Origin of the sequence: Nonomuraea phyllanthi, assembly GCF_006334985.2 — a bacterium.
GTDB lineage: Bacteria > Actinomycetota > Actinomycetes > Streptosporangiales > Streptosporangiaceae > Nonomuraea > Nonomuraea phyllanthi.
This window is the reverse complement of the sequence record NZ_VDLX02000029.1, coordinates 1-57671: the sequence shown is the minus strand read 5'-3', so window position 1 is coordinate 57671 and position 57671 is coordinate 1. Positions and strand designations below refer to the sequence as shown.

General features: G+C 71.2%; 51 protein-coding genes (1 of these 51 running past the window's edge). 20 read left to right on the top strand and 31 right to left on the bottom strand.

Features of this window, described 5'->3' with window-relative positions:
• Positions 1-188: the end of an alpha/beta hydrolase gene (locus tag FH608_RS46950; protein WP_139637700.1), read on the top strand. It extends 1324 nt beyond the left edge of the window; 188 of the gene's 1512 nt are visible here — the last part of the coding sequence; its start codon lies beyond the left edge, outside the window; its stop codon occupies positions 186-188.
• Between the two features lie 65 nt (positions 189-253).
• Here the strand turns inward: FH608_RS46950 and FH608_RS46945 are convergent, their stop codons facing one another.
• The 5 genes from FH608_RS46945 to FH608_RS46925 all read right to left on the bottom strand — a co-directional run bounded on the left by FH608_RS46945 (position 254) and on the right by FH608_RS46925 (position 4621).
• Positions 254-793, bottom strand: coding sequence for a hypothetical protein (locus tag FH608_RS46945; protein WP_139637699.1), 540 nt, complete (start codon positions 791-793; stop codon positions 254-256).
• A 49-nt stretch (positions 794-842) separates the two neighbouring features.
• On the bottom strand, positions 843-2942 hold the full coding sequence (locus FH608_RS46940; RefSeq protein WP_139637698.1) for a hypothetical protein: 2100 nt from the start codon (positions 2940-2942) through the stop codon (positions 843-845).
• Positions 2939-3181 (bottom strand): hypothetical protein, encoded by a 243-nt coding sequence (locus FH608_RS46935; protein WP_139637697.1) that lies wholly within the window; start codon positions 3179-3181, stop codon positions 2939-2941. Before FH608_RS46935 ends, FH608_RS46940 begins: the two co-directional genes overlap by 4 nt.
• Before the next feature lie 265 nt (positions 3182-3446).
• Positions 3447-3815 carry a VOC family protein gene (locus tag FH608_RS46930; RefSeq protein WP_139637696.1) on the bottom strand — a complete coding sequence of 123 codons (369 nt, stop codon included), beginning with the start codon at positions 3813-3815 and terminating at the stop codon, positions 3447-3449.
• Between the two features lie 77 nt (positions 3816-3892).
• Positions 3893-4621, bottom strand: coding sequence for a helix-turn-helix transcriptional regulator (locus FH608_RS46925; protein ID WP_139637695.1), 729 nt, complete (start codon positions 4619-4621; stop codon positions 3893-3895).
• Between the two features lie 680 nt (positions 4622-5301).
• Between FH608_RS46925 and FH608_RS46920 the strand changes: the two genes are divergently transcribed.
• Positions 5302-6963 carry a TROVE domain-containing protein gene (locus tag FH608_RS46920; protein WP_193319033.1) on the top strand — a complete coding sequence of 554 codons (1662 nt, stop codon included), beginning with the start codon at positions 5302-5304 and terminating at the stop codon, positions 6961-6963.
• Positions 6964-6990: 27 nt separating this feature from the next.
• On the opposite strand, the gene FH608_RS46915 is transcribed toward FH608_RS46920, so the two are convergent.
• Positions 6991-7968: an aldo/keto reductase gene (locus tag FH608_RS46915; RefSeq protein ID WP_139637693.1), complete on the bottom strand. Its 978-nt coding sequence runs from the start codon at positions 7966-7968 to the stop codon at positions 6991-6993.
• Between the two features lie 62 nt (positions 7969-8030).
• Here FH608_RS46915 and FH608_RS46910 point away from each other — a divergent pair, with 62 nt between their 5' ends.
• From FH608_RS46910 to FH608_RS46880, 7 genes are all read left to right on the top strand, one after another.
• The gene (locus FH608_RS46910; protein ID WP_139637692.1) at positions 8031-8507 is read left to right on the top strand and encodes a GNAT family N-acetyltransferase; all 477 of its coding nucleotides are present in this window, start codon (positions 8031-8033) and stop codon (positions 8505-8507) included.
• A gap of 167 nt (positions 8508-8674) precedes the next feature.
• Positions 8675-9985: an MFS transporter gene (locus FH608_RS46905; protein ID WP_139637691.1), complete on the top strand. Its 1311-nt coding sequence runs from the start codon at positions 8675-8677 to the stop codon at positions 9983-9985.
• Position 9986: 1 nt separating this feature from the next.
• On the top strand, positions 9987-11999 hold the full coding sequence (locus tag FH608_RS46900) for a molybdopterin oxidoreductase family protein (protein WP_226900513.1): 2013 nt from the start codon (positions 9987-9989) through the stop codon (positions 11997-11999).
• A complete protein-coding gene (locus FH608_RS46895) occupies positions 11996-13390 on the top strand; it encodes an FAD-dependent oxidoreductase (protein WP_139637689.1) in 1395 nt (464 codons plus the stop codon). The genes FH608_RS46900 and FH608_RS46895 overlap by 4 nt, the downstream gene beginning before the upstream one ends.
• Positions 13387-15813, top strand: coding sequence for a nitrite reductase large subunit NirB (nirB, locus tag FH608_RS46890; RefSeq protein WP_139637688.1), 2427 nt, complete (start codon positions 13387-13389; stop codon positions 15811-15813). The genes FH608_RS46895 and nirB overlap by 4 nt, the downstream gene beginning before the upstream one ends.
• The gene (gene nirD, locus FH608_RS46885; protein ID WP_139637687.1) at positions 15810-16133 is read left to right on the top strand and encodes a nitrite reductase small subunit NirD; all 324 of its coding nucleotides are present in this window, start codon (positions 15810-15812) and stop codon (positions 16131-16133) included. Before nirB ends, nirD begins: the two co-directional genes overlap by 4 nt.
• A gap of 330 nt (positions 16134-16463) precedes the next feature.
• Complete coding sequence (locus tag FH608_RS46880) at positions 16464-18032, top strand: integrase (RefSeq protein WP_139637686.1); 1569 nt, start codon at positions 16464-16466, stop codon at positions 18030-18032.
• 63 nt (positions 18033-18095) lie between these two features.
• Here FH608_RS46880 and FH608_RS52235 read toward each other — a convergent pair whose 3' ends face one another.
• Positions 18096-18242, bottom strand: a complete 147-nt coding sequence (locus FH608_RS52235) for a hypothetical protein (protein ID WP_153264351.1) — start codon at positions 18240-18242, stop codon at positions 18096-18098.
• A gap of 181 nt (positions 18243-18423) precedes the next feature.
• On the opposite strand from FH608_RS52235, the gene FH608_RS46875 reads away from it, so the two are divergent.
• Positions 18424-19011: a YybH family protein gene (locus tag FH608_RS46875; RefSeq protein WP_139637685.1), complete on the top strand. Its 588-nt coding sequence runs from the start codon at positions 18424-18426 to the stop codon at positions 19009-19011.
• A gap of 28 nt (positions 19012-19039) precedes the next feature.
• On the opposite strand, the gene FH608_RS46870 is transcribed toward FH608_RS46875, so the two are convergent.
• Positions 19040-19699, bottom strand: coding sequence for a FadR/GntR family transcriptional regulator (locus tag FH608_RS46870; RefSeq protein ID WP_139637684.1), 660 nt, complete (start codon positions 19697-19699; stop codon positions 19040-19042).
• Between the two features lie 38 nt (positions 19700-19737).
• Complete coding sequence (locus tag FH608_RS46865) at positions 19738-20886, bottom strand: ADP-ribosylglycohydrolase family protein (protein ID WP_139637683.1); 1149 nt, start codon at positions 20884-20886, stop codon at positions 19738-19740.
• Positions 20887-20959: 73 nt separating this feature from the next.
• Here FH608_RS46865 and FH608_RS46860 point away from each other — a divergent pair, with 73 nt between their 5' ends.
• Positions 20960-22891, top strand: coding sequence for a Xaa-Pro dipeptidyl-peptidase (locus tag FH608_RS46860; RefSeq protein ID WP_139637682.1), 1932 nt, complete (start codon positions 20960-20962; stop codon positions 22889-22891).
• A gap of 31 nt (positions 22892-22922) precedes the next feature.
• Here the strand turns inward: FH608_RS46860 and FH608_RS46855 are convergent, their stop codons facing one another.
• The 6 genes from FH608_RS46855 to FH608_RS46830 form a co-directional block, all read right to left on the bottom strand.
• Positions 22923-24710 (bottom strand): RNA polymerase sigma factor, encoded by a 1788-nt coding sequence (locus FH608_RS46855; RefSeq protein ID WP_139637681.1) that lies wholly within the window; start codon positions 24708-24710, stop codon positions 22923-22925.
• A 26-nt stretch (positions 24711-24736) separates the two neighbouring features.
• Complete coding sequence (locus FH608_RS46850) at positions 24737-25903, bottom strand: FAD-dependent oxidoreductase (RefSeq protein WP_139637680.1); 1167 nt, start codon at positions 25901-25903, stop codon at positions 24737-24739.
• Positions 25900-26640: a maleate cis-trans isomerase family protein gene (locus tag FH608_RS46845; RefSeq protein ID WP_139637679.1), complete on the bottom strand. Its 741-nt coding sequence runs from the start codon at positions 26638-26640 to the stop codon at positions 25900-25902. The genes FH608_RS46850 and FH608_RS46845 overlap by 4 nt, the downstream gene beginning before the upstream one ends.
• Before the next feature lie 85 nt (positions 26641-26725).
• Positions 26726-26920: a hypothetical protein gene (locus tag FH608_RS46840; protein ID WP_139637678.1), complete on the bottom strand. Its 195-nt coding sequence runs from the start codon at positions 26918-26920 to the stop codon at positions 26726-26728.
• Positions 26907-27824, bottom strand: a complete 918-nt coding sequence (locus FH608_RS46835) for a hypothetical protein (RefSeq protein WP_139637677.1) — start codon at positions 27822-27824, stop codon at positions 26907-26909. The genes FH608_RS46840 and FH608_RS46835 overlap by 14 nt, the downstream gene beginning before the upstream one ends.
• A complete protein-coding gene (locus tag FH608_RS46830; protein WP_139637676.1) occupies positions 27821-28552 on the bottom strand; it encodes a hypothetical protein in 732 nt (243 codons plus the stop codon). Before FH608_RS46830 ends, FH608_RS46835 begins: the two co-directional genes overlap by 4 nt.
• A gap of 202 nt (positions 28553-28754) precedes the next feature.
• On the opposite strand from FH608_RS46830, the gene FH608_RS46825 reads away from it, so the two are divergent.
• Together FH608_RS46825 and FH608_RS46820 are read left to right on the top strand one after the other, a co-directional pair.
• On the top strand, positions 28755-30026 hold the full coding sequence (locus FH608_RS46825) for a helix-turn-helix domain-containing protein (RefSeq protein WP_193319032.1): 1272 nt from the start codon (positions 28755-28757) through the stop codon (positions 30024-30026).
• Positions 30027-30250: 224 nt separating this feature from the next.
• On the top strand, positions 30251-31045 hold the full coding sequence (locus tag FH608_RS46820; protein ID WP_139637674.1) for an SAM-dependent methyltransferase: 795 nt from the start codon (positions 30251-30253) through the stop codon (positions 31043-31045).
• Positions 31046-31057: 12 nt separating this feature from the next.
• Here FH608_RS46820 and FH608_RS46815 read toward each other — a convergent pair whose 3' ends face one another.
• The 4 genes from FH608_RS46815 to FH608_RS46800 are packed head-to-tail and all read right to left on the bottom strand — an operon-like array spanning position 31058 to position 35455.
• Entirely contained in the window at positions 31058-32653 is a 1596-nt protein-coding gene (locus FH608_RS46815) for an MFS transporter (RefSeq protein ID WP_139637673.1), read from the bottom strand.
• A 19-nt stretch (positions 32654-32672) separates the two neighbouring features.
• Positions 32673-33092, bottom strand: a complete 420-nt coding sequence (locus FH608_RS46810; RefSeq protein WP_139637672.1) for a hypothetical protein — start codon at positions 33090-33092, stop codon at positions 32673-32675.
• Positions 33089-34606: a hypothetical protein gene (locus FH608_RS46805; RefSeq protein ID WP_139637671.1), complete on the bottom strand. Its 1518-nt coding sequence runs from the start codon at positions 34604-34606 to the stop codon at positions 33089-33091. The genes FH608_RS46810 and FH608_RS46805 overlap by 4 nt, the downstream gene beginning before the upstream one ends.
• Positions 34607-34636: 30 nt before the next feature.
• Entirely contained in the window at positions 34637-35455 is an 819-nt protein-coding gene (locus FH608_RS46800) for a DUF4253 domain-containing protein (protein ID WP_139637670.1), read from the bottom strand.
• A 119-nt stretch (positions 35456-35574) separates the two neighbouring features.
• Between FH608_RS46800 and FH608_RS46795 the strand changes: the two genes are divergently transcribed.
• A complete protein-coding gene (locus FH608_RS46795; RefSeq protein ID WP_226900511.1) occupies positions 35575-36153 on the top strand; it encodes an HAD family hydrolase in 579 nt (192 codons plus the stop codon).
• A gap of 66 nt (positions 36154-36219) precedes the next feature.
• Here FH608_RS46795 and FH608_RS46790 read toward each other — a convergent pair whose 3' ends face one another.
• Complete coding sequence (locus FH608_RS46790; protein WP_139637668.1) at positions 36220-36870, bottom strand: TenA family protein; 651 nt, start codon at positions 36868-36870, stop codon at positions 36220-36222.
• A 100-nt stretch (positions 36871-36970) separates the two neighbouring features.
• Positions 36971-38044 (bottom strand): TIGR03118 family protein, encoded by a 1074-nt coding sequence (locus FH608_RS46785; protein WP_226900510.1) that lies wholly within the window; start codon positions 38042-38044, stop codon positions 36971-36973.
• 209 nt (positions 38045-38253) lie between these two features.
• On the opposite strand from FH608_RS46785, the gene hrpA reads away from it, so the two are divergent.
• Positions 38254-42126: an ATP-dependent RNA helicase HrpA gene (hrpA, locus tag FH608_RS46780; RefSeq protein ID WP_139637666.1), complete on the top strand. Its 3873-nt coding sequence runs from the start codon at positions 38254-38256 to the stop codon at positions 42124-42126.
• Here the strand turns inward: hrpA and FH608_RS46775 are convergent.
• Complete coding sequence (locus tag FH608_RS46775) at positions 42116-42709, bottom strand: Uma2 family endonuclease (RefSeq protein ID WP_139637665.1); 594 nt, start codon at positions 42707-42709, stop codon at positions 42116-42118. The genes hrpA and FH608_RS46775 overlap by 11 nt on opposite strands.
• Before the next feature lie 118 nt (positions 42710-42827).
• Positions 42828-44831, bottom strand: a complete 2004-nt coding sequence (locus FH608_RS46770) for a catalase (RefSeq protein WP_139637664.1) — start codon at positions 44829-44831, stop codon at positions 42828-42830.
• A 75-nt stretch (positions 44832-44906) separates the two neighbouring features.
• Here FH608_RS46770 and FH608_RS46765 point away from each other — a divergent pair, with 75 nt between their 5' ends.
• The gene (locus tag FH608_RS46765) at positions 44907-45560 is read left to right on the top strand and encodes an HAD family hydrolase (RefSeq protein WP_139637663.1); all 654 of its coding nucleotides are present in this window, start codon (positions 44907-44909) and stop codon (positions 45558-45560) included.
• Positions 45561-45574: 14 nt separating this feature from the next.
• Here FH608_RS46765 and FH608_RS46760 read toward each other — a convergent pair whose 3' ends face one another.
• Complete coding sequence (locus FH608_RS46760; protein WP_226900509.1) at positions 45575-45901, bottom strand: DUF5709 domain-containing protein; 327 nt, start codon at positions 45899-45901, stop codon at positions 45575-45577.
• Positions 45902-45937: 36 nt separating this feature from the next.
• Positions 45938-47713, bottom strand: a complete 1776-nt coding sequence (locus tag FH608_RS46755) for an ABC transporter ATP-binding protein (protein ID WP_226900508.1) — start codon at positions 47711-47713, stop codon at positions 45938-45940.
• Positions 47714-47783: 70 nt separating this feature from the next.
• Here FH608_RS46755 and FH608_RS46750 point away from each other — a divergent pair, with 70 nt between their 5' ends.
• A complete protein-coding gene (locus FH608_RS46750; protein WP_139637661.1) occupies positions 47784-48203 on the top strand; it encodes a MarR family winged helix-turn-helix transcriptional regulator in 420 nt (139 codons plus the stop codon).
• Positions 48204-48261: 58 nt separating this feature from the next.
• Here the strand turns inward: FH608_RS46750 and FH608_RS46745 are convergent, their stop codons facing one another.
• Positions 48262-49395 (bottom strand): amidohydrolase family protein, encoded by a 1134-nt coding sequence (locus FH608_RS46745; protein ID WP_139637660.1) that lies wholly within the window; start codon positions 49393-49395, stop codon positions 48262-48264.
• A gap of 148 nt (positions 49396-49543) precedes the next feature.
• Here FH608_RS46745 and FH608_RS46740 point away from each other — a divergent pair, with 148 nt between their 5' ends.
• Complete coding sequence (locus FH608_RS46740) at positions 49544-51643, top strand: M6 family metalloprotease domain-containing protein (RefSeq protein WP_226900507.1); 2100 nt, start codon at positions 49544-49546, stop codon at positions 51641-51643.
• 72 nt (positions 51644-51715) lie between these two features.
• Here the strand turns inward: FH608_RS46740 and FH608_RS46735 are convergent, their stop codons facing one another.
• Entirely contained in the window at positions 51716-52594 is an 879-nt protein-coding gene (locus FH608_RS46735) for a hypothetical protein (RefSeq protein ID WP_139637659.1), read from the bottom strand.
• A 64-nt stretch (positions 52595-52658) separates the two neighbouring features.
• Between FH608_RS46735 and FH608_RS46730 the strand changes: the two genes are divergently transcribed.
• Positions 52659-53450: a tyrosine-protein phosphatase gene (locus FH608_RS46730; protein WP_139637658.1), complete on the top strand. Its 792-nt coding sequence runs from the start codon at positions 52659-52661 to the stop codon at positions 53448-53450.
• A 21-nt stretch (positions 53451-53471) separates the two neighbouring features.
• Here the strand turns inward: FH608_RS46730 and FH608_RS46725 are convergent, their stop codons facing one another.
• The 3 genes from FH608_RS46725 to FH608_RS52230 all read right to left on the bottom strand — a co-directional run bounded on the left by FH608_RS46725 (position 53472) and on the right by FH608_RS52230 (position 55980).
• Entirely contained in the window at positions 53472-54509 is a 1038-nt protein-coding gene (locus FH608_RS46725) for a Gfo/Idh/MocA family protein (protein ID WP_139637657.1), read from the bottom strand.
• A gap of 173 nt (positions 54510-54682) precedes the next feature.
• The gene (locus FH608_RS46720) at positions 54683-55585 is read right to left on the bottom strand and encodes a proteasome assembly chaperone family protein (RefSeq protein ID WP_139637656.1); all 903 of its coding nucleotides are present in this window, start codon (positions 55583-55585) and stop codon (positions 54683-54685) included.
• Between the two features lie 251 nt (positions 55586-55836).
• Positions 55837-55980: a hypothetical protein gene (locus FH608_RS52230; protein ID WP_193319031.1), complete on the bottom strand. Its 144-nt coding sequence runs from the start codon at positions 55978-55980 to the stop codon at positions 55837-55839.
• Positions 55981-56447: 467 nt separating this feature from the next.
• Between FH608_RS52230 and FH608_RS46715 the strand changes: the two genes are divergently transcribed.
• Entirely contained in the window at positions 56448-57329 is an 882-nt protein-coding gene (locus FH608_RS46715) for a terpene synthase family protein (RefSeq protein WP_139637655.1), read from the top strand.
• A gap of 10 nt (positions 57330-57339) precedes the next feature.
• Here the strand turns inward: FH608_RS46715 and FH608_RS54055 are convergent, their stop codons facing one another.
• Positions 57340-57468, bottom strand: a complete 129-nt coding sequence (locus FH608_RS54055) for a hypothetical protein (protein WP_264372955.1) — start codon at positions 57466-57468, stop codon at positions 57340-57342.
• Positions 57469-57671 lie beyond the last annotated feature (203 nt).

Sequence of the window (57671 nt, the reverse complement as noted above, 5' to 3'; positions counted from 1 at the left end):
ACCCGGCGACGCCGTACGAGTGGGCGCCCAAGCTGACGGCCCAGCTCAAGACCGCCACCCTGATCACGTACGAGGGGGAGGGGCACGGGGCTTACCTGTCGGGGAGCAAGTGCGTGCAGGAACTCGTGGACGACTACCTCATCAACGGCAAGGTCCCGGCGAAGGGCGCCACCTGCCCGGCGGCGTAGCACACACGCACCTCACTCACGCCGAAGGCCCCGCACCGACGCCCGGTGCGGGACCTTCGGCGCTGTTACGCGGGGCTGGGCGTGCAGCGGTGCAGGTCGCCGTACCGCTTCTGCGCGACCCGCATCAGGTCGGTGAGGTCCTTGATGGCATCCCGCCCCTTGGCGACCCGTTTGAGGTCGATGCCGATCCATGGCTTCTCGCCGCCACACGAAAATCGAGAGATCACAAAGTACGGACGCCCGCCGAGCATGTCGTTGCCCGCGTACGTCGCGAACCCCTCGCCGAGTTGCGCAGGTAGGGGAGTGGGCTTGGTCTGGTCCCAGTTCTCGTGGGCGAGTTCGAGGCGTTCGGCGCTGTCGTCGATCCTGGACCACCACACACCCACGGGATCGCCGTTGCTGCCGCCCTCCACCAGGCAGCCGCCGTCGTTCTTCCACGGGCCGTCCTTGCGATCGGTGTATGCGCGGGTGTCGCCGGTGACCCGCTGGAAGGACTCCTGCGAGACGAACTCGCACCAGTAGGGCGCCTGGTCGACGACCGGACGGAGGTCCGGAGCAGGTGATGGATCAGGCGCGCTCGTGGCGCACGCGGAAACGCTGAGCATCACTGCGAAAACAGACCACGCAAGCCGGCGTTGTGCGATCACCATGTCCTCAATCCGTGATCCCGAAGCTCCGGCGAGCCTCTGCCGCGCCGGAATCCACCAGGTCCTGGCCCTTTATCTTGAGACCGCTGAATCCGGAGTGGAAGGTGGTCCAGTTAAGGAAGTCCTCGTATTCGCTGGGGGTCATCTCCAGCACAGGCTTCATCTCGCCCTTCTTGTCGATGAACGACCGCCCGGCGAGTCCTTCGCCGTCATGTTGACCATGGGCCACGGCTGCCGTGGCCACCATCTGCTCCATCAACCGGCTGATCAGCTGGCGGTTCTCCGTGGCCGTGGCGTGGGACTCGTCCAGGGTCTTGCCGCTCTTGAACAGCTGCGCGATCCAGGCGGCTCCCTTGTCGAAGGCGTACGATCCCGGCTGGCCGCCGACCCCGCCCGCAACCTCCTTGGCGAACGCCTCCAGCTTCATCCCCTTGAAGGCCTGTTCGGCGAGCTTTCCCGCGAACTCCTTCCCCGGCACCGGAACGATGCCGATCGCGGATTTCACCATGGACTCGAGTTCCTTGGACGCCGCCTCGTTAGCTCGTCCCATCGCGTACAGCGCCTGCTCGCGGGCGCCCACGATGTGACCGAACGTCTTGCTCTCCCGGGAGATGGGATCGTCGAGCGTCTGTCCCTTGTCCTTGAGTGGAAAGATCTTGTCGATCTCCACGCGCGTGTGCTCGGCCTGCGCCCTGACGATCTCGCTGAATGCGGCGTCGTCGCTGGTGGCGAAGAGCAGGGCGTAGTCCAGATCGCGCTGGTTGACCGACTGGGCGCGCAGGTCTGCTCCGACGCCCGAGCGCAGCACGTTGCGGCCGTCGACGATCCGGCCGACCTCGTGGATGTGCGCGGCCAGGATGGAGCCCAGGGCGGGCCGTAGCGCCGCGCGCTGGTCGAACGCGTTCTGATCGGTCAGCTGGAGCTTCTCGTTGGCATTGCGCGCGTAGAGCGCGGGCAGGTCGGCGCCGAGGATCTTGAAGGTCTCGGCGGTGAGCCGCAGCGAGACCGGGTCGGAGCCGGTCATGGCGGCCTTCATGACGGCGGCGAAGGCCCGGCCGTCGCGGCCGTCGGTGGAGGAGTTGGGGTTGTCCGTCCACCAGCCCACGCGATCGTGCAGCAGGTAGTGGAGGTTGGTGCCCTTCCGTCCCTCGGGCGTGTGGTCGAGGATGGCCTGTGCCGCCGCAGGGCTGGAGGCGGCGGCGCGCAGCAGGTCGGGGACGAAGGTGCGCATATCGGCCATCGCCTTCGTGGCCTCTCCGCTCCGGCGCGCGTCCCAGACCTCGCGGTCGAGCGCGATCATGTCGCGCCCCACCGTGCGCATGAACTCGGCCGAGTACGGCGGCTTGCCCGGGTGGGCGCCGAGCACGTCGGCCAGGGCGTGGTAACCCGTGGGGCGTCCTTGGGCGACGCTGAGGTCGGAGCGAGGCGTGCGGCCCGCCGCTTTGAGCTGCTGGAGGAAGCTCGCGCCGAGGTAGGCGGGGCTCGCGGGGTCCGTGACGGCGGCCAGCATCGTGCTCGTGATCCGCAGCACGTGCTGCCCCTGGTTGGCCGCCTGCCTGGCCTCCTCGTAGTCGCCCGTGCGCTGGAACGACGCGACCCGGAGCGAGACGGCGTTCGCCAGCTCGACGATGCCCTTGGCGCCCAGCCGGGACATGAACGCCCTGGCGAACGCCGGGTCGTGGACCTTGGCGGCATATGCCTGCACGATCTGCAGCTGCTTGGGGTCGGCGCCGGCGGGGTTGTTGCGGTACGCGGCGATCGCCGCGTCGGCCGCCGTCGCGCCGTCCAGCATCGCCTGGCCGGTCTCCAGCTTGTCGGGAATCGGAAGGTAGGTGCCCTTCGCGGTGGTCGTGCCGAACACGACCTTCAGGCGGTCGAGCTCGGAGACGAGCCTCTGCCGGCGCTTGAGGTCTGCCGCCTGCGTCTCGGCCTGCCTGGCCAGGTCCCGGATGCCGGTGGCGGGCGTGACGTCCAGGCCGGCCGCGGACAGCTCGCCGTGCAGCCGGACCGCGAGATCGGCGAGCTGGCCGGCGGCGGTCGCGTGCTTGGTGGCCATCGTGTCGAACTCCGGCCGCTTGACGCCCGTGAAGTCGGGATCGGGGCTCATGGCCGCCCCGGCGCGGTGGACAGCTTCTGCCGGGCGTCGGTGACCGCCTCGGCGAGCAGGTCGCGCAGGCGCCGCTCGGCGGCGTGGACCTCGTCGCCGAACCGGCGTCCCGCCGGCCCCACCCACGTCTCGCTCCGCATCAGCAGGCAGACCTGATGCAAGGTCCACCAGTGCTCGTCGGACAGCCGCTGGATGCGCGCCACCGCCGCCTGCGCCGCCGCGCGATCAGGGTCTGGCATGTCGCTCCTCCGATGCCTCACGAAACCGGAGTCGGCCCCTCGGCTGCTTATACACAAAGTCAACCCCACGCGCGACGGGGAGTCCGCTGACATGCCGAAGCCATATGGGCGTCATCGGTGGAGGGTGAATGCTCATTGGCCCTGGGCGCGCCGCCGCTCGGCGATCGGCGGCGTGCCCAGGGCCCGGTGAACCGCTCTGCGCGAGCGGGCCGTCCTCATGCCGGGGTCGCGGGGAAGTCGCTCCCTTCGGCACTCGAACGGACGATCAGCCCTGGCCGCGGTCGCGGAAGACCCCGAAGAGGCTGCCAGACGGGTCACGCACGTAGGCGAAGTCCGTGCCGGGGCCCTCGCCGGTCACCTTCTTGACCACCTTGCCGCCCAGCGACTCGCTCGTGGCGCAGGCCGCCTCGACGTCGGCCACCTGCACGTGGAAGACCGCATGAGAGGGGAACTCGCCCTTGGTGTCGAACAGACCGCCGGCCGGCCGCTCGCCGCCCGGGTAGCCGATCAGCCGGTAGTCGTGCGCCTCCTCGTCGTCGGGCGCGAACGTCCAGCCGAACAGCCCGCCGTAGAACGCCTGCGCGCCCTTCGGGTCGTCGGTCGCCACCTCGAACCACGTCACCGTGTTGTCCATTGTCATCTCCTGTATTTCTCGAACAGGACAACGATCTAACGGCATGACGACAACCCTATGTCGGTGTTTTCGATTGACTAATCGAGCATCGTGCCGTGCACGATCATCTCGGGCACGTCGGTGGCGAAGCCTTCGAGCGGCCGGTCCGGGCAGCGCTCGGCGGTCACGGTGGCGGCGGCGATCCGGTCGAGCCGGAACACGCGTACGTCGTCGCGCAACCGGCACCACGCCACGAGATACCAGAACCCGCCCCGGCCGCCCAGGAACACGCCCGGCTCGACGTCGCGCGAGGTCAGCGCGCCCTTGGCGTCGGCGTAGTCGAGCCTGAGCACGCGCCGCCGCAACAGCGCCTCCTCGATGGCCCGGGAGATGCCCTCGCCGCCGAGCGGCTGGATGCCGGACTCGGACTCGGGCGGCAGGTGGACGAGCTGCACCCGCCGCGCGAGCTCCCGGGCCAGGTCGCCCTCGGGGCCCGGCATCGCGGCCACCACCTTGCGTAACGCGCTGCGGGCCTGCCGGCCGAACGGCTGGTCACCGGCCTGGCTGAGCGCCACCGCGATGGCCACCGCCTCCGCCGGGGTGAAGTTGAGCGGGGGCAGGGTCATCTTCTTGTCGATCGCGTAACCGCCCTTGCGGCCCGGCTCGGCGTAGATCGGCACCCCTGACTCCTGCAGCGCGGTGATGTCGCGCTCGATCGTGCGCACGCTCACCTCGAACCGCTTGGCCAGGTCGCGGGCGGAGCGGCGGCGGGGCGCGATGGCGCGCAGGTCCTCGACGAGTGCGTAGAGCCGGTCGGTACGATTCACAGCCGCGACGCTACGCCGGGGCACCGACAATCGAGCCCGCACACGGCTTCCGGACACCCCTGCCTGTCGATGCCGTCACAACGGTCTCACCGCACGGCGACCATCTGTCGTGAGGCCCCCGCGGTTCCCGGGCCGCCGATTAATTCGGATGTGCCGCGGCGTATTGATCGCTACCGTGGACGACAGTTCGCGAGACACGGAAAAGCGCGGGTCGAATGGCGTCGGTTATCTTTCTGTAAAAAAGACACCCCGGCTCCGCTCACCATATCCGTGCCCCTTTCCGAGTCGCGCGCGCTGGTCAGGTCCGGTGCCGGTGCGGGTCGAATCCTGTCGGTTATCGCCTTCTAAGCGGGTTGTCGCGGGTTCGAGTCCCGCCGCGGGTCCCAGGCCCGCGTAGCTCAGTCGGCAGAGCACCTAAACGGCCGGTGGGTACGCCATATCCGCACCGGTTCCGGACCTGATCGCCCGTCATCCCCGCCGGCGTCACGGGTCGAATTCAGATCGGTTATCGATTCGGGATCGAGTGGCCCGGGTTCGAATCCCGGCGGGCCGTTCTTCCACGGCGGCCCGTGGTGTAGAGGCAGCACGCTGACATGCCGGTCGGAGCTTCCCATATCCGTGTCGCCGGCCGGGCTGACGGGCGAAAGGTCCGAGTGGGTCGAATGCAAAGGAGTGCGAACATGGCCCGTGACCCCCTCGCGGCGGTCTCGACGATCGTCACCCCGCAGTCGCGTCCCATTCCCGGACGCACCGACCAGGTGAGGAACGCCGCCGGCGGTTACGTCTTCGGCAAGGACCTGTGGCGCAAGCTGGAGGACTTCCTGATCCTCGGCACCACGGGCGGCACCTACTACGTCGGCGCCGACAGGCTGACCGCCGAGAACGCGGACGTGCTGTTCCAGGCGATCGCCGAGGACGGGCCGCGCGTGGTCGAGCTGCTGACCGCCGTCTCCACGGCCCGCCCGCCGCGGGCGCCGAAGCAGCGGCCCGCCCTGTTCGCGCTGGCCGCCTGCTACGCCAAGGGCGACCCGGACACCCGCCTCGCCGCCAAGCGCGCGCTGGCCCGGGTGGCCCGCACCACCGACCATCTCGCGCAGTTCTTCGGCTACTACAAGAACCTCAACGGCAAGGCCACGGCCCGGGGCACCGCGCCGACGGCCGGCCGGTCGCTGCGCACCGCGCTCGGCTCGTGGTTCCTGGCGGGCAGCGCGGACGACGTGGCGTTCAAGGCGTGCAAGGCCGCCCAGCGCAGGACGCCGCAGGGCGAGCGGTTCGCGCTGCGCGACGTGCTGCGGATCGCGCACCCGGTCGCCGACGACGAGCGGCGCGCGGCGCTGTTCGGGTGGATCGCGGGCAACGTGACGGACGATCGCGCCCGTGAGGCGCTGCCCGCCGTCGACCGCTTCCTGACCGCCAGGGCCGTCACCGGCGTGGCCGAGGCCGTGCGCGTGGTGACGGAGCAGCGCGTCCCGTGGGAGTTCCTGCCCGACGCGATGCTGCGCGAGCCGGCGGTGTGGGACGCGCTGGTCGGCACGGTCGGCATGACCGCGCTGCTCCGCAACCTCGCCCGGATGACCCGCATCGGCACGTTGCGGCCGGGCCGCGAGGCGACCCGCCGCGCGGTGGACCGGCTCACCGACGCCGCCGCGCTGCGGTGGGCCCGCATCCACCCCATGGACGCCTGGCTCGCGCTGCGCGTCTACGCGTCCGGGCAGGCCCGGCCCGGCCCGCGCGCCGACCGCCAGACCTGGCAGCCGGTCCCGGCCGTCCTGGACGCGCTGGAGGAGACGTACGAGCTCGCCTTCGGCGCCGTCGAGCCCTCCGGGCGGCGGCTGCTGGTCGCCGTGGACTCCTCCGGGTCCATGTCGTACGGCGCCGTCCACGTGGGCGGCTCGCCGGTCGGCACGCCGTACGAGGTGGGCTGCGCGATGGCGGTCATGCTGGCCCGCATCGAGCAGGGCGGCGCGCACGTCATCGACGTCGACACGAGCGTGCACGCCTCGAAGGTGACGCCGCGCACCAACCTGCGCGAAATCGCCTCCTGGCGGCCCTCGGGCGGCGGCACCGACCTGTCGCTGCCGTTCACGTGGGCCGCCGAGGAGCGGATGGCGGTGGACGGGATCGTGGTGCTGACCGACAACGAGACCTGGGCCGGCCGCCGGCACCCGGCGCAGGCGCTGGCCGCCTACCGCCGCTCGGTGAGCCCGGAGGCCCGCGTGGTCGTCGCCGCGATGACCGCCGCCGGCTACTCGATCGGCGACCCGGAGGACGGCGGGGTGCTCAACGTGGCGGGGCTGGACGCCACGCTGCCGCTCGTCGTCAACGGGTTCGTCCGCCGCTGAAGCAGCGGCTTCATCCCTGGGCCCGGACTACCAGCGGTGGTGGACCTGGGGGCGGATCAGCTCGTCGTAGACGTCCTGGACCGCCTTCAGGACCGCCGCGTCCAGCGGTGGCAGCGCCGCCGCCGAGGCGTTGGCCGCCGCCTGGGCCGGGTTGCGGGCGCCAGGGATGACGACCGAGACGCCCTCCTGGTCCAGGATCCAGCGCAGCGCGAACTGGGCCATCGTCGCCCCCGGCGGCACCAGCGGGGCCAGGCGGCGGACCGCTTCGAGCCCCGTGGCGAAGTCGACGCCGGAGAAGGTCTCGCCGACGTCGAACGACTCGCCGTGCCGGTTGTAGGTCCTGTGGTCGTCCGGCGCGAACGTGGTGTGCTCGTCGTACCGGCCGGACAGCAGGCCGCTGGCCAGCGGGACCCGGGCGATGATGCCCACCCCCGCGGCGCGGGCGGCGGGCAGGACCCGCTCCAGCGGCTTGAGCCTGAAGGCGTTGAGGATGATCTGCACGCTCGCCACCCCCGGCCGGGCGATCGCGGTCAGCGCCTCCTCGCACGTCTCCACGCTCACGCCGTACGCGGCGATCTTCCGCTCGGCCACCAGCGTGTCCAGGGCGTCGAACACGGCGTCGGTCGAGTACACCGGCGTCGGCGGGCAGTGCAGCTGGACCAGATCGATGGTGTCGACGCCCAGGTTCCGGCGGGAGCGCTCGTTCCAGGCCCGGAAGTTGGACATCACGTAGTTCGAGGGGACCTGGTCCATGCGCCGGCCCATCTTGGTGGCCACGGTCAGCTCGGGGCGGCCCTTGGCGAAGCGGCCGACGATCTGCTCGCTGCGGCCGTCGCCGTACACGTCGGCCGTGTCGATGAAGGTGACGCCCGCCTCCACGGCGGCGCTCAGGGTGGCGACGGCGTCGTCCTCCGTCACCTGGCCCCAGTCGGCGCCGAGCTGCCACGCGCCGAGGCCGACCGTGCCCACCTGGCGTCCTGTGCGTCCCAATGTGCGTTGTTCCATGAGGACCAGTGTGCCGGGGATCGTTTTGCGCATCCGACCGGGTTCACCCCAGACTGAACGGCATGATTCGTCCCGCCACCCCTTCCGACGTGCCGGAAATCCTCAGCATGATCCACGAGCTCGCCGCGTACGAGAAGGCCGCGCACGAGGTCCGGGTGACCGAGGAGCAGCTGCGCGCCACGCTCTTCGGCGACCGGCCCGCCGCCTTCGCCCACATGGCCGAGCACGACGGCGAGGTGGCCGGCTTCATGCTCTGGTTCCTCACCTTCTCGACGTGGCGCGGCACGCACGGCATCTACCTGGAGGACCTGTACGTACGCCCCCGGCACCGCGGCGGCGGCCACGGCTTCGCGCTCATCACGGAGCTGGCCAGGATCTGCGCCGAGCGCGGCTACCAGCGGCTCGAATGGTCGGTGCTCGACTGGAACGAGCCCAGCATCGCCTTCTACGAGAAGCTCGGCGCGGTGCGCCAGGACGAGTGGCTGAAGTACCGGCTGACCGACGAGCCGCTGCGGCGCCTGGGCAGCCGGAGGGACTGACCGGCGGGGCCCGATCATTACGGGCATGTTTCGTCCGTGACGCTTGTGCGCGGCTTGTTACCGCGGTGAATCACTCGTAACCCATCCACGGCCACGGATCGCCAGAGTGCGTAACGCGCGCTTCCTACCTTGGGAGTTCTCCGGACCCCGAGCGTAGGAGATTGTGGATGGCGCGCTGGATCGCCGAGTGGCACCCCGATGACCCGGCCTTCTGGGAGGGTTCAGGCAGGCGCGTGGCACGGCGCAACCTGGTCTTCTCGATCTTCGCCGAGCATCTCGGGTTCACCGTGTGGACGTTGTGGAGCGTCGTGGCCACCAGGCTGGGGGCCTACGAGTTCGCCACGGACCAGCTGTTCTGGCTGGTCGCGCTGCCCAACCTGATCGGCTCCGCGCTGCGCGTCCCCTACACGTTCGGCCCCGCCAGGTTCGGCGGGCGGAACTTCACCGTGGCGAGCGCGATGCTGCTGCTCGTGCCCGCGGTGCTGCTCGGCGTCGCCGTCGGCGACCCGGCGACGCCGTACTGGCTGTTCCTGGTGATCGCGGCGCTGGCGGGCCTCGGCGGCGGGAACTTCGCCTCCAGCATGGCCAACATCACCTACTTCTACCCCCGCACCAAGCAGGGGGTGGCGCTGGGGCTGAACGCGGCGGGCGGCAACATCGGCGTCAGCTCCGTCCAGCTGGTCATGCCGCTGGTGATCGGCGCGCTCGGGCTGGCCGCCGCCGGGTGGTTCTGGATCCCGTTCATCGTCGTGGCCGCCGCCTGCGCCTGGTTCTTCATGGACAATCTCACCAGCGCCAAGGCCGACCCGCGCCGGCAGCTCGCGGTGGCGGGCAAGGCCCAGACGTGGATCATGTCGTTCCTGTACGTCGGGACGTTCGGCTCGTTCATCGGCTACTCGACGGCCTTCCCGCTGCTGAGCAAGAGCCTGTTCCCCGACGCGCCGTTCGCCGCGGTGGCGTTCGCCGGGCCGCTGCTCGGCTCGCTGGCCAGGCCGGTGGGCGGCTGGCTGGCCGACCGGCTCGGCGGCGCCCGCGTCACGTTGTGGACCTTCGCCGCGATGGGCGGCGGTGTCCTGCTCGTCTGGGCGGCCGGCGGGAACGGCGGCTTCTGGCCGTTCTTCCTGGCCTTCCAGCTGCTCTTCCTCGCCTCCGGCGTCGGCAACGGCTCCACGTACCGGATGATCCCGGCCATCTTCCAGGCCAAGGCCGTCGCCGAGCGCGGCGAGAGCGAGGAGTCCCTGCTGTACGGCAAGCGCCAGGCCGCCGCCGCGATCGGCATCATCTCGGCGGTCGGCGCGCTCGGCGGGTTCCTCATCAACCGGGCGTTCGGCATGTCGTTCGCCTCGACCGGCACCCCGGGCCCCGCCTTCCTGGCCTTCGGCGCCTTCTACCTGTCCTGTTCCGCCCTGACCTGGTGGTGTTACACCCGCACGGTCGGCGTCCGAGTCGTGGCGAGCCTCGCGTATGCCAGGGTCTGACGTGACGGCGACGCACTGCCCGTACTGCGCGCTGCAGTGCGGCATGGAGATCGGCCCTGGCCTGGCCATCAGCCCCAGGACCGACATCCCCGCCAACGCCTCGGGCGCGCTGTGCCAGAAGGGCTGGACGGCGGGTGAGCTGCTCACCAACGGCGAGCGGCTGACCGCCCCCCTGCTGCACGGCGAGCCCGTGGAGTGGGACGTCGCCCTCGACCACGTCGCGGAGCGGCTGTCCTCGATCCGCGCCGAGCACGGCCCCGACGCCGTGGCCGTGTTCGGCGGCGGTGGGCTCACGAACGAGAAGGCGTACCAGCTCGGCAAGTTCGCCCGGGTGGCGCTGGGCACCAGCCAGATCGACTACAACGGCCGGTTCTGCATGTCCTCGGCCGCGGCCGCCTCGACCCGGGCGTTCGGCATGGACCGGGGCCTGCCGTTCCCCGTCACCGACCTGGCCGGCGCCGACGTCGTGCTGCTGGCCGGCGCGAACGTGGCCGAGACCATGCCGCCGTTCCTGCGCCACCTGAGCGGACCGCGCCTGATCGTCATCGACCCCCGGCGCACCCCGACGGCCCGACAGGCCTGGCTGCACCTGCAGCCCACGCCCGGCACCGACCTCGCCCTGGCGCTCGGCCTGCTGCACCTGGCCGTCGCCGACGGGCTCGTGGACGAGGCGTACGTGGCCGCCCGCACCTCAGGGTTCGAGGAGGTGCGCACGTCGCTGGCGTCCTGGTGGCCGGAGCGGGTGGAGCGGATCACCGGGGTGCCGGTCCACCAGATGCGGCAGGCGGTCAGGGCGCTGGCCGCCGCGGGCGGCGCGTACGTCCTGACCGGGCGCGGCGCCGAGCAGCACGCCAAGGGGACCGACACCGTCACCGCGTTCATCAACCTGGCGCTGGCCCTCGGCCTGCCGGGACGGCGCGGCTCCGGGTACGGCTGCCTGACCGGGCAGGGCAACGGCCAGGGCGGCAGGGAGCACGGCCAGAAGGCCGACCAGCTGCCCGGCTACCGCAGGATCGACGACCCGGCGGCCCGCGAGCACGTGGCGGGCGTGTGGGGGGTGCCGGCGGACAGCATTCCGGGGCCCGGGCGGTCGGCGTACGAGCTGCTCGACGCGCTCGGCACCCCGGACGGGCCGCGGGCGCTGCTGCTGTTCGGCTCCAACCCGGTGATCTCCGCGCCCGGCTCGGAGCGGATCGCCGCCCGCCTCGGCGCCCTCGACCTGCTCGTGACGTGCGACTTCGTCCTGTCCGAGACCGCCGCGCTGGCCGACGTGGTCTTCCCCGTCACGCAGTGGGCCGAGGAGAGCGGCACCATGACCAACCTCGAAGGCCGCGTCCTGCTGCGCAACCGGGCCGTCGCGCCGCCCGAGGGCGTCAGGAGCGACCTCGACGTCATCGCCGCGCTGGCCGGGCGGCTCGGGCACGCGTTCCCGGCGGACCCCGCCGAGGTGTTCGACGAGCTGCGGCGGGCCAGCGCGGGCGGGATCGCCGACTACTCCGGCATCACGTACGAGCGCGTCGCCGCCGAGAAGGGCGTCTTCTGGCCCTGCCCGGAGCCGGGACACCCCGGCACGCCGCGCCCGTTCCTCGACTCCTTCGCCACCCCGGACGGCCGCGCCAGGTTCGTGCCCGTCCAGCACCGGCCCCCGGCCGAGGAGACCGACGAGGACTACCCCGTCCACCTGAGCACCGGCCGGGTGCTCGCCCACTACCAGAGCGGCGCGCAGACGCGCCGGATCGCGCCGCTCGTCCAGGCCGTGCCCGAGCCGTACGTCGAGCTGCACCCGGACCTCGCCGAGCAGCTCGGCATCGCCCCGGGCGACGTCGTACGGATCAGCAGCAGGAGGGGAGAGAGCAAGGCCGTGGCCAGGATCAGCGACGCCATCAGGCGTGACACCGTTTTCATGCCCTTCCACTGGGAGGGCGCCAACCGGCTCACCAACCCCGCCCTCGACCCGGCGTCGCGGATGCCGGAGTTCAAGGTCTGCGCCGTCAGGGTGGAGAGGGACTCATGAGGATCGTCGTCATCGGCAACGGGATGGCCGGTTCGCGGCTCGTCAGCGAGCTCCGCGCCAGGGACCCGCACATCAGGATCACGATCTTCGGCGCGGAGTCGCGCCAGCCGTACAACCGGGTGCTGCTGTCCAACGTGCTGGCCGGCAGCTCGCGGCCCGACCAGGTGCGGCTGCTCGACACCTCCTGGTACGACTCCCACCACGTCGAGGCCGCGTTCGGCGACCCGGTCGTGCACATCGACAGGGACACCGGGCACGTGGTGACCGGCAGCGGGCGGCGCGAGCCGTACGACCTGCTGGTGCTGGCCACCGGCAGCGAGGCGATCGTGCCGCCGATCCCCGGCGTGGAGCGGGCCATCCCGTTCCGCACGCTCGACGACTGCGAGCGGATCATGGAGGCCGCCGAGCACGCCCGCAACGCCGTGGTCGTCGGCGGCGGCCTGCTCGGCATCGAGGCGGCCCGCGGCCTGGCCGGGCGCGGCCTGCCCGTGACGCTGCTGCACCTGGCCGGGCACCTCATGGAGCGCCAGCTCGACGTCGAGGCCGGCGAGGTGCTGGGCGAGACGCTGGCCGGGCTCGGCGTGGAGATCCGCACCGGCGTCAGCGCCGAGTCCGTGGCCGGCGACGGCGTCCGGCTGGCCGGCGGCGAGCTGGTCGAGGCGGACCTCGTCGTGCTGGCCTGCGGGGTGCGCCCGCTCACCGGGCTGGCCGCCGACGCGGGCCTGGAGGTGCGGCGCGGGGTCGTCGTGGACGACGAGCTGCGCACCGACGACCCGTCGATCTTCGCCATCGGCGAGTGCGCCGAGCACGACGGCACCGTGTACGGTCTGGTCGCCCCGGCCTGGGAGCAGGCGTCGGTGGCGGCGGACGTCATCACCGGCGGCAAGGCCCTCTACCGGGGCTCGCGGCTGGTCACCCGGCTCAAGGCCAGGAGCGTCGAACTGGCCGCGATGGGCGAGACCCAGCTGACCGAGGAGCACGCCGAGGTGGTGCGCTTCAGCCACCGGGCGCGGGGCACGTATCGCAAGCTCGTCATCCGCGACGGGCGGCTGGTCGGCGCGATCCTGCTGGGCGAGAGCGACGCCGTCGGCACGCTCACCCAGCTCTTCGACCGGGGCGGGCCGGTGCCGGGCGACCGGGCGGGGCTGCTGTTCCCCGGGCTGTCGCCCGCCGCCGTGGCCGACAGCCCGACCCTGATGCCGGACGCGGCCAGGGTCTGCCAGTGCAACAACGTGACCAAGGGCCAGATCAGGGCGTGCTGGGAGGCCGGCGCCCGCGACGTGGCCGCGGTGGCGGCCGCGACCAGGGCCACGACCGGGTGCGGGACCTGCCGCGACGCGGTGGAGGGCATCGTGGGCTGGCTGTGCGAGCAGGAAGGGATCTCCGTATGAGCAGGATCGTCGTCGTCGGGTACGGGCCGACCGCCCACCGGCTCGTCGAAACCCTCGTGGAGCGGGGCTTCGACGGGAGCGTCACCGTGATCGGGGAGGAGCCGCGCCCCGCGTACGACCGGGTGGCCCTGACCTCCTACCTGTCGGGCACCACCGCCGAGGAGCTCACGTACGAGGTGCCCTCCGGCGTGGTCACGCGGTTGAGCACCCGCGTCACCGGGATCGACAGGGACGCCCGGCTCGTCACGCTGGACGGCGGCGCCGCCGAGCCGTACGACGTGCTGGTGCTGGCCACCGGGTCCGCGCCGTTCGTGCCGCGGGTGCCGGGCGCCGAGCACGCCTTCGTCTACCGCACCATCGAGGACCTCGACGCCATCAGGGTGGCCGCCAAGGACGCGGCCGAGGGCGTCGTCGTCGGCGGCGGGCTGCTCGGCCTGGAGGCCGCCGACGCGCTGCGGGCGCTCGGGCTGAAGGCGCACATCGTCGAGATGAGCCCCTGGCTGATGCCCCGCCAGGTGGACGAGGGCGGCGGCGCGGTGCTGAAGCAGCACATCGAAGGGCTCGGCCTGGACGTCCACGCGGGCGCGGGGGTGCAGGAGATCGTGCACGCCGGCGGCCGGGTGAAGGGGCTGCGCACGCCGGACGGCACGGTGCTGGACGCGCAGGTCGTCGTCTTCTCGGCGGGCATCAGGCCGCGCGACGAGCTGGCCAGGTCGTCCGGGCTCGAGGTGGGGGAGCGGGGCGGCATCGTGGTGGACTCCTCGATGCGCACCTCCGACCCCTCGATCTACGCGATCGGCGAGTGCGCGCTGGCCGGCGGCATGGTGTACGGGCTCGTCGGGCCGTGCAACACGATGGCCGAGGTGGCGGCCGACCGCATCATGGGCGGCTCCGCGACCTTCGAGGGCGCCGACATGTCCACGAAGCTCAAGCTGCTGGGCGTCGAGGTGGCGCAGTTCGGGGCGATGACGGGGGCGCTCGACGTCACCTACATGGACCCGGTGGGCGGCGTCTACAAGAGGCTGTTCATCAGCGACGACGCCAAGACGCTGCTCGGCGGCATCTGCGTGGGCGACGCCTCCCCGTACACCTCCCTGCGGCCCTTCGTGGGCAAGGAGCTGCCCGCCGCGCCGTCCGACCTGCTGTTCAGCGGGGCGGGCGCCGCCCTCGACCTGCCCGACGAGGCGCAGGTGTGCTCCTGCAACAACGTGTGCGCGGGCGACGTCCGCGCGGCCATCGCCGACAAGGGCGTCACCGACGTGTCCGGCATCAAGGCCTGCACCCGCGCAGGCACGACCTGCGGCAGCTGCGTGCCGATGCTCAAGCAGCTGCTGGAGAAGTCGGGCGTCGAGATCAGCAAGGCGCTGTGCGAGCACTTCACCTACTCGCGGGCTGAGCTGTTCGACATCGTACGGGTCCGCGGCATCAGCACGTTCTCCCAGCTCATCGCCGAGCACGGGCAGGGCAGGGGCTGCGACATCTGCAAGCCCGCCGTGGCCTCGATCCTCGCCTCGCTGCACAACGGGCACGTGCTCGACGGTGAGATGGCCGCGCTGCAGGACACCAACGACCACTTCCTCGCCAACCTGCAGAAGAACGGCACGTACTCGGTCGTCCCGCGCATCCCGGGCGGCGAGATCACGCCCGACAAGCTCATCGTCATCGGCGAGGTGGCCCGCGACTTCGGCCTCTACACGAAGATCACCGGCGGGCAGCGCATCGACCTGTTCGGCGCCCGCGTCGAACAGCTCCCGGAGATCTGGCGGCGGCTGGTGGACGCCGGGTTCGAGTCCGGCCACGCCTACGGCAAGGCCCTGCGCACCGTGAAGTCGTGCGTGGGCTCGACCTGGTGCCGCTACGGCGTCCAGGACTCGGTCGGCCTCGCCATCGCGCTGGAGCTGCGCTACCGCGGCCTGCGCTCGCCGCACAAGCTCAAGTCCGCCGTCTCCGGCTGCGCCCGCGAGTGCGCCGAGGCGAGGTCCAAGGACTTCGGGATCATCGCCACCGAGCAGGGCTGGAACCTCTACGTCGGCGGCAACGGCGGCTTCAAGCCCCGCCACGCCGACCTGCTGGCCACGGACCTCGGCACGGACGAGCTGATCAGGACCATCGACAGATTCCTCATGTTCTACATCCGCACGGCCGACCGGCTGCAACGCACCGCCGCCTGGCTCGAATCGCTCGACGGCGGGCTCGACTATCTCCGCGAGGTGATCATGGAAGACTCGCTCGGCATCTGCGGCGACCTGGACGCGCAGATGGAGCACCACATCGCCACGTACGCCGACGAATGGGCGGCCACGCTGGACGACCCCGAGAAGCTCAGCAGGTTCGTCAGCTTCGTCAACGCCCCCGGCATCCCCGACCCGTCGATCGTGTTCGCCAGCGAGCGCGGCCAGATCAAGCCGGTGATGGCCCGATGAGCTGGACACGGATCTGCGAGTACGACGCCATGCTGCCGGAACGCGGCGTCTGCGCCCTCGTCGGAGGCGTGCAGGTCGCCGTCTTCCGCACCCACGAAGGCACGCTGCACGCCCTGGACAACCTCGACCCGTTCAGCGGCGCGTACGTGCTCTCGCGCGGCATCGTCGGCACCAGGAAGGGCGAGCCGACCGTGGCCTCGCCGCTGCACAAGCAGGTCTTCTCGCTGGTGTCGGGGCGCTGCCTGGACGAGGACGCGGTGACCGTGCCCGTCTACCCCGTACGGGTGGCGGCGGGCGGCGTGGAGGTGGGCGTGTCGTAGCCGTCCGGCATGAGGATGCCCAGGTCGCCGGCTCGCACGACGACCTGGGCATTGTCGCGCGTGCACGCTGGTATGGGCGCCGGGCGAAAACAGAGGGCGCGATCTGAACGATCGCGCCCTCTGGGGGGCCGAAGCCCCGGACTAGCTTGCGCCGTCTTGTGCGGCTGACGTCAGTATAGCGCAAACACCGAGCGTTGGCACTCCCTATACTCAGGGTAGTCACGCCGCCACATGACGGTCCCCCCCGAGTTTCGCCGAGGTCGCAAGATGGCCAGCACGTCCCCCGGAGCTGATCCCTCCTCCGCCTACTCCCGGCATGTCGCGACTCGCATGCTGGATTTCAGCAGCACCAGGACGCCCTGGCCGCGCAGGCTCTGGGACGTCAGCTCCTTCCTCGCGCTGGAAGAACTGTACGAGGCTGGCAAATGGGTCGATCGGCGAGTGCTCTCCCAGGCCGCGGTCGACTGGCAGCGCCATGAGGTCGAGCGGTTGTTCGGCGCCGATCCCGCGCTGGGCTCGAAGGCCTTCCGCCGCGTGCTCCAGGACTGCCTCCGTACGACGCTGACGGTGGCGGGCGACGGCCGCAGAAAGCTGCGTCACCTGATCGACCTGGGGCGCCCCGGATATCTGCGCCGCTGGGCGGCGTGCGTCACCGAAACCGTCCCGGCGCCACCGGAGAAGGTCGCCAGGGCGGTCACCTCTCACCTTCTCGACAGCGGGCACAGCATGGACGGCATCAGCCGCTGGCTTCGCGACGGCAGACTCGGCCTGTCCGCCACAGACCTGATCGCCGAGGCGGCCGGGCTGTTGGCGCTGCCGCCGACGTGCTGGAACGTGGTTGTCCCCTTCACCACCCTGCACGGCTGGGAAGAACTCGCCGCCGGTCTGCCTCATTGGCTCGGAGCTCGCGAAGCCGAGCAGCTGATGCTCTCCGCCGGAGCCAAGCCCGCCGCCGGCGTCATAGGTGCCCTGGCGTATGAGGTCGAAGCGAGAGATCCGGAACGAGCCCTGGAGATCGTCTCGGATGTGGTCGAGCGTCTTCAGGCTCGCGCCCGCTTCGCCGCCGCCGGATCGGTGACTCCCTTCGACACGGCCGTCGTGCTCAACCACGGCGCCGCGATGCCCCTGCGGATGCCTGCCAGGGGCGCCCGGGTCCTCTCCCTCGCGGCGGAACGCCAGCTGTACGTGGTCGGGGCAGAGCCGCAGGACCTGAGCGAGCGGCGGCGCAGCGCCGTCGACGAAGCGCTCGAGATCGCCTCAGCGCTCAACCACGGCCCGCTCGCGCCCGCCATCGCCGGAGGGTGGAGCGCGCTGGAATCGCTGCTGACCGAGGCCCGCGACCCCGACGAGCGCGAGCGGGTCGTGGCCGCATCGCGCGCGGCCGCGCTGGTCGCGTGCTCATGGCCACGAGCCGAGCTGACGGCCTTGTCCTATCGCATCCGGCGCACCGGAAGCGGAGACCTCACCGAACGCCTGGACAGATGCGCCTCCAACCGGGAACGCGCCGCCGTGATCGCCGGCGAGCTGGAGCAGGGCCGTCCGCTGCCCCTGGAACGTTCCTGGCGCAGAAGGAACGACATCGCCGCCGTGGTGCGCATGCGCGCGCTGCTCGCCGACCGTGCCGGCGTGCTGGACCGCGTACGCCGCTACGTCGAGATCTCCCTGCGCAGGCTCTATCGCAGTCGCAACATCGTCCTGCATGGAGGCTCGACCGGCGGGGTGGCGCTCCAGGCGACCCTCCGGGTGACCGCACCGCTGGTGGGAGCGGCGCTCGACCGGCTCACGCACGCCGATCTGGTGGCCGGAGTCCCTCCCCTCCTTCTGGCCTCTCGCGCCGAGACCGCGCTGCGCATGGTCGGCGACGAGATGGGACCCGGCATATGTGACCTGATCGAATAGCCGCTACGCCGTGCAGGGAGCTGCCCGGCAGCGCCGTGGTGGGCGGCGTGGCCGGATCGGTGGCTAGGATCCGGGCTCCACCGGTGGGTACACGTGCGGGCTGCGATGGGCGGCCGGGAGGACGCAGCGCCGCCCGGCCTCGACGCTGTCGCAGCGTTCGGCGTCCTCGCGCTGGGGGAGAGGGTCGGGGTTCGCCTGGATTCGCCGCACTGCACGCACGCTATAGCCGATGCCTCGCGCACTGGTCGCGGGTCGGCAACGATCGAACCTCTGACAGGTCTCACAACTCCGGTGAACCATTACCGTCGGTTGTGCCGGTGCCCGGTAAAGGCGCTGTGCGGAGTGACCCAACCGCGCATTCGCACCATACGGGCGCGGGCATCAAGCGGCCATGGACAGGATTTCCCAGCGCACGGCGCTCCTGCTGGCGGCGGTGGTCCCGGCACTCCTGGTCGCGGGCTGCGGCGCCGGCGGCAACGGCACGCAGGCGATGAAGGGCGCGGCGAGCCCGGCGACGCCCACGGACGACACGGACTCTCCTGACGAAACGGAGACCGAGACGGGGAGTGAAGAGCCCACCTCGACGGAGAGCGAGGGGGAGGGCGAGGGCGCCACGCCGACCGCGACGAACACGGGTCCCGGGCTGCCGCGTACGGCCGTCGAGAGCTACTTCGCCGCGCTCAAGTCCGGGAACCTGGACGAGGTCGTCAGCGCGTTCGCCGACCACGCGGTGGTGGAGATGGACGGCGAGCCCACGTCGGAGGGCACCGAGGCGATCCGCGGCCTGTTCAAGACGGAGCTCAAGGACGAGCAGAAGGCCACGCACACCGTGGACGACGTGCGCACGCTCGGCGACAAGGACGCCGTGGTCCGCTCGACGAGCAGGCGGGGGGACGTGGCCCACCGGGGGTTGTTCCTGCTCATGCAGGACGGCGGCGAGTGGAAGATCACGGAGTTCATGGACAACCAGCCGTCCTGACCGCGGCCGCCTCCCCGCGATGCGCGGGTCAGAGGTCGCGTTCCTGCTGGTCGAGGATGGCGACGGAGATCGCGACCGCCCCGGCGGGGTCGCCCTCCTCGATGGCCCGCAGCAGGTCGCCGTGCGAGCTGTCCGGCGCCAGCGCCGCCTGCTCCTTGTCCCTGACGCTCTCGCGCAGCGCGTCGCCGATGCTGCGGTAGAGGTCGGCCAGCAGGGCGTTGTGGGCCGCGTCGGCCACCTGCACGTGGAACTCGGCGTCCGCGTCGGCGAAGGTGTCGAGGTCGCCCGCCTGGGCGGCCGCGTCGCGGCGGGCCAGCGTGGCGCGCATCGCGACCAGGTCATCCTCGGTGCGCCGGCCGGCCGCCAGCCGGGCCGCCACGAGGTCGAGCCCGCGGCGCACGTCGATGATCTCCAGGGCGGCCGCCGTGTCGAGCCGGCGGCGCAGGGCGACCCGGGACTCGTCGGTGGCGGTCACGTAGGTGCCGTCGCCCTGCCGGGTGTGCAGCAGCCCGGCGTGGGCCAGCACCCGGACCGCCTCGCGCACGGACAGCCGGCTCATGCCCAGGCTCTCGGCCAGCCGGCTCTCGGACGGGATCTTGGTGCCGACCGGCCACGCCCCACGGGCGATCTCGCGGCGGAGCTCGTCGATGGCGGCGTCGACGAGCGAGGTCCGAGCGACGTTTCGCATGCACCGATCCTAAGGCGGCCCGGTGGCCGGTGGCCCGATCAGGCCTGTTCCGCCGCCAGCTCGGCGGCCAGCCGTTCGATCGTGGCCCGGCCCTCCAGGGGCTCCAGCCAGGCGGCGGGCAGGGCGGCGGTGCCGTGGAGGGCGCCCAGGAGGTTGCCGCACACCGAGCCCGTCGAGTCGCTGTCGCCCGAGTGGTTGACCGACAGCAGCAGCGCCCGCTCGACGGAGGGCTCTGCCAGGGCGCAGTGCACCCCGATCGCCAGCGCCTCCTCGGCCACCCACGCGCCGCCCAGCGACTCCACCCGCTCGGGGGAGGGCGGGGCGTCCGTCGCCAGCGCGGCCCGCAGCGCCCGCGTGGTCTCCTCGTGCCCGGGGTAGCCGGCCAGCAGGTCCAGGGTCCGGTGGACGGCCGGCTCCAGCGCCCGGCCCGCCATCACGTGCGCGATGATCGCCGCGAACGCGCCCGCCGCCAGGTAGCCGGTGGGGTGCCCGTGGGTGATCTGCGCGCACGCCGCCGCCAGCTCGAACGCCTCCCGCGGGTCGCTCCGTGCCAGCCCGAACGGCGCCGAGCGCATGACGGTGCCGCAGCCCTTCGAGCCGGGGTTCACCGGTCCCGGGGCGCCGAGAGGTGACGGGCCGGGGAAACTCCGGTGCAGGCCCGACAGGCAGGCGTTGCCGGGGGCGCGGCGCGCGTACAGCCAGCCCTCCTCGCGCAGCCGCCCGGTGCGGTGGGGGCGGTCGGCGGGCGGGGGAGCGTGGTGGTCCTGCGTGTCGAGCCACCGCAGGTACGCCTCCCGCACTGCCTCCACCGCCCCGTCCAACACCCCGTCCATCACCCTGTCCATCACCGTGTCGAGGCCGGGCTCCTCGCCCGCCCCGGTACCCGGTGCCGGGGTGCCGGGCGTCGATGGCGGGCCACCGCGTCCCGGTGTGGCGTCCGGATCCGTGGCGCGGGGGTCGCTGGCGTGAGGAGCGCGGAGAAGGCCTTCGACGGTGAAGAGCGTCATCTGGGTGTCGTCGGTGATGAGCCCGGTCGCGCCCCGCCAATCCGCGACATATCCCGAAATGCCGGCATTTCCGTGGTGCTTGCGTATCTCCCGCAGGGACTGGAACTCGATCGGCGCCCCGAGCGCGTCACCGATGGCCCCGCCGAGGAGGCAGCCCCGAACCCGATCCTGAACATCCATACACGGATCTTGTCAGGTCCGAAACTGGATGAGACATTGCGGGTTGTCCCGCACACCCTCACGGAGGTCACGCGTGCCACCCTTACGCCCGGCCCTGATCGCCGTCGCCCTCACCCTGGCGATCGCGCCCCCCGCACAGGCCACCGCCGCACCAGGCATCACCATCGAGGACGGCCGCACGCAGCCGGTCTTCTCGTACGCGGACGCCGTCCGCGAGCACGTGTACGTCGAGTCGCCCGTCGACAGCGACCTGGACGGCCGGCTCGACAAGGTGCGCGTGGACATCATCAGGCCCAAGGAGTCCGGCCCCGGCCTCAAGGTGCCGGTGATCATCGACGAGAGCCCGTACTACGACAACTCGGGCCGCGGAAACGAGTCAGAGCGCAAAATCTACGATTCCTCGGGGCCCGACGGAAATGTCGTGAAATTCCCGCTTTTCTATGACAATTACTTCGTCCCCCGCGGCTACGCCGTCCTCAACGTCGACATGCTCGGCACCACCCGCTCCGACGGCTGCCCCGACATCGGCGGCAAGGCGGACGTCCTGGGTGGCAAGGCCGTCATCGACTGGCTGAACGGCCGCGCCAAGGCGTACACGGCCGACGGCAGCCCGGCCGTGGCCGACTGGACGACGGGCGCCGCGGCCATGATCGGCAAGTCGTACGACGGCACCCTGGCCAACGCGGTGGCCGCGACCGGCGTGGACGGCCTGAAGACGATCGTCCCCATCTCGGCGATCAGCTCCTGGTACCGCTACCAGCGCTCCAACGGCGTGATCTACAACTACGACTACGCCTCCTGGCTCGCCAACTACGTCGACACCGACCCGGAGGCCAAGTGCCAGGCGGTGCGCGACGACATGGACGCCCGGGACGGCGACGACACGGGTGACCGCAACCCGTTCTGGGCCGCCCGCGACTACGTCCAGGGCCTGCTCGGCGACGTCTCCAAGGTCAGGGCCAGCGTGTTCGTCGTGCACACGGTCAACGACCTCAACGTCAAGCCCGACAACTTCTCGACCTGGTGGCAGGCCCTGGCGGACAGGCACGTGCCGCGCAAGATCTGGGTCGGGCAGACCCAGCACGTGGACCCGTTCGACTTCGAGGGCCGCAGGTCGCTCTGGGTGGACACGCTGCACCGCTGGTTCGACCGCTGGCTGTACGGCGTCGACAACGGGATCATGGACGAGCCCCGCGCCGACGTCGAGGTGGGCCCGGCCCGCTGGATCACGCAGCGCGACTGGCCGGCGCCGTTCGCGCTCAAGGCGTCGCTGCGCCCCGCACCCGGCGGCTCGCTCGGGCTGAGGCCGGCCCCCAGGAAGAGCACGGCGTCGTTCGCCGACGTCGCCATGAGCGAGAGCGACATGGTGGCCGACGTGGGCACCGCGAACCCGGGGCGGGTGGCGTTCACCACGGGCCCGCTCCCGCTCGACCTGCGCCTGTCCGGCACGCCCACCGCCGACCTGCGGGTCAAGCTGGACAGGCCCACCTCCAACCTGACTGCCCTGCTCGTGGACTTCGGCGAGGCGACCCGCGTCGACTGGCGCCGCGGCCAGGGCATCACCACGCTCGCCGAGGAGGACTGTCACGGCGAGAGCACGGAGGCCGACGACGCCTGCTACCGCAAGGTCGTCACGAACACGGCCACCCGCCCGCTGGAGATCGTCGCCCGCGGCTGGATCGACGTCCAGAACCGCGACTCGCTCAGCCGACCCGCGCCGCTGCCGCCCGGCACGTACGGCACGGTGAAGTGGCTGACGCTGCCGCAGGACTACACGTTCAGGAAGGGGCACAGGATCGGCCTCGTGGTGGCGGGCACCGACTCCACCTACAGCGAGGAGAGCGGCACCGGCGCGACCGTGACCCTCGACCTGTCCAGGTCCAGGGTCGTCGTCCCGTTCGTCCTGGGCACGCCGCTGACGGAGATGCCGAAGGACAGCGCGACGTTCCGCGGTCCCGCACGGGTGGAGCTGCCGCAGCCCGACCCCGAATTCTCCTTCTTCTAGCCGGCCCCGAGGGCCTCGGACCCCGGGGCCCTCACAGGCAGGTGACGACGCCGCGGTCCCTGTCGAGGACGCGGACGCCGTCCTTGGCGGCGACCGTCCAGGACACCTTCATGGTCAGGGTGCCGTGGCCGGCGCTGGTCCCGCCCGTGGTCTTCCCGTCTCCGGCGGTCCTGCCGGACCACCGGACGGTGATCCTGCCGCGCTCCACGCTCGGCCGCGCCGCGCAGCGGGACAGCGGCGCGCGCACCGTGAACGCGGTCCCGGAGACGGTGATGCCGTTGGTGCCGGTGGCCGAGGTGATCTCGCACTTTCCCGTGCACGACAGCGAGATCGTTCCGGTACGCCCCGACCCGAGCGACACCGATGCAGGTGACAGCCTGGCGACCGGGGGCGCGGGTTCGGGCAGGTCGGCCTTTCTGACGGTGCTCGCCAGCCCGCCGCCGGTGACCGCGGCGGCCCCGGCCGGAGCCTCCTGCCCGCGAGCGTCGCCGGTCGAGGGAGGAGCCTGGCGGCCGGGAGCGTCGCCGGCCGAGGGCGGGGGCTGCTCCAGCACGCCCGTCTCGGCCGCGGCGGTCTTGGTGAGCGTCGCCGGTTGCTGCTGCTGGGCGTTCATGACGGCCCAGACCAGCCCCGCCACCAGCAGGCCCACGCCCACGACCAGCCCGAGCCTGGCCACGGCCCTGATCGGCGGCCCGGCCTCGGGATCGTCGTCGTCCGGCCGGTCCTTCCAGAACTCCCGCACCTGCCCGTCGCGCAGCTCCACCAGGTCGGCGCCGAGGTTGATCCCGCCGTACCGGATGATGGCACCCTCGTCGTGGTGGCCGTTGCCCGAGCCGCTGATCGCGGTGCTGTAGACGAGCTTGTCGCCGGCCGAGCCGCCGCGGAAGGCCCGCGTACGGCTCGGCGGCGTGAACGGGTGCCGCCCGCGCACGGCGGGGGCCGCGGGGCGCTCCTGGTCGGCAGCGGCCGCGCCCGCCGCCGACCAGGGCTTCCCCGAGGTCGCCGTCGTGGGGCCGGCGACCTGGTCTTGCGGCGTGGCGTCGGCGACCGGGGGAGCCGGGGAAGGACCGGTCTCCACCAGTGTGCGGGCCTGCACAGGGAAGCCGTCCGCCCGCCAGAGGGGCCCCTCGCCGGGCAGCGGTCGCGCCGACGCCAGCCGGTCGGGAAGCGTGCCGGGCAGGGTGGTGATCGGCAGGCTGCGCAGCAGCGCCGCCGCCGACACGGTCCTGGGCGCGGCCCGGCAGGTCGCGCAGGACTGGATGTGACGGCCGATCCTGGCCCTGGCCCGGCGGCCGGGCGAGGCGACCCATTCCGACACGCGTGCCGTCAGGTCGGGGCACCCGTCGGCGCCCCGCGCGGCGACGATCGCCGCGAACCACTCCTCCAGGGAGGCGGTCGCCCGCGCGATGACGTCGCGCACCTCGTCCCGGCGGAGCTCGAAGATCACGCAGAGCTCCGTGTCGGCCAGGCCGTGCCGCAGGGACAGGTCGAGCAGCTCGCGCTGCGGGCGCTCCAGCGACAGCAGCGCCTCGGGCAGCAGCTCCGACATCCGTCCGGGCCGCGACCAGGAGCCGATGCTCGCGGGCGCGGCGACGATCGCCCGGTGCGCGCGGGCCACCGCGTACAGCCAGGGCCGCCGCAGGGCGGGGTCCACCACGCGGTCGGCGTACAGGTGCGCCGTCAGCGCCGCGCCCGCCACCGCCTGCTCGGCGTCGTCCGCGGCAAGCTCGGTCCGGCAGTAGTCGTAGAGGCGGGCTCCGTGCTTGTCGCACAGGTCGCGGACGGCCTGGCGGGCGTCGTCAGACAGGGTTCGCCACATGCGGCGTCACCTCCTCCACGGGGTCGTCACCTCTTTCCCGGCACGGTGTCCAGGAGTGAGGCCTGGGCCAGGTAGGCCCGGGTAGCGTCAGGGTCGCCGGCGATGGCCCGCAGCCCGGCCATGGCGGCCGCCAGCCTGGCGCTGTCGCGCTCGCGCACGCCGGCCAGCCGGGTCTGGCCGCGCGGGACCACCCGCTGCAGCAGCACCGAGCGCCGCCGCCAGGCCCACGCCTCCAGCGCGGCGGGCGCGGCGAAGCCGCCGAGCACGGCCGCGAGCACCTGCCCGGCCTCCGCCGCGTCGTGGATGCCGGCGTTCATGTTGAGCCCGCCGATCGTGGACGTCAGGTGCGCGGCGTCGCCCACGAACAGCACCCGGCCGCACCGGTACGAGGTAAGCACGCCCCTGGACAGCCCGAACCGGTCGGCGCCCGTCACGCGGATCGGGCCGCTCGCGCCGGGCAGGGCACGCCGGACCAGCAGCGACAGGTTCGGCGGAGACAGCGGCTCGTGCGAGTCGCAGGGGATCTTGAAGATGATGCGCCAGTGGTCGGGCAGGCCGAGCAGGGTGCACGACTGCTGCACGTCCCGCACGTACGTCAGCGGCGCCAGGCTCGGCAGCAGCCGGTCCAGCGGCGAGTCGGTGAACACCCGCAGGGCCTGCGTCGGGTACGCGGACCGGGGGAAGGGCAATCCCAGCGAGCCGCGCACGGTGCTGTGCGCGCCGTCGGCGGCGATCATGTACCGGGCCCGCGTCCAGGTGTGGCCGACGCGGACCCGGATCCCTGTGCCGCCTTCCGCCACGCCGTCCACGCGGGTGCCGAAGCGCACGTCCACGTCCGGGTAGGAGCTCAGGGCGGCGAGCAGCAACGGGGTCAGCGACGCCTGGTCGGCGTGGATCCTGAACGGATGCCTGGTCAGGCCGTTGAGCCGGTTCATGCCCATCTCGGCCAGCACGATCCCGGACCGGTCGCGCCACTGCACCCGGTCGACGACACGGCCCTTGGCGATGAGCTGGGAGGCCACGCCGAGGTCGTCGAGCAGGTCGAGCGTGGCCGGGTGGAAGGTGCAGGCCCTGGTCTGCCTGCTGAGCTCGCTCTCGCGCTCCAGCACGGTGACCGGGACCCCGGCCCTGGCCAGCGAGAGCGCCGCGGTCAGCCCCGCGGGTCCCGCGCCCACCACGACGACGCCGTTCATGCGGCGCCTCCCATGTGGTGGCGGCTGTGGTCACGGCGGTGCGGCACCCGGGTGAGGGTCACGTGCCGCCCGATGGCTCGCGACAGCGCCCACCAGGCGGTGCACAGGTTGGAGGTCAGCAGCACGCGGTCGGTCCCGGCGCTGAGCGGCCCGAGAACGGGCAGCGTGGCCATGCCGGTGCCGGTGAACAGCAGCACCGCGTCCCTGGGCAGCTCCGCCAGCTCGACCTGGCTGATCAGCTCGGCCGGGGTGACCTCGTACGCGGAGTAGCCGTGCGCGGCGCGTACCTGGATGACCTGGGTGACGTTCATGCCGGCCGTCTTCCAGAACCGCTCGGCCAGCTCGGTCAGCCACGGCTGGTACGGCGAGACCAGCACGATGTCGCTCACCCCGGCCTGCTCCATAGCCTCGCGCGTGGCCTGCGTGGACGAGGCGAACGGCACCCCGGTCGCGGCCGTCAGCTCGGCGCACTGGGCGCGGTCCTCGTCGGGCCCGATCAGGTAGCGGGGCTCGCTGCAGGCCATGACCATCGCTCTGAGCGGCAGGCCGTCGAAGGCGTAGACCATCCTGGGCAGGGCCGCGTTGTAGCCCTCCAGCCGTTGGGCCAGGCTCAGCCCGGGGCGTACGGGGAAGCGCGTGACGTGCATGTCGGCGCGCGACCCGAGCAGCCGGGTCAGCTCGGGCTCGGCCGAGGGGTTCGCGGGCGCCACGATCACGCCCACCCTCCCGCGGCTCACGGATTGCTCCGGGCGAGGACGGTGCGCATATGGGTATCTCCTCCTGTGCGGGAAGGGTGTGAGGGGGTTCAGGAAGCTGTGGGGCTCAAGGAGCGGGGTGCCGCGCCTCGTCGATCTCGGTGACGGCCCGTACGGACCGGATGCGGCGCATCCGGTGCACGGTGCGCGCCGGTTCCTGCGGCGGTGCCTCGTCCTGGTCCTCGCTCCAGGACGGCGCGAGCCGCGCTCCGCGCGCGTGAAACTCGTGCGGTCGTGACCTGGGCAGCTCATCGGTCAGCATGACGGCTCCTGTTCATCCGGGTGGACGCGGCCCGGCAAGGGGCCGGCACGATCGCCGGCCCCTTTTCCGCCGCGCGTTGAGATCGGGACTCGGTCTCACGGCCCGACGCCCCGGCGACCCGCACCAGCGCCGTGGCGGCGAGCAGGACGGCGGCCTGGAGAACGGCCACCGGCACGGAGGCACGCCCGGAGCCGGGCACCTCACAGAACGGCCGGTCGATCGGCATCTTGGCGCCCACCACGCCGATCGCCCCACCCAGCATCGCTCCTCCGCCCGGAGCGAGGCCTCCGCGGCCGGTTCCGGCGTGCCCGCCGCGGCGGGCGGCCCGCACGGCCGCCGGGATCGCCGCGAGCACGGCCGCCGGGAGCCCGGCCGTCTCCACCAGAGGCGGCCCCATGGCCGGCACGGAGAACCCGTCCGTGCCGGGCGGGCGCCGTGCGCCCGCCGCCCATGGGGAGCCGCCACGCCGCCGGTGCCGCCGTCCCGGCCCGCCCGTACGACGCCGCCACGAGGTCAGGGACGACCTCGCCGGCGGCTCCGCGGACGTGCCCGCACGGCCCGGCGGACGAAGGGAAAGCCGGCCCCAGGCGCTACCCCATGAGATGGCCAGCACGCCAGCCGCTACCGCGCCGGCCAACAACACCGCGCCGATCAAGTCGGGCACGTGCCGCACGGTGCCGGGGGGGTGGGGGAGCGCCGGGGCCAGCGGCACGAGCACCGCCACCAGTCCCTGGCAGGGAACGAACAGGGCGGAGCGGCCGTTTCCGGCCGGTCGCCGCCCGGCGCCTGATGGCAGCGCCGACGATCCCGCACCCGCGCACGCGTGCCTGAGCACGCCGCCCCCTGGCCTGCGGCCGGGGTGCGACACGCCGGGAGGCGGCGCGAGCGAGGCGGGGGATTTCATGGCGTCACCGGCTCCTTCGCGGCCACGTTCGGCACGCTGACGCAGACCATGCGTTCCGTCAGCGTGGACGGGCCCTCGGAGGAGTACGGTGTCGCGTGCCGCGCACGCGGTCCGGACGGCACCGCGCCGCCGGCCACCGCGCGCGCGACCTTGCAGGCGAGCGCGAGATGCTCGCCGCAGCGCCGGCTCACCTTGGCTTCCAGCCCGGCCACCTGAGCCAGCCTGAGCCGCAGTGGTTCCAGCGACGACCGGCGTTCGAGGCCGTCGAGATCGGCCAGCCGGGCGGGCCAGCGCAGCGCGTCGCCGCAGCGGGCCGCCACCTCGACCGGCAGGTTCTCGGCCGGGAAGCCCTCGTGGAGCAGCCGGGTGGCGATCATGACGGCCATGAACGCCGTCTTGTCGAAGTCGGCCAGCCGTCCCGCCAGCGCCGCGCTCAGCATCCTGGCGCGGTGGCTCAGGTAGACCGCACTCCACCCGAGCAACAGCAGCCGGTCAGGTCCCGTCTCCGTGTGCCATCCGGCCAGCCGCAGCTCGCGGGCCATCCGGTGGTGGTAGCGCCAGCGGTGCGGGGGACTGTCGAGCCAGACCTCCAGGCCGCCGAGCGGCAGGCTCGCGACGTGCACGCCGGCTCCCACCACCGGCCCCGCCACGCGTACGCAGATCCGCTGGACCGCGCGCTCCTGCCCGGCGGAGGCCGGACTTTCCGCGAGCAAGGGATCCGTGGTCACGCCCGGTCACCTCCTCCCCGTCTGGCTGTTAAGTCACAGTTACCATGCGCTCTGATACTCCGCCTACGAAGTGGGCTGTGTCAACTGACAGTTTGCGAATAAGTTGGTACCCACACGCCGGGCAGAGGTGGCCCACATGGCAGGGGACAGTACGGCCCGCGTCCCTTACGCTGGAGAAATCACGGGCGGTAGGAGGTGCGCCGTGGCGAACTTCGCCGAGCGGCTCGATCTCGCGCTGACCAAGCGCGGCTTCACCGGTGCGCAGGTCGCCTCCGCCCTGACGGAGGCGGGCATCCCGATCACCCGCGCCTACGTCAGCCAGCTGCGCACCGGCAAGCAGACCAACCCGACGCTCCAGGTGCTCAGGGCGCTGGCGTCCTGCCTCCAGGTGAGCGTGGGCTGGCTGGTCGGTGACGACTACCTCGAGTCGGGCGCGGTCGAGGACCTCCAGCTGCGGGCGGCGGGCGTCGGCCTGGCCGCCTCGGGGCTCTCGGAAGGGTCCCTGAGCGTGCTGCGCGGCGTGGTCGAGCTGGCCCGCAGGGCCGAGGGCCTGCCCGATGAGCCGGAGCCCGCGGGCGCCGACATCCCCGAGGCCGCCGCGCCGCTGAGCGGGCCGCAGCGCCGGGCGCTGGGCAAGCGCCTGCACGGCCTGCGCCTGGCCGCCGAGCTGTCGGTCGAGCAGGTGGAGACCGCGATCGGCAGGGGGGCCGCCGCCATCCCCGCCATCGAGGAGGGCAGGATCGCCCCCGCCCCGATCACCGTCGAGCGCCTGCTCACCCTCTACGGCATCGCCGCCCCGCCCGTCCGCGACTACGTGCTGGCGCTGGCCAGGGGCGAGCGCGCGGCCGCCTGGTACGACGCGCAGTCGGTGCCGGTCTGGCTGGCCACCTCCTACGCGCTGGAGCAGCGGGCCACGGTGATCCGCACGTACCAGCCCCAGTTCGTCCCGCCGCTGCTGCAGACCGAGGAATACGCCAGGGCCGCCATCACCGCGGCCGGGCCGGCCACGCTCGGGCAGCAGACGGTCGACGAGGCGCTCGCCCTCGTGCTGGCCCGGCAGGAGGCCGTGGCTGGTGATGGGGCAGGCGACGGCGCCCTCGTGGTGTGGGCGGTGATCGACGAGAGCGTGCTGGCGCGCTCGATCGTCGGGCCGCACGTGCAGCTCCGCCAGGTCGACCGGCTCATCGAGCACGCCAAGCGGCCCAACGTCTCGCTGCACGTCGTGCCGATGGAGGATCCCGCCTACGTGCCGCGCACCGGCCCGTTCACGCTGTGGCGCTTCGCCGAGGCGTTCGAGCCCGACATCGCCTGCGCGCACGGCATCGACTCCGACGAGCTCGTCACCGACACCGCCGCGGTGGAGGCGTACCACCAGGCGTTCACGAAACTGTCGGTCACGACGACCACGCGCGAGGAGACCTTCGAGGTGCTCAATTTCCATCGCGAACGGCTTTCGCGTTCACTCGGAAAGTGATCTCTTTCCCGCGCGGACTGATCATTAGTCGCGGTATGGGGTTATGTAGATATACCGAAAACTAATGGCTTTTCCGGTTGTCATCTCCCGTCGAACGAGGATCATAAGGTCTGGGTCATCGAGTGGGGTCCGAAAGGATCAGCTTTTTCCCGAGATTGTGGGCGAGGGGAAAGGGGCAACACTCAATGCGTCAGCGTGCCATCCGAAACCTGGCGAAGCTGGACATGACCCAAGCGAGGATCACCCGTGTTCTCGACGCCGCCGCGGGTGGGAAGAACCATTTCGTGGCGGACCGCGACGCGGTGCGCCGCTACGACCTGGCCGCGCCCATCACGACGGCGGCCGCGCGGGCGGTGCTGCAGTTCCTGTGCCGCGTCGTACGTCACCTGGCGGTCGAAGGTGTGGACCAGTTCGTGATCGTCGGGAGCGGGGTGCCGAGCGGCCTGCCCCCGGGCAGGCGGTTGCACGACGTGGCCCGCGACGCCCTGGGCGGCGCGGCCCCCCGTGTGGTCTACGTGGAGAACGACCCGATGGTGCTGGCCGGCGCCCGGGCGACCATCGAGCCCGTCACCGACCTCGTACGCGTCGTCGAAGGCGACGTGCGCGAGATCGACGACATCCTCGACGACCGGGTCGTGCAGACGTTCCTCGACTGGGACCGGCCCATGGCCGTGCTGCTGCTGTCGGGCCACAGCCTGAACGACGACGAGTATTTCCATTACGTGATCAAGCGGATTCGCCAGGTGGTGCCGGAGAACAGCTACCTGTCGCTGCTGCAGACCACGTTCGACGCGATTCCCCCGGAATTGGTGCCGGCCATTCACGACCTGCTGGCGATGACGCTTCCAGGTCACGCCATTCGCGCCAAGGAAGAGGTCGCGGCGTTGCTCGACGGTCTTGTGCTGGTCGATCCGGGACTGGTGTGGGTCCCGGAATGGCGGCCCAACGGCCTCGGCACCGCCTGCGCCGACCGGCCGGGCGCGTCGGGAAATTACGGCGCCGTGGCGAGAATTCCGTGAATACGCACGCGGTCACGCCTCGGCGCCGGCAGGGGAGGGTTCGACCGGTCCGCCGGTCGAGCCCTTGGCCGGCTCCACGCCGAACAGCAGCACGGCGAAGACGGCCAGCACGAGCGGCACCGCCCCGAGCAGCGCCGTCGTGCCGATGGAGGGCACCGCCGCGCCCGCCACCAGCACGCCCGTGACGGCCACGCCGCCGAACTTGCCGACCCCGGCCGACAGGCCGGAGCCGCGCGAGCGCACGCGGGTCGGGTAGATCTCCGAGCTGTAGGCCGCGAGCACCGCCCCGATGGTCGCCGTGCCCACGATCGGCCCGGCCAGCAGCAGGTAGAGCCACGTGCGATCGTGCGCGAGCGCCTCCCCCGAGAACGACAGCACCACCAGCGCCGCGCCCACCAGCGCGGAGAGCACGACGATCGTCTTCTTGGCGCTCCACAGCCCGTACATCGCGGCGGAGACGAAGATCAGCGGCAGGCCCAGCAGCGTCGAGTCCCGCAGCGCCTGGTCGGCCGTGTGCTGGTCGAGGCCGAGCCGCTGCAGGTTGGACGGGATCCACAGCTGGAAGCCGTACGTGACCAGGCCGATGCTCAGCCCCAGGATGACCACGGCCACCGTGAGCCCGGTGAAGGGCGGCCGGAACAGCCGCGAGTAGCCGCCGCGGTGCTCGTCCGCGACCCGCTCGACCTCTCCCGCGGAGACCGCCGCGCCGTACCTCGCCATGACGGCGTGGGCCTCGGTGTCGCGGCCGTGCGCCAGCAGGAAGCGCGGCGACTCCGGGATGAAGCGGTTGAGCAGGATCAGGATCACCCCCGTCGGCAGGCCGACCAGCCACAGGACGCGCCAGGAGTACTCTCCCACCAGCGAGGCCGACAGCCAGCTCGCCGCGAGGTAGGCGACGGCCAGGTTGCCGCCGATCAGCACCATCACCCAGCCCTTGTGCCGGGGCGGGATGGTCTCGGCCAGCAGCGAGAACGTGATCGGCAGCATGCCGCCCGCGCCCAGACCCATGGCGCCGCACATGATCAGGTTCCACTCGAAGTCCGGCATGACGCCGCAGATGGCGGTGCCGATGAACAGCACGCCCGCGAACAGGATCGACGGCTTGCGGCCGATCTTGTCGCCCATCCAGCCCCACAGCAGCGAGCCGAGCACCGTCCCCGTGAGCCCCACCAGCGGCAGCAGCGCGACCGGGAGGTCGCCGGCCGGGTTGAGCGCCGACTTCAGGCCGTACTCCTTGCCCATGCCGGGCGCGACGAAGCTGAGCGTGATCGGCTTCATGGCGTCGATGATCACGGCCACGGACAGGACCACGACGAGCCCGATGTGCGCCGGCCGCATCCGCGCGTCGTCGAGGGCGCGCACGCGCACGTCGCCGGCCGGTTTCGCGGTGAAGGCCCCCGGCGGCACCAGCCCGTACGCGGTGACCAGCAGGCCCGCCAGGATCAGCACCATGCCGATCGTCATGGGCAGGTCCATCGGCATCCCGGCCAGCCGGTAGTGCATGTCGGCGCCGTTCACGTACATCGGCAGGTGCAGCACCACCCCCGCGACCGTGGCCAGGAAACCCAGCCAGAAGTACAGCGGACGGGCCAGTTCGACGCCCCCCATGGAATCCCCTCTCAAGTGATCACAGCAGGCGGCCCCCGCGCAGCCGCCACCTGACGAACAGCACGCGCATCGGCCCGTTCGTGAACAGCCACTGGCCCAGCCAGACGACCCCGAACATGACCGCGAACGCCCACGGCGGCACCGGCCCCCCGAGGCCGGGCACCAGGCCCTGGTCGAGCAGCACCCACATGAGCAGCCCTTCGGGCACCGCCGTGACCAGCCCGAACAGCGTCGGCCAGTCCTTGTCCCAGCGGAACTGCATCAGCAGGTGGTACAGCAGCTCCCAGAAGACGCCGGCGACGGCGACGGCCAGGAGCACGAGATAGGCGTCCTTGAAGGACATCGGCAGCAGCGGCGTCACCAGGGCGGTCAGCAGCGCCCCCACCGTGGCCAGCACGAACAGCCGGGTCTGCAGGCGCCCGGCGAGCGTCGGGATCACGCGGGCCTCCTGTTGGACGCCCACCTGAGCCACTGGGCCGCCGACCTGATCGGCCCGAGCCCCTTGCAGAAGCCGCGTGCCGCCAGGTCGTCGGCGATGTCCAGCGCCGCCGTCTGCATGCCGAGGAAGCTGTCGACGGCCAGGAAGTGGTTGCCCGCGGTGGCCGCGCCCGAGGCGTACAGCACGCCGCCGCCGCTCTCCGCGCCGAGCACCTCGAAGTGCGGGCCCACCTGCAGCCGGCCCGCCTTGTTGGGGCGGGCGCCGCCGTGCCTGAGCAGGTCGTCCAGCACGCGGTGCTCGGGCATGTCGGCCTCCAGCCCGGTGCAGTCGATGATGAAGTCGGAGACGTACTGCATCGCCGCCGAGGCCGCGCTGCGGGTCCGGGTGACGAGCCGGCCGTCGGGCGCCCGGTCGATGCGTTCGACCTCGGCCTGCACCGGGTGGTACCAGCTGCCCTGCCTGGCCCGGCGCATCTGCTCCTGCCAGCGGGCCAGCTTCGGCGTGGTGGTGCCCGCGACCAGCGCGGCCATGCGGGCCCGCCCCTCCGGGCCGGCCCTGTTGTAGCGGGCCTTGAGCTGCCCGCCGAAGGCCGACTTCGGCATCGTGAACGCCTGGTACGCCCACCCGTCGCCGCCCTTGCGGCGCATGAACGGGCCGGGGCCGTGCGAGCCCGTCACGTACGTGCGGAACAGGTGGACGATCTGCGTCTGCAGGCCGTGCCGCTCCCGGTCGTCCATGAGGCGCTGCAGCACGCGCGAGGCGACGATCCCGGCCCCGCGCACCACCACCACCCCGGGGCGCTTGGTGAGCTGCTCGTAGACGTGCTCGTGCGGCTCGTACGCGTTGACCACGCGGTAGCGCTCGCCCTGGCGCTGGCGGAACTCCTGCAGGTCGTCGAGGAACTTCAGCCCCGGATAGCCGACGGCCAGGTGCACGTACTGGGAGCGCAGCGCCACCCGCTTGGTCGGCCCGCTGCCGGGCGGCGGGGTCAGCACGGTGAAGTAGCCGCCGCCGAGGCGCTTGCGCACCATCCGCACCTGGCCCTTGGCCAGCATCTCCCAGTAGCCGATCCGGTCGGCCTCGCGGCGCACGCTCCAGACGACGTGCCCGGCGCGCGGGCTGTAGAAGTCGGTGCCGATCGGCTCGGCGAACACCTGGAGGAGCGGCTTGATCGTGCGCTCCCGCCACGCCTCCTCAGCCGCGTAGGAGGGGAAGCCCCAGATGTTGTCGGGACGCGCCCCCGAGTCGGAGCGGATGCGCTCGTGCGCGGGCAGCTGCGAGACCCTGGTCAGGTATTCCCAGGTCTGCCAGGGGGAGTCGCTGGTGGACAGCACGCGCATCGACGAGGCGGCGACACCGCGCACGCGCAGCACGTCTACCAGCGTGAAGGAGCCCAGTCCGCCGCCCACCGAGACCAGCGGCATGTCGTAGACCGGTATGCCCGCCGACGTCACCAGGCCGTCGGCCCAGACGGACGCGTGGAGCAGTTCCTGCGTCAGATCTCCCCGTGACACGAAGGTTAAACGTAGCGTAAAAACCGCACCTCAGTCCCACCAGAACGACCACGCGTGCGCGCCGATGATCTGCTCGGCGTAGCCCTGCAGGTCACCGGGCCCCTGCACGATGTTGTCGGGACAGAACGCCCAGTGCTCGGCCGCCACGTGCAGCGCGTGCTCCGGATCGGCGGGCGGCCCGGCCACGCTCAGGTCGAGGGTGTTGAAGCCGACGCTCACCACCCGCGCCCCGAAGCGCTCCTCCCAGCTGCGCACCACGGCCGCCATGGGCACCATCCACTCGTTGTGGTGCAGCGCGCCCTGCCAGCCCATCACCGCCAGCGCGTCGGCGCCCCTCGCCGCGGCGACCAGGCCGAGCGGCATGCCCTTGGGGGCGAGCTCGCGCGCCAGCCAGTCGGCGACGGCTCCGGGGTCGGCCACGAGCACGCCGGGCGGGGCGGGGCCCGGGCAGATCCCGCCGTACGGCTCCAGCTCCTCCAGCTGGTCGCGCGGCATCTGGGCCACCCACTCCTCCCACACCTCGGTCATGAAGCCCTCGGCGGTGAAGTGGTCGATCTGGCGTGGATCGTCCGGGACGACCTGGCCGACGGCCCACGGCTGCGCCGACTCGTCGAGCAGCACCGGCCACAGGCCGCTGTGCGGGTGCCACTCGCGCAGCAGCGCCCAGTCGGCGGCGCTCGCCGGCTCATCGCTCATCCAGAACGCCGGCCTGGCCGCCTCGCCCTGCCGGGTGTAGCCGGGATCGGGCCAGACCACGTCGCCCTTCGGCAGCCCTGCGGGCAGCCCGCGCCCCCTGCCGCCGTCGGCGAACAGCCGGGCCAGTTCGCGTGGCAGCCGGTGATCGTTCATGCCCTACCGTTCCGATACCGAATCCTGTCTCGGGAATGGTAGTGCCGCCGGTCGCTCCGTCACCTGTGGCCGGGCGCCAAAAGAGGATGCTAAAGGCGATCGCTGTCACAATGGGGGCTGTGATCCCCTTCGATGCGGTTCTGTCTGACCTTGACGGCGTCCTGCGCCACTTCGACCACGCCGCCCAGGCCGACATCGAGGCCCGTTACGGCCTGCCGCTCATGAAGACCGCCCTCGACCCCGAGCTGATCATGCCGCCCACGCTCGGCCTCGTCACCGAGGAGCAGTGGCTGGAGTCCGTCGCGGTGGCGCTGGGCGGCGACGAGCGCGCCCGCCAGGCCGTCGCCGAGTTCGCGGAGGTGCGGTTCTGGGTGGACGAGGAGGTCAGGGCACTGCTGGCGAGGGCGCAGCAGCACGTGCCCGTGGTGATCGTCACCAACGCCATGGACACCTTGGAGCGCCATCTCGACCTGCTGGGGCTGACGTACTTCGCGGACGACGTGGTCAGCAGCGCCAGGGTGGGCGTGGCCAAGCCCGACCGGCGGATCTACGAGCTCGCCGCCGAGCGGGCCGGGGCCGCGCCCGAGCGCTGCCTGTTCGTGGACGACCGGGCGGCCAACGTGGAGGCGGCCAGGGAGCTCGGCATGACGGGGGTGCACTACCGGACGTACGAGGACCTCGCGGCCGTGCTGGGCTGACGGCGGCCGGCGAGGGGCGACGGCGCCCGGCCAGGGGCGACGACGCCTGGCGAGGGGCGAAGGCGGTCAGCGAGGGGCGACGGCCATGTCGAAGAAGGCCCGCTCCAGCTCGACCGCGAGCCGGAACACGGTGAGCACCTCCGCGCGGCCCTCCTCGTCGAGCCGCTCGCCCAGGCGGTCGAGCTCGCCGCGCAGGAACCCCACCCAGGCGCGGAACTCGGCGCCCTCATGCAGCTCGATCCACTCGCGGTGCACGAACCTCTCCGGCGGCGGCTGCGGGGCCCGCGACGCCCAGCCCAGGTAGCACCACTCGGCCACGCACAGCACCGCCACGATCCGCGGGTAGTCCTGTGCGACCCGCACCTCGTCCATGAGCTGCCTGAACGCCGCCGTCACCGGCTCCAGCGGCACCTCGGTGCGCCCGCCCAGCTCGGCCAGCGCCCGATGGAAGTACGTCTTCTCCTCGGTGGTCGCCGTCTGCCCGAGGAACCTGCCGTACGGCACCCGCGCCTCGAACGTGTCGGCGCTCGCCACGGCCGCGCCCAGCAGGGCCGTGAACGCGTCCACGAACTGGAAGTCCTGCTCCAGGTAGCGCCGCATGTCGTCGTCGGCCGCCGTGCCGGTCGTGATGGCCATGGCGAACGGGTGGGTCACCACCGCCGTCCACTCGGGCTCGCACTGTTGCCTGAGCCATTCGCTGAAGCTCGCCTCGCTCACGCTCCGACCGTACCGGAGCCCTGCTCCCGGAGGGATCTCCGGGGGTTTCCGGCGCGGCTCGCGCCGGCCGCGCCGGAAACGTTCACGGGCCCCCCGACGGTCAGTACCCGCCGTAGGGGTTCTGGGAGGAGGAGCGGGAGGAGGGCGCGCTGGACGAGGCCGGGGTGGACGTCGGCTTCTTGCCCTGCGGGGCGATGACGCCGATCAGCCCGTGCTTGGTGCCGTCGATGCCGGCGGAGAACCACAGGGTGTTCTCGCCGCCGGTCGCGGCGGTGCCGGGCTCCAGGTCCCAGAGGCCGGGCAGCACGATCGTCTTGCCGTTGGCGGCGCGCAGCGCGCCGAGGTGGCGGGAGCGCTTGTACGCGTGCACGGTGCCGTCGCCGAAGTTGCCGACCAGCAGCGCGCCGGAGTAGGTCCCCCAGCCCTTCGGCGCGGCGGTGATGCCCCAGGGGGCGTTGAGGCCGACCCTGGAGATGCGGCCGGTGAGGCGCCCGCCGGCGGTGTACCGGCTCACGAAGCCCTTGCCGGAGCCGAAGACGGGCTTGCCGGTGGACTTGTCGCGCAGGGCGTAGGCCACGTAGACGCTGTCGCCCGCGACGGCCACGTTGTAGGCCTTGTAGGTCGAGGGGACCCGCGGGTCCCTGAACTGCCAGCGGGCCAGGCGGATGCGGTGGAAGTCCTCGTCGAAGGCGTGGATCCGCCCGCTCGCGAAGTCGGCGGCCAGCAGGAAGGCGCCGTCGTCGGTCTCGACCAGCTCCAGCCCCTTGTAGTCGGCGCCGCGGGTGAACGCCGCGATGATCGCGTTGGCCGGGTCGACCTCGGCGTTCCAGCCGGTGATGGCGCCGCTCGGGCTGGAGAAGATGAACGTGGCCGGTTTGCCCTTGACGGTGAAGCCGTCACCGGGGTTGAACACCTGCCCCGTCGGGGCGCCGCCCGGGATGGCGACCTCGGTCTTCTCCTTCTTGCCGGTGCCGGAGTAGACGGTGGCGCTGCCGGTGCCGGTGTTCGAGACCCACAGCGTCTTGCCCATGGCCAGGCCCCACGGGTTGACGACCTTGGGGTCGGTGACAGGGGCCTTGCCCTTGACGTCCGACACAAGGTTGATGACGTCGAAACGGTTCCTGGTGGTGGCGTGCGCGGGAGTGGTGAGGGTCGCTCCCAGGACGATCGCCACAGCGCAGAGTGTGATGATGCGTGGCCGCATCCGTTGCCTCCTAGTTAGCGCTTGTGACGCGAGATACGCGGAGGGCCGTGGGCGGGTTCAGCGGGTGCCGGAAATGGGGGAGGGGGTGGATCGGATATTGGGATGCGAGCGGGCGGCACGGTCCGGCAGCATTGACGGTTGGCTCCGGGGAAGCCGGGCTCAAATATCCTGAAAGCAGTATGGGAACGCCTTCCTTGTCATCTCCACTCGCCGAGCTCCATTCCCGCCTGCCCGAGCTCATGCCGCGCGACCAGCGGCGGCTGCGGCGCAGGCTCGACGGCATGCGCCGGGTGCGCTCCCGCGACACCCGCGACAAGATCGCCGCGGAGATCCTCGCCGACGTCGAGCGGGCCGAGCAGCGGCTGGTACGGCGCCGCGAAGCCCTACCAGTGGTGACATATCCGGAAAACCTGCCGGTCTCGCAGCGCAAAGACGACATCCTGGCGGCCATCCGCGACCACCAGGTCGTGATCATCGCCGGCGAGACGGGCTCCGGCAAGACCACCCAGATCCCCAAGATCTGCCTGGAGCTGGGCCGCGGCGTGCGCGGGCTCATCGGCCACACCCAGCCCCGCCGCATCGCCGCCCGCACCGTGGCCGAGCGCATCGCCGACGAGCTCGGCACCGGCCTCGGCGAGGTGGTCGGCTACAAGGTCCGCTTCACCGACCAGGCGAGCGACCGCACGCTGGTCAAGCTGATGACCGACGGCATCCTGCTGGCCGAGCTGCAGAACGACCGCATGCTCGACCAGTACGACACGCTGATCATCGACGAGGCCCACGAGCGCAGCCTCAACATCGACTTCATCCTCGGCTACCTCAAGCAACTGCTGCCCAGGCGCCCCGACCTCAAGGTGATCATCACCAGCGCCACGATCGACCCCGAGCGGTTCTCGCGCCACTTCGACGACGCGCCGATCATCGAGGTGTCCGGGCGCACCTACCCCGTCGAGGTGCGCTACCGGCCGCTCGACGAGGACGACGACCAGACGCAGGGCATCGTGTCGGCCTGCCGGGAGCTGATCGGCGAGGGCTCCGGCGACATCCTGGTGTTCCTGTCGGGCGAGCGGGAGATCCGCGACGCCGCCGACGCGCTGGCCAAGGCCGAGTTCCGCAACACGGAGATCCTGCCGCTCTACGCCCGGCTGAGCGCCGCCGAGCAGCACCGCGTGTTCCAGGGGCACACCGGCCGGCGCATCGTGCTGGCCACCAACGTCGCGGAGACCTCGCTCACGGTCCCCGGCATCAAATACGTCGTCGACCCCGGCTTCGCGCGCATCTCCCGCTACAGCCACCGCACCAAGGTGCAGCGCCTGCCGATCGAGCCCGTCTCGCAGGCCAGCGCCAACCAGCGCAAGGGCCGCTCGGGCCGCACCTCCGACGGCATCTGCATCCGGCTCTACGAGGAGGAGGACTTCCTCAACCGTCCGGAGTTCACCGACCCGGAGATCCTGCGCACCAACCTGGCCTCGGTCATCCTGCAGATGACCTCGATCGGGCTGGGCGACATCGAGGCGTTCCCGTTCGTGGAGCCGCCCGACCGCCGCCAGGTGAAGGACGGCGTCAACCTGCTGCACGAGCTCGGCGCGTTCGACGACCACGGCAGGCTCACCGGCGTCGGCCGCAAGCTGGCCGGGCTGCCGGTCGACCCGCGCCTCGGCCGGATGGTGCTGGAGGCCGACAAGAACGGCTGCCTGCGCGAGGTCATGGTGATCGCCGCGGCGCTGTCCATCCAGGATCCTCGCGAGCGCCCGTCCGACAAGCAGCAGCAGGCCGACGAGAAACACCGGCGCTTCGCCGACCCCGAGTCCGACTTCATGGCCTACCTCAACCTGTGGGACTACCTGCGCGAGAAGCAGAAGGAGCTGTCCTCCAGCGCGTTCAGGCGGCTGTGCAAGGCGGAGTTCCTCAACTACCTGCGGGTGCGCGAGTGGCAGGACATCTACAGCCAGCTGCGCCAGTCGCTCGGGGCCCAGCCCAACAGCAGCCCGGCGCAGCCGTACCACGTGCACGTGTCCCTGCTCGCCGGGCTGCTGTCGCACGTCGGCGTCAAGGACGTCCTCGACAAGCAGCGCGGGCAGGACGGCCGCCGGCCGATCCAGGAATATCTCGGCGCCCGCAACGCCCGCTTCGCCATCTTCCCGGGCTCCACGCTGGCCAAGAAGCAGCCGCAGTGGCTCATGTCGGCCGAGCTGGTCGAGACGTCCCGGCTCTGGGCGCGGGTCAACGCCAAGATCGAGCCCGACTGGGTGGAGCCGCTCGCGCAGCACCTGGTCAAGCGCTCCTACTCCGAGCCGCACTGGGAGAAGAACCAGGGCGCGGTGATCGCCCTGGAGAAGGTCACCCTCTACGGCGTGCCGCTGGTGGTCGGCCGCAAGGTCAACTACGGCCGCATCGACCCCGACATGTCGCGGGAGCTGTTCATCAGGCACGCGCTGGTCGAGGGCGACTGGGACACCCACCACCGCTTCCTCAAGGACAACCGCAGGCTGCTCGGCGAGGTCGAGGAGCTGGAGAACCGCGCCCGGCGCCGCGACATCCTGGTGGACGACGAGGCGCTGTTCGAGTTCTACGACCAGCGGGTGCCCGCCGACGTGGTCTCGGCCCGCCACTTCGACTCCTGGTGGAAGAAGGTCAGGAACGAGACGCCCGACCTGCTCACCTTTTCGCCGGAGATGCTGGTCAACGAGGGCGCCGACGTCAGCGCCCGCGACTACCCCGACACGTGGAAGCAGCTCGGGCAGCGGATGAAGCTGACCTACCAGTTCGAGCCCGGCACGGACGCCGACGGCGTGACCGTCCACGTGCCGCTCCAGGTGCTCAACCAGGTCAGCTCCGACGGCTTCGACTGGCAGATCCCCGGCCTGCGCGAGGAGCTGATCACCGCGCTGATCCGCTCCCTGCCCAAGGCGCTGCGCCGCAACTTCGTGCCCGCCCCCAACTACGCCAAGCAGGTGCTGGAGGGTGTGAAGCAGGGCGGCGAGCCGCTGCTGGCCGCCGTGGAGCGCGAGCTGCTGCGGCTCACCGGCGTGCGGGTGCCGCGCGAGGCCTGGCAGCTGGACCAGGTGCCCGACCACCTGCGCATCACGTACCGGGTGATCGACGAACGCAAGCGCACGGTCGCCGAGGACAAGGACCTCGACGCGCTGAAACGCCGCCTCGCGCCGCGCCTGCGGCAGACCCTCTCCCAGGCCGGCGACGACCTGGAGCGGACCGGGCTGCACACCTGGAGCTTCGGCACGCTGCCCAAGGTGTTCGAGCAGGGGCGGATGAAGGGCTACCCGGCCCTGGTGGACGCGGGCGACTCGGTCTCGATCAAGATCTTCGAGACGCAGGCCGAGCAGCGCCGCTCCCACTGGCCAGGCGTGCGCCGCCTGCTCCTGCTCAACGTCACCAACCCCGCCAAGTCCCTGCTGGGCGGCCTGTCCAACCAGGCCAAGCTGGCGCTGTCACGCAGCCCGCACGGCGGGGCCGTGGCGTTGTTCGGCGACGTGGTGGACGCGGCGGTCGACAAGCTGATGGCCGACCGCGGCGGCCCCGCGTGGGACCCGGTCGCCTTCGACCGCCTCTACCAGCACGTGCGCGCCAACCTCTACGACACGGCGGCCGACGTGCTGGCGAAGGTGGAGCAGATCCTGAGCGTCTGGCACGAGGCGGGCGGCCGGCTCGACGCGCTGCGCCCGAGCGACGCCACCGACGACGTCCGCGACCAGCTCGGCAGGCTCGTCTACGCGGGGTTCGTCACCGCCACCGGCTATCAGCGCCTTTCCGACATCCTGCGCTACATCCGGGCGATCGATCGCCGCCTCACCAAGCTCCCCGAGGAGCCCTGGCGCGACCAGGAGTGGATGGACCGGGTGCACAAGGTCGAGGACGACTATCACGACGTGCTGGGGAAGCTGCCCCCGGCGCGGCGGGGGGACCCGGACGTGGTGGAGGTCCGGTGGATGATCGAGGAGCTGAGGGTGAGTTTCTTCGCCCAGACGCTCGGCACGCCCACGCCGGTGTCGGAGAAGCGCATCGCCAAGGCGATGGAGAAGCTCACACCATGAAGATCGAGGTGTCGAGCTCGAAGTCGATGGGGTCGGGCAGGTGCAGCGGCTTGCCCATGGGGACCGAGGTGATCGCCCGATATTCGCCGTCCTTGATGTCGCTGTAGACGGTCGCGCTCGGGGATTCGGACACCGGATCGATCAGCAGGTAGACCGGCACCCCACCCAGCGCGTAGAGGCGGAGCTTGTCCACGCGGTCGATGCGAACGCTGCTCGGCGAGACCACCTCGGCCGCCATGAGCACACCAGGCGACAGCAGCTCGTCGCCCCATCGCTTGCAGCCGGGCGGCCACATCACGTAGTCGGGCTGGATGGAGTCCCGTGGCCCGTCGATGCAGATGTGCGGACCGGGCGCTCCGTGCCACCCGCGCTCCTTGCGCAACGGACGCAGGGCTCCGGCCAGCTCTTCGCCCGCCATGAAATGCTCGGGGATGCCTGATGGGCTCACGATCAGCTTCCCTTCGATGACCTCGACCCGGTGGCCGGGGAGGGGGGGTAGGGCATCGAACAACTCCCGAACGGTGTGCGGCGTCCGCGGGGGTCTCGCGCAGGTCGATTCCGTCTGGTGCTTCTCGTCAACCATGGCGACCACGGAAATCTTTCCCTTCGTATTCGAACGGACACGCTAAGTATTCCATGGCCGGCGGGCTCGCGCCACGCGAAACGGCCGCCCCCGGAGGGGCGGCCGGTTCGCGTACGGGTCACGCGGGAACGGAGGCCACGTCGCGCTCGTAGAAGCGGTGGCCGGCCACCGCCGTCGCGAACTTCTCCGCGATGCCGTCCCCCATCACCACCCCCACGTCGCTGGGCAGCTGCGCCGCCTCCAGCAGCTCGCGGCCCGACCCGACCGCGCCGATGGCCTTGCCGTGCTTGAACGCCTCCTTGACGAAGAACTGCGCCCGCCCCAGCGGCGCCAGGGCGGAGCCGTCGGCGGCCACCACCGCGTCGTAGAGGACGGATCCGGCCGCGCTGAGCTGCCTGTCGACCGGGATACCGCCCACGGAGCCCTCCACCGGGGCCACCACCTCGCAGATGGCGCCCTTGCCCTCCAGCGACTCGCGCAGCGCCGTCACCTCTGCGGCGTCCGTACCGTCCGCCATCAGGATGGCGATCTTGCGGGTGGCGACGCTCTGCGGCTGGCCGGTCATGCTGAGCGCGGGCGAGGCGTTCGCGTGCACCTCGGCCATCGGCGGCTCGGGCAGCCCCAGCCCCTCGGCCACCTGCGCGGCCAGGTCGGGGTGGATCTGGCCGAGGTGCCGTACGACGCCCTCCTTGATGTGCTTGCGCTCCACGTGCCCCAGCTCGAACAGGTACGCGGCCACGATGTGCTGCTTCTCCCAGTCCGCCATGCTGTTCCAGAACAGGGTGGCCTGGCTGTAGTGGTCGTCGAAGCTGGGGCTGCGCTTGCGGATCTTCACGCCGTCCACGCGCTCCTGGTAGTGCTTGTAGCCGTCCGTCGCCATGGGATGGCCGCCGCTGATGGAGTTGGGGGCGTAGCTGGTGCGCGACTCGTGGATCAGGTGCTGGTGGAAGCCGTCACGCTGGTCGTTGCGCACCTCGTTCACCGGCCGGTTGACCGGGATCTGCGGGAAGTTCGGCCCGCCCAGGCGCAGCAGCTGGGTGTCGAGGTAGGAGAAGTTCCTGGCCTGCAGCAGCGGGTCGTTGGAGAAGTCGATGCCGGGCACCACGTTGGCGGTGTGGAAGGCCACCTGCTCGGTCTCGGCGAAGAAGTTCTGCGGATTGCGGTTGAGCGTCATCCTGCCGATGGGCCGCAGCGGCACCTGCTCCTCGGGGATGATCTTGGTGGCGTCGAGCAGGTCGAAGTCGAAGGAGTGCTCCTTCGACTCGGGCACGAGCTGCACGCACAGCTCGTACTCGGGGAAGGCGCCGCGCTCGATCGCCTCCCACAGGTCCCGGCGGTTGAAGTCGGGGTCGTTGCCCTGGATGCGCAGCACCTCGTCCCACACCAGCGAGTACGTGCCCAGCACCGGCCGCCAGTGCCACTTGACGAACGTGCCCTGCCCCTGCGCGTTCACCAGCCGGAACGTGTGCACGCCGAACCCCTGCATCATCCGGAAGCTGCGCGGGATCGCCCGGTCGGACATCAGCCACATGATCATGTGCAGCGACTCCGGCTGCAGCTGCACGAAGTCCCAGAACGTGTCGTGCGCCGACTGCGCCTGCGGGATCTCGTTGTGCGGCTCCGGCTTGACCGCGTGCACGAAGTCGGGAAACTTGATGCCGTCCTGGATGAAGAAGACCGGGAAGTTGTTGCCGACGAGGTCGAAGTTGCCCTCGGAGGTGTAGAACTTCGTGGCGAAGCCGCGCACGTCACGCACGGTGTCGGCGGAGCCGCGCGAGCCCGCCACGGTCGAGAAGCGCACGAACGTGGGCGTCGGCTTGGAGGTGTCGTTCAGGAAGGCCGCCGTGGTCAGGTCGCCGAGCGGCTCGTAGAGCTGGAAGGTCCCGTACGCGCCCGCGCCCCTGGCGTGCACCACCCGCTCCGGGATGCGCTCGTGGTCGAAGCGGGTGAGCTTCTCGCGGAAGTGGAAGTCCTCCATGAGGGTCGGCCCGCGCTCGCCCGCTCGCAGCGAGTCGTCCGTGTGGTCGACCGGGCTGCCCTGGTCCGTGGTCATGCCGCGGTCGTCCAGCGGCACGCGGCCGGCGTCGAGCTGGCGGTCCTTCGGGTCACGCTCTGATGGCATGGCAAAATCCCCCTTGCGGATATTTTTCGGGCTTTACACCAGTGCCCCGGCGGGGCGCTCGAAACGGGGGGATCGATGATCGAAGCCGTGGTGTTCGACGTCGGGGAGACGCTGATCAACGAGCAGCGCATCTGGCAGCGCTGGGCCGACCGGCTGGGTGTGACCGGGTTCGAGCTGATGGGCGCGCTCGGCGGGATGGCGGCGATGGACCGCTCCCACAGCGACGCCTTCAGGCTCGTACGCCCCGGCTTCGACCTGGACGCCGAGATGGCCTCCTGGGAGCGCGACGACCCCGACGGCCCGCGCAACCACTTCGACACCGCGGATCTCTACCCCGACGTGCGCGACGCCCTGGCCGCGATCAGGGCGGCCGGCCGCCAGGTGATCATCGCCGGCAACCAGCCGAAGCGCGCCTACGACGCGCTGGTCGCCATGGACCTGCCCGCCGACTCCGTGCACACCTCCGAGGGGTGGGGCGTGTCCAAGCCGGACCCCGCCTTCTTCGCCCGCGTCGCGGCGGTCGCCGGCCGGGCACCCGCCGAGATCCTCTACGTCGGCGACCGGCTGGACAACGACGTGCTGCCGGCCGCCGCGGCGGGCATGCGCACGGTGCTGCTGCGCCGCGGGCCGTGGGGATACCTGCACGCCGAGCGCCCGCGCGCGGCCGAGGCCGACGCCGTGGTCGACGACCTGCACGCCGTGCTGCCGCTGCTGGAGCGCCTCGCCTGAGGCGCCCGGCCGCCTCACGTCAGGTTCTCGTCGGGATCGATGCGGACGGCGCGCTCCTCCGCCGACAGGTCGTTGCCGTCGTCGTCGCCCCAGTCCACGCCCAGCTCCTCGTCGTCGGTGTCGGGCTCCAGGCCCTCGTCCGGCTGGGTCAGGCGGTGCTTGGGGCGGGGCTCGTGCAGCCGGTCCCGTGACTCCCGGCGCAGGCGTTCGTCGAGCGTGTCCCTGTGCTGGGGGTCGTCCTCGATGACCTCATGCCGGAAGCCGAGATCGTCGGTCCACTCCTCGACCTCGATCCCCTGCTCGTCGCTCATTCCGTACCGGTCCGGAGGTTTTTCGGTCATACGCGCCCTCTACCCAGCGAGCGCGCCGAAATCCTGTCACTTGGCCTGGCCTAGGGCCTGCGCCAACTCTTCCTTGCCCCTGCCTGGTTCGAGTGGTTCGTCCCTGCTCACCAGGGCCGCGTAGTGGCCGCCGCGGGCTATCAGCTCGTCGTGGTCGCCGCGCTCGACGATCTCCCCGCCGTCCAGCACGATGATCTGGTCCGCGTCGCGGACCGTGGACAGGCGGTGTGCGATCGTGATCGTCGTACGGCCCCGCGCCAGCCCGTCCAGCGCCTCCTGCACGGCCCGCTCGGTCTGGGTGTCGAGCGCGCTGGTGGCCTCGTCGAGCACCAGCACCGGCGGGTCGCGCAGCAGCGTCCGCGCGATGGCCAGGCGCTGCTTCTCGCCGCCGGAGAAGCGGTAGCCGCGCTCGCCCACCAGCGTGTCGTAGCCGTCGGGCAGCGAGGCGATGTGGTCGTGGATGCGCGCGGCCCGCGCCGCCGCCTCCAGCTCCTCGTCCGTGGCGGACGGCTTGGCGAAGCGCAGGTTGTCGGCGATCGAGGCGTGGAAGAGGTAGGTCTCCTGCGAGACCACGCCGACCGTCTCGCTCAGGGTCTCGAACGTCAGCTCCCGCACGTCCACCCCGTCGATCGTGACCCGGCCGCCGGTGACGTCGTAGAGGCGGGGCAGCAGGTAGCTGAGCGTGGTCTTGCCCGAGCCGGTCTCGCCCACGACGGCCAGGCCGGTGCCCGCCGGGATCGTGAGGTCCACGCCGGTGAGCGTGGGGGCCTCGCCGTACGAGAAGTCGACGTCCTCGAAGCGGACCTCGCCGCGCGCGCCGGGCAGCTCCCGCGTGCCCGGGTGGATGTCGACGGGCAGGTCGAGGTACTCGAAGATGCGCGCGAACAGGGCCAGCGAGCTCTGCACGTCGACGCCGAGCCGCAGCAGCGAGACCATCGGGCGGAACAGGCTGGTCTGCAGGGTCGTGAACGCCACCAGCGTGCCGACGGAGATCGCGCCGGTGTGGCCGACGGCCCAGTAGATGAGGGCGGGCATCGCGGCCATGACGAGCTGGATCGACGACTGCCGCCAGCGGCCCGCCATGCTCACGCGCACGCCGATGCCCGCCAGGTCGTCGGAGGCGCGCCCGAAGCGCTCGGTCAGCTCCGCCGAGCGGCCCATGGTGCGGCCCAGCAGGACGCCGCTGATCGACAGCGACTCCTGCACCATGGACGCGATGCCGGCCAGCTTGCGCTGCTGCTCGGCGGTGATGCGCTTGCGCTCCCTGCCGACGTTGCGGCTGATCCACACGAACACCGGCATCAGCGCCAGCGAGATCACCGTCAGCCGCCAGTCGAGCGCGACCATGGCGACGATGGTGGCGAGCACGGTGGTGAGGTTGGAGACGAGGGAGGCGGCGGTCGTGGTGACGACCGACTGCATGCCGCCGATGTCGTTGGCGATGCGCGACTGCACCTCGCCGGTCCTGGTGCGGGTGAAGAACGCCAGCGACATGCGCTGCAGGTGGGCGTAGACGGCCAGGCGCAGGTCGTGCATGACCCGCTGGCCCACGGTGGTGGAGATGAGCGTCTGCAGCACGTCGAACACGTTGGTGGTGACCGCCACCGCGATCATGCCGAGGGCGAGCAGCGCCAGCAGGCCGGCGTCCCTCGCCGGGATCGCCGTGTCCAGCACCTCGCGCAGCAGGAACGGCGAGGCCAGCGCGACCAGCGACGACAGCAGGATGAATGCCCCCACCAGGGCCAGCCGGCCACGGTAGGGGCGGAACAGCTTGATGATGCGCCCGATCGGCGCGCGTGGTTCCTCCGCCAAGTGGCGCCTCCTTTCAGATGTCCACTCAAACAGAGGCTAACTCATATTTGTTCCGGCTAAACTAGTGGGCATGGCGGAAACAGAACTCACCGACCTGTTCTTCCTGGTCGGGCGGAGGTTGCGGCAAGGATACGCGCGCCGGCTGGAGCCGCTCGCGCTCAACCCCGGTCAGGCGCGTGCCCTGCGCGTCCTCGCCGACGCCTCCGAGCCGCTGCGCATGGTCCGGCTGGCCGACGAGCTGCGCATCGTGCCCCGCTCGCTCACGCCCGTCGTGGACGCGCTGGAGGCGGCGGGGCTGGTGCGCAGGGAGATGGATCCCGCCAACCGGCGCTCCACGCTGGTGCTGATCAGCCCCGAGGGCCGCCGTCTCGCCGGCCTCGCTCGCGACGCCCGCCGGGAGGCGGGTCAGGAGCTGTTCGCCGTGCTGGAGGAGGGGCAGCGCGACCGGCTCCGCGACCTGCTCGCGCTGGTGGAGGAGCAGTTCCGCTGACGCCCGCAGCGCCCCTCGCCCCTCGCCCCTCGCCCCTCGCCCCGGGAGCCGGGCACGGTCAGGGTGGGGGAAGGGTGACCTGGACGCCGCCGACGACCGTGCCGAGGCAGGGCGGCTCGGCCAGCAGCGCCGCGTACGGGTAGCGCCCCCGCGCGTCGAACACCGCGAAGTCCGCCCGGGTCCCGGCGGCCAGCGAGCCGATCCGGCCCCTGCCCCGGTCCATCCCCAGCGCCCGGGCACCGCCGAGGGTCGCCGCCGTGACGAGACGCGCGTCCAGACCGCGCGTGCGCAGCCCGAGAGCCCGCGCCTCCCGCCGGATGCCCGCGGCCACCGCCAGCACCCCGCCCGCCCCCGCGAAGCCATCCGGCGCCGTGCCACCCGGTGCTGTGCCATTCGCCGCGGGGCCATCCGCTGCGGGGCCATCCGCGGCAGGGCCATCCGCGGCCGTGCCCTTCGGGGCAGGGCGGGCGGTGGCGAGGGCGACGGGGTTGCCCTCGTCCAGCAGGGTAGCCACGTCGGCCGCGGACGACGCGTACACCGCCACCACCGTCTTCCGCAGCCGCAGCAGCTTGCGCTCCCCGGGGTCCAGCGGCCGGGCACAGGTGACGTGACACAGCGGCCCGAGCACGCCGGCCTCGTCCAGGGCCGCGGGCGGGTGCCGGTCCAGCCCGGCCAGCAGGCGCAGCCCGAACGTCCTGGCCAGCACCGCCACGTCCTCCAGCACCTGCGGATCGGTCGTGTGCGCCGCGATCCCCACCGCGCACGGCCGGTCGACCTCGCGGATCGCCGTGATCACCGCGTCCCGCCCGTACGCCTCCCACTCCTCCTCGCTCGCGCTGGTCACCTCGATGTACGCGATCCCGGGAGCCGCGGGAGGGTCGGCCAGGTCGCCCACCACACTCGCCCGCGCGGTCACCCCCGGCCCCGCGGCGCGTCCGGCGGCGGGCCCGGCGGCGCAGGCGTCCACCAGCCCGGCCACGATCATCCCGGTCCACCGCACCTCCAAGGCGGCGGGGAAGCGGGCGAGCACCGCGGCCCGCGCGCCGACGGCGGCCACCCGGTCGCCCCTGACCGCGACCGCGCCGTCACGGAGCGGCTCGGCGCAGACGGGCAGCACCAGCGGGGCGGAGTGGATCATGACGGGCGCGGGCGCGCGCCTGCTCAGGGCAGGGGCACGCAGCGCTGACGGCATGGGGGACTCCCGTCGGACTTTCTCTTCAGGGCATTAAAACGCGAGCGGACACAAGTTCGCAATCAGGACGAACCACACGATTTCCCAGGTCGGTACGCCGGGAAAACTGATCGTTGATCTCTGTCCATAAGGTCTATACCGTCAAGCCGTGAACGCCCCGAAGAAGCTGCTGAGGGGATTGTTATCGGCCATCGTGCTGATCCCGGTGAGCCTGATGGCGACCCCCGCTTCCGCAGCGCCCCCCGCAGACCCCGCGTACCCGTGGCGGCAGAACCACTGGCCGCAGACGCAGCCCTGGCAGCTCGACGCACCCGCCGACGCCCAGGCCCTGCGCACCCGCCCGTCCGGCGACATCAAGCCCATCGACCCGCAGGACTGGGAAAATCCCGACAACATGACGTGGGCGGACTACAAGCAGCCGCCCGGCACCACGTGGAACGACCCCGCCGTCAAGGGGTCGAAGCGCACCTTCAAGGGCGCGCTCGTGCTGCTCGACTACCCCAACCAGCCATTCGTGGTGACCCAGCCCAAGGGCTCGACGATCTTCGCGAACCCGAGCGCCGAGGCCCACGACATCCCGCGCGACCAGGTGGCCGGGTTCTACCAGGACTTCCTCAACACCCCGAACGCCCTCAACAAGGGGCACACCATCCACGAGTACTGGATGGAGGACTCCGGCGGCCGGTACGGCGTGGAGCTGACCGGGTTCGGCCCCTACACGATGTCGGGCAAGGACCACGAGTACGCGATGGAGTTCCAGAGCGGCACCGCCTGCCCGGCGGGCGACAGCTGCGACAAGAACCTGCGTACCGAGGGCAACGCGGCCTGGATCGCCGACGTCGGCCAGGAGGCGGCCGACCAGTTCGACTTCGTCTTCTACCTGAGCGCCGGCCAGGACGAGTCGTCCACCTGGCAGGAGTTCGGGATGATGAAATTCCCGACGAAGGAGGACGTACCGGATGAGTGGGGTCCGCCGGACCCCGCGCTGCCCAACTGGTCGGACACCCGCTACGTCGACTGGACCTCGTGGCAGGCCGGCTCCACCTTCTGGCCCAACGCCCGCTTCGGCATCGACTCGGTGCAGGCCGAGAGCTCCGGCATGGCCGTCTACGCCCACGAGCTGAGCCACATCATGGGCATCGCCGACAACTACAACAACCCCTACGGGGAGCCGCCCAGACGGTCCTACACCGGCATCTGGGAGATGCTCAGCCGCGGCAGCTTCAACGGCCCGGGCGGCCCGCACTCGCGCTGGCTCATCCCGCCCACCGCCGGCGCGTCCCTGGGCGCCCAGCACATGCTGCGCAACAAGATCAAGCTCGAGATGGTGGACGAGCAGCACGTCCTGCGCCTGTCACGCGAAGCCCTCGACGAGTCCGGCCTGGTCACCGCCAAGGTGCTGGCGAGAGCGGTCCAGCCGGGCGAGGACGAGCTGTCCGGCATCAACATCTCCTTCGACGCCGGCGCGGACAAGAGCTCGTGCGACCGGAGCGACGCGCTCTGTGACCGCGGCGGCTACGACAACTACACGGTCGAGGTCGTGGACCGCATGGGCAGCGACTCCTTCACGCCCGACTCCGGCGTCCTGCTGGCCAAGACCAAGAACGAGGACCGGGCCCCGTTCGAGTGGGTGATCGACGCCAACCCGCAGGACATCGACATGACCGACTACGTCATGCCCGACGGGACCAGGGTGCCGATCACGATCGGCGACTACCGCCAGCTGTCCGACGCCCTCTTCCACGCCGGCACCGACTCCGGCAGCGAGTACGAGTACGTCGACGAGGCCAACCGCCTGCACTTCTACATCACCGACCTCGAACGCGACCGCAAGGGGCAGCTCTCCTACACGGTCGCCGTCCGCTCGCTGGACGGGGCCGGCCCGCAGAAGCGCGGCGTCAGGCTGCTGCCCACGGCCGGACCGCCCACCCGCAAGGGCTACTCCACCTGCAAGTTCCCGCTGGTCAACACCGGCAGGCCGGCCCCGGCGCAGGGGCAGCACCCGGAGGACGTCAGCGCCTACCTCAACTCCGACGTCTACCGCCTCAAGGCCGAGGTGCAGGGCAAGGGCTGGACCGCCCAGCTGCCGAACGCCCTCGCCTCCGTCGCGTTCGGCAAGCGGGACCTGATCACCGTGAACGCCGTGCGCGGGCACGGCGGCGACCGGGTGGCCAGGGTCAAGCTCACCGCCACCTCCGAGAGCGACCCCGGCAAGACGGCGACGGCCACCTGCCTGGTGGTCGGCTGACAGACGCGCGATGGGGTGCGGCCGGCGCGGGCCGTGCCCCACCGCGGCGGGCCGGGGGGAGCGTTCCCGGGCTCACTCAGAGGTCAGAGGGGCCCTGAGCAGCTCGCCGGCCGCCTGACGCGCCTGGAGGATGCTCTCCTCGAACACCTTGCGCACGTGCGCCGCCTGATCGGCCAGCTCCCTGATGCGCTCGCGGGCCAGCTCGTCCCGCACGGTATCGGCGATCAGCTGCTGGTACTCGGGCGTCTTGGCGGCCAGCGCCTCCAGCCTCCGGTGCGCGTGGTAGGCCTTGTCCGCCTTCAGCACCTGCTTGGCGTACTTCTCCAGACGGCGCACCCGGTACGACAGCGACGTCCAGGCGGTGTCCAGCGCCTCGGTGTAGGGCTTGAACGCGTCCTCCATGCCGGGCGGCAGCTCGCGCGGGACCAGCCTGCCGTGCTCGGCGTGCATGGACGACAGCCGGCGCAGCCGCTGGGCGATCTGCCAGACCTCCTCCGGCAGCGACACCTGGTTGTCGACGCTGTCGATCAGCCCGTCCTTGTGCACGCGGGAGGCCATGATCGCCTGGACCGCGTTCTGCGCCCTGCGCAACAGCATCTGGCAGGGGTGGTCCAGATCCTCCGGCAGGATGAAGCGGTCGGCGTTCTCCCTGGCCAGGCGGAGTTTTCGCTTGGTCGAGCGGTACGTGCTGTCCGCCGCCATCCACCGGAACAACACGATCACCAGGAGCCCGATGCCGGGTATGAGGAGGATCTGCATACCGGTCGCGATGGACAGCACCACCGTCAAAGCCGGGAGTATGAAGAGCGCGGCGGGGTTCTTCGTGGTGTCCACGCGCGCACCCGACCGAGCCATGCGGAGCAGGTGCGGGCTGGAGCGCAGCTCGACCGAGATCTCCGGGTGCAGCGTTGGATCGATCACCAGCCGTGGAGGCAAAGCTCGTGGATCCATACGTTCATGCTGCGTTATGAACCTCGAATCCGCACATATTTGGCGGACATATAAGGTCGAGACGATGAACGAGATGACGAGGTGGATCGATCTGGAAGGCGCGGTCAACGCGCGTGACCTGGGCGGACTCCCCACCCGTGACGGCGGGCGCACCCGTCGCGGACGGATTTTCCGCTCCGACAATCTGCAGGGCCTCACCCCCGCCGACGTGACCCTGCTGGTGACCGAGCTGAACCTGCGGCACGTCGTGGACCTCCGCTCGAACGCCGAGGTCTCGTTAGAGGGACCCGGGCCGCTCACCCGGGTGCCCGAGGTGCGGCACCACCACCTGACGCTGTTCGCGGAGGGCGGCACGCACACCGACGTCGAGGCCGACACCATCGACGGCGACCGGGTGCTGCCCTGGGCCGAGCGCGGGCTGGACGAGGAGCTGCGGGTGACCGGCTTCTACTTCGGCTACCTGCGCGACCGCCCCGACGCCGTGATCGCGGCCCTGCGCGCGCTGTCGTCGGCCGACGGTGCGGCGGTGGTGCACTGCGCGGCCGGAAAGGACCGCACCGGCGTGCTGTCGGCCCTGGCCCTGGAGGTCGCGGGCGCGACCCGGGAGGCGATCGTCGCCGACTACGTGGCCACAGGGGAGCGGCTGGAGCTGATCCTCAAGCGGCTGCGCGGGAGCGAGACCTACCGGGGCGACCTGGACTCGCGGCCGACCGACGACCACATGCCCCGGCCCCGCTACATCGAGCAGTTCTTCGGGGTGCTGGACGACCGGTTCGGCGGGGCGATGGGCTGGCTGGCCCGCCACGGCTGGACCGACGCGGACACCGCCGCCCTCCACGCCCGCCTCCGGGACTGACCTCAGGCCGCCGCGCGCGGGTCAGGTCAGGTGGGCGACGATGCGCTGGGTGGCCGAGAGGTGGGCGGCCTCGATGACGGTCAGCGCCTCGATCGCGCTCCGCGGGTCCACGGGTGGCGGCGCGCCCTCGGTCAGCGCCGCCGCCACACCGCGGTAGAAGTCGATGTACGCCCCGGGCTCGGTACGCACGGCGCGGTGCGCGTCCTCCGTGCCCAGCACGCCCCAGCTCCCCTCGTCATCCTCCCCGAACTCCGGCGAATCGGGCGCGACCCCGGCCCGAAGCCGCTCCTCCTGCACGTCCATCCCGTACTTCAGGAACGCCCCCGAGGAGCCCAGCACCCGGAACCGGGGCCCCAGCCGGGCCGCCACGGCACTCATCCACAGGTGCGAGCGGGCCCCGCTCGCGTGCGTCAGCGCGATGAACGTGTCGTCGTCGGAGGCCACCCCCTCCCGCCGGACGTCGCTCTCGCAGTAGACCTCCCGCACGGGCCCGAGCAGTCGCAGGGCCTGGTCGACCAGGTGGCTGCCCAGGTCGTAGAGGAGCCCGCCGACCTCGTCCGCGCCGCCGGTCTCCCGCCAGCCGCCCTTGGGCACCGGCCGCCAGCGCTCGAACCTCGACTCGAACCGCCGCACCTCGCCCAGCCGGCCCTCCTCGACCAGCTTGCGCACGGTACGGAAGTCACCGTCCCACCGCCGGTTCTGGAACACGGTCAGCATGACCCCGCGCTCCTCGGCCAGCCGCACCAGCTCCCGCCCCTCCTCGGCGGTCCTGGCCAGCGGCTTGTCCACGACGACGGGCAGCCCCTGGGCGAGAGCCGCGGCGGCCGTGGCGACGTGCGTCCTGTTGGGTGACGCGACCACAACGATGTCGCACAGCCCCCACAACTCGCGCACATCGGAAACAGGCGTCGCGCCGTACTTCCCGGCCACCTCGTCCCGCCGCGCGGAATTCCGCGTCACGACCGCCGCGAGAGTCAGCCCCGGGGTGGCGCGAATGAGGGGCGCATGAAAAAACGCCCCAGCAGGCCCATATCCAACCAGCCCCACACGCACATCCATCGAACCAGGCTATCGGGGCGAGCAACGGCGACCCTGCCCAGAAACACCACCGAGCCGGCCAACTGGACGCCGTAACGGCGCCCGACCCCGCACACCTGGTAAGCGTCACCCTGGAGGGGCCGGACCACGTGCGGCGGGTGGTGCCGGCCCGGGCCACCGTAAAATATGGATATTCAGTGGTCGTCGTCGCGTTCGGCGAGGAAGCGCTCGAATTGGGCGGCGAGCTCATCACCCGTCGGCATCGGCGTCGCCTCGGCGATCAGGTTCTCGCGCTCGGCGCCCGCCGCGAAGGCGTCGTACTGCTGCTCCAGCCCGTTGATCGCGGTGGACAGCTCGCTGGAGGCGTGGATCTGCTCCTCGATCTCCGTCGTCGTGCGGCGGGCCGCGTCGCGCAGCGAGTCCATCGGGAACACCAGCCCCGTGCTCCGCGTCACCGCCTCCAGGGCGGTCACGGCGGCCGTCGGGTATTCGGCCTGCGACAGGTAGTGCGGCACGTGGATGGCGTAGCCCACCGCGTCGTGCCCCTGCGCCCCCAGCCGCAGCTCCAGCAGCCCCGCGACGCTGCCCGGCACCTGGACGCGCCCGAACGCGCTCGTCTGCGCGTTGATCAGCTCCGGCTTGCTGGCGTGCATGGTGAGGCCGAGCGGCCGGGTGTGCGGGACGGCCATGGGGATGCCGTGCAGCGTCACCAGCTTGCTCACCCGCAGCCGCTTCACCAGCTCCGCCACCGCCTTGGCGAACAGGTCCCACTCCCGGTCGGGCTCGGGCCCGCTCATCACCAGGAACTGCGTCCCCGTCGAGTCGGTCGCGACGTGCACGGCCAGCTCGGGGCTCTCGTATTCGACCCAGCGGTCTGTGTCGAAGGTCATGATGGGCCGGCGGGACCGGTAGTCGAGCAGCCGGTCAACGTCGAACGTCGCCACGACCCGGTGCTCCAACTCGGCCAGCAGGTGGCTCAGCGCGAGGCGCCCGGCACCGCCCGCGTCGACGAAACCGTCGAAGTGGTACAGCAATACCGGATCGGGCAGCTCGGGCGCGTCGGCTGCGAGCTCGTAGAGATCCGTCGGGTCGAACACGGTTGGACAGCCTTTCCCTAGGTACTCTTCTCCAGAACCTACGGCGGACCGGAACGATTCCGTCTGCGGCGGGTAAGAATTGCTCCGGTCCACGGCGGGTCGGGAGGCGGTCGCACCTGAACACCTGAGCGGAACGGTTCCGTGCAGGGCACCCTATCGGGGCACGACGCACAGTGCCCCCTGTATCACGCAAGGGTGCCGCTCGAAACCGTCCCGCATCCGGCCGGTGAGCCTGGGAGGAAGGCGTGCCGTCAGTCGACGAGCTCGCGGTGGAAGCCGGTGATCTCCCCCCGTAGCACCGGGTCGGCGAAGCGGCGGGTCTCCTTGGCGAGGTAGCCGCGCACTGAAACGTCGCGCCCGCACATCAGGGAGGGAGTGTCTGGCAAGCTGACCATCAGCAAAGGTGACACTTTGCTGATGCTGGCGGCGTATTGCGGTAGCGCGACGAGCGTGTGAAATCTTGTCGAGTCGGCAACCGACGTCGATCGGTGCAATGACTGAGGGCAGGACCACCTCTTATGCATCAGTCTGCGACGGAGGAGTTCGAACTGGTCAGAGGGCTCTCATCGAGAGTGCCGGCCCTGTGTAAGTGTGTCTTGCGTCGTAGATAAGACCCAGATGTCGTAAATGAGTAATTTGCCAGAAAAGTGCGGAGATATACTAGAATGTCACAAAAGCATGGTAAATGCGTAAAAGCTGTTGAGTATGGCCTTACGGGCGTTCTGTAGTCATGCTGAGGGGCGTGGCGAATTCTGCGCATACCTTCGATAGGCGACCGCTTCGCATCCCTCCGCTCCCATGTCCGTTCCCCAATGAGATCAATGTTCATGCCGCGGAGATCGCTGCGGAGAGCCAGGCATGGGTGGCCGCCTGGAACATGCTTCCGAGCGCCGACTCCATCGAGCACTTCAGCCGCTCAGAACTCGGCCTCCTCCCCGCACGGACCAACCCAACCGTCCCACGCGAGAGTCTCCGGCTGATTACCGACTGGTACTTCTGGCTCTGGGCCTTCGATGACGGATTCTGTGAAAGCGAACTCACCGGGCATCGCGCTGCTGCAGTCGCCCGCGCGCTGCCATCGCTTCTGGAGAGCCTCGACGGAGGCAGGGCTCCGGAGTCTGGCGACGCGTATGGCCTCGCCCTCAGAGACCTCCTGGACCGCATCTCGGCGATAGCCACGCCCGAACAGTTGGACCGGTGGCGGAGCGCGGTCAAGGAGTATTTGTTCGCCCAAATCTGGGAGGCGGCGAACCGTGAGGTCGATCTCATCCCGACCCCCGAGGACTATCTCCTGATGCGTCGCACCACCGGGGCCACGTATACCTGTTTCGCACTCATCGACACTGGCGGCGGCTACCGGATCGAGACCGAGGACTGGTACCACCCCGACGTTCGCATGCTCTCCGACCTGGCCTGCGACCTCGTCGGCTGGGACAACGACCTGCTTTCGTACGCCAAGGAGCGCCGCACCGACAAGGCCAGGCACAACCTCGTGACGGTGCTCGCCACCCACAAGTCGCTTTCCGTTCAGGACGCGCTGCTCGAGGTTGCCCGGATGCACGACGAGGCGATCGCTGCGTTTGTCGACCGTCGCGCGGCAATGGAGGCATGGGCTCCATCACCGGTGCTCAACTACGTGCGCGGTCTCGAACACTGGATCCGCGGCCACATTGAGTTCTCGTTCGGCAGCGCGCGGTTCGTGCACGCCTGGCCTGAGGACACACGCTGGCCGCAGGCCAACTGAGATCCCACCATCAGCCGTCGTCGAGGGCGTCCAGCTCGCCCAGCGCGAGCGAGGACGCCTCCTCAAGGTCGAGGCGGGCGCCTTCCTCGAAAGCGCTTTTGTAGGAGAGCTCACCCATGCGCCGCACGCACTCTCTCACGCACGCGTTATGGTCCTCGGACAAGAACGGTGCGCCCAACTGAGGTAGGCCGGCCGACTTCCAGTTCTGCTGTAGTGCCCCTAGGCCGTGTTTCGAAAGATCACGTGTGAGGCGTGTCGGTGATCGTTGAACGAAGAGGTCTCCGGTAGATGGTTCAACGACCAAGAAGAACGAAATACCGGAGACCTCGTGGCCAGCGTAGT

What these genes read in the sequence shown, in the direction of transcription:
- FH608_RS46945 (WP_139637699.1), bottom strand. Translation starts at nt 793, where the DNA reads ATGCTCAGCGTTTCCGCGTGCGCCACGAGCGCGCCTGATCCATCACCT.
- FH608_RS46940 (WP_139637698.1), bottom strand. Translation starts at nt 2,942, where the DNA reads ATGAGCCCCGATCCCGACTTCACGGGCGTCAAGCGGCCGGAGTTCGAC.
- FH608_RS46935 (WP_139637697.1), bottom strand. Translation starts at nt 3,181, where the DNA reads ATGCCAGACCCTGATCGCGCGGCGGCGCAGGCGGCGGTGGCGCGCATC.
- FH608_RS46930 (WP_139637696.1), bottom strand. Translation starts at nt 3,815, where the DNA reads ATGGACAACACGGTGACGTGGTTCGAGGTGGCGACCGACGACCCGAAG.
- FH608_RS46920 (WP_193319033.1), top strand. Translation starts at nt 5,302, where the DNA reads ATGGCCCGTGACCCCCTCGCGGCGGTCTCGACGATCGTCACCCCGCAG.
- FH608_RS46915 (WP_139637693.1), bottom strand. Translation starts at nt 7,968, where the DNA reads ATGGAACAACGCACATTGGGACGCACAGGACGCCAGGTGGGCACGGTC.
- FH608_RS46910 (WP_139637692.1), top strand. Translation starts at nt 8,031, where the DNA reads ATGATTCGTCCCGCCACCCCTTCCGACGTGCCGGAAATCCTCAGCATG.
- FH608_RS46905 (WP_139637691.1), top strand. Translation starts at nt 8,675, where the DNA reads ATGGCGCGCTGGATCGCCGAGTGGCACCCCGATGACCCGGCCTTCTGG.
- FH608_RS46895 (WP_139637689.1), top strand. Translation starts at nt 11,996, where the DNA reads ATGAGGATCGTCGTCATCGGCAACGGGATGGCCGGTTCGCGGCTCGTC.
- nirB (WP_139637688.1), top strand. Translation starts at nt 13,387, where the DNA reads ATGAGCAGGATCGTCGTCGTCGGGTACGGGCCGACCGCCCACCGGCTC.
- nirD (WP_139637687.1), top strand. Translation starts at nt 15,810, where the DNA reads ATGAGCTGGACACGGATCTGCGAGTACGACGCCATGCTGCCGGAACGC.
- FH608_RS46880 (WP_139637686.1), top strand. Translation starts at nt 16,464, where the DNA reads ATGCTGGATTTCAGCAGCACCAGGACGCCCTGGCCGCGCAGGCTCTGG.
- FH608_RS46875 (WP_139637685.1), top strand. Translation starts at nt 18,424, where the DNA reads ATGGACAGGATTTCCCAGCGCACGGCGCTCCTGCTGGCGGCGGTGGTC.
- FH608_RS46870 (WP_139637684.1), bottom strand. Translation starts at nt 19,699, where the DNA reads ATGCGAAACGTCGCTCGGACCTCGCTCGTCGACGCCGCCATCGACGAG.
- FH608_RS46865 (WP_139637683.1), bottom strand. Translation starts at nt 20,886, where the DNA reads ATGGATGTTCAGGATCGGGTTCGGGGCTGCCTCCTCGGCGGGGCCATC.
- FH608_RS46855 (WP_139637681.1), bottom strand. Translation starts at nt 24,710, where the DNA reads ATGTGGCGAACCCTGTCTGACGACGCCCGCCAGGCCGTCCGCGACCTG.
- FH608_RS46850 (WP_139637680.1), bottom strand. Translation starts at nt 25,903, where the DNA reads ATGAACGGCGTCGTCGTGGTGGGCGCGGGACCCGCGGGGCTGACCGCG.
- FH608_RS46840 (WP_139637678.1), bottom strand. Translation starts at nt 26,920, where the DNA reads ATGCTGACCGATGAGCTGCCCAGGTCACGACCGCACGAGTTTCACGCG.
- FH608_RS46835 (WP_139637677.1), bottom strand. Translation starts at nt 27,824, where the DNA reads ATGAAATCCCCCGCCTCGCTCGCGCCGCCTCCCGGCGTGTCGCACCCC.
- FH608_RS46820 (WP_139637674.1), top strand. Translation starts at nt 30,251, where the DNA reads ATGACCCAAGCGAGGATCACCCGTGTTCTCGACGCCGCCGCGGGTGGG.
- FH608_RS46815 (WP_139637673.1), bottom strand. Translation starts at nt 32,653, where the DNA reads ATGGGGGGCGTCGAACTGGCCCGTCCGCTGTACTTCTGGCTGGGTTTC.
- FH608_RS46800 (WP_139637670.1), bottom strand. Translation starts at nt 35,455, where the DNA reads ATGAACGATCACCGGCTGCCACGCGAACTGGCCCGGCTGTTCGCCGAC.
- hrpA (WP_139637666.1), top strand. Translation starts at nt 38,254, where the DNA reads ATGGGAACGCCTTCCTTGTCATCTCCACTCGCCGAGCTCCATTCCCGC.
- FH608_RS46775 (WP_139637665.1), bottom strand. Translation starts at nt 42,709, where the DNA reads ATGGTTGACGAGAAGCACCAGACGGAATCGACCTGCGCGAGACCCCCG.
- FH608_RS46770 (WP_139637664.1), bottom strand. Translation starts at nt 44,831, where the DNA reads ATGCCATCAGAGCGTGACCCGAAGGACCGCCAGCTCGACGCCGGCCGC.
- FH608_RS46765 (WP_139637663.1), top strand. Translation starts at nt 44,907, where the DNA reads ATGATCGAAGCCGTGGTGTTCGACGTCGGGGAGACGCTGATCAACGAG.
- FH608_RS46760 (WP_226900509.1), bottom strand. Translation starts at nt 45,901, where the DNA reads ATGACCGAAAAACCTCCGGACCGGTACGGAATGAGCGACGAGCAGGGG.
- FH608_RS46750 (WP_139637661.1), top strand. Translation starts at nt 47,784, where the DNA reads ATGGCGGAAACAGAACTCACCGACCTGTTCTTCCTGGTCGGGCGGAGG.
- FH608_RS46745 (WP_139637660.1), bottom strand. Translation starts at nt 49,395, where the DNA reads ATGCCGTCAGCGCTGCGTGCCCCTGCCCTGAGCAGGCGCGCGCCCGCG.
- FH608_RS46735 (WP_139637659.1), bottom strand. Translation starts at nt 52,594, where the DNA reads ATGGATCCACGAGCTTTGCCTCCACGGCTGGTGATCGATCCAACGCTG.
- FH608_RS46730 (WP_139637658.1), top strand. Translation starts at nt 52,659, where the DNA reads ATGAACGAGATGACGAGGTGGATCGATCTGGAAGGCGCGGTCAACGCG.
- FH608_RS46725 (WP_139637657.1), bottom strand. Translation starts at nt 54,509, where the DNA reads ATGGATGTGCGTGTGGGGCTGGTTGGATATGGGCCTGCTGGGGCGTTT.
- FH608_RS52230 (WP_193319031.1), bottom strand. Translation starts at nt 55,980, where the DNA reads ATGGTCAGCTTGCCAGACACTCCCTCCCTGATGTGCGGGCGCGACGTT.